At 71.1% G+C, this 44,177-nt stretch carries 35 protein-coding genes (1 of these 35 only partly in view); 15 read left to right on the plus strand and 20 right to left on the minus strand.

The window, feature by feature from the left end:
* Both KVS71_RS03630 and KVS71_RS03635 read left to right on the plus strand, forming a co-directional pair.
* Positions 1–855, plus strand: the 3' portion of a protein-coding gene (locus KVS71_RS03630; RefSeq protein WP_105950854.1) for a dihydrodipicolinate synthase family protein. The gene continues 57 nt to the left of window position 1, outside the view; the window shows 855 of its 912 coding nt (coding positions 58–912); the start codon falls outside the window, past its left edge; the stop codon is at positions 853–855.
* A 27-nt stretch (positions 856–882) separates the two neighbouring features.
* Positions 883–1,866, plus strand: coding sequence for a LacI family DNA-binding transcriptional regulator (locus KVS71_RS03635; protein ID WP_217583832.1), 984 nt, complete (start codon positions 883–885; stop codon positions 1,864–1,866).
* Between the two features lie 11 nt (positions 1,867–1,877).
* Here the strand turns inward: KVS71_RS03635 and KVS71_RS03640 are convergent, their stop codons facing one another.
* Entirely contained in the window at positions 1,878–2,567 is a 690-nt protein-coding gene (locus tag KVS71_RS03640) for a hypothetical protein (RefSeq protein WP_217583834.1), read from the minus strand.
* Between the two features lie 202 nt (positions 2,568–2,769).
* Between KVS71_RS03640 and KVS71_RS03645 the strand changes: the two genes are divergently transcribed.
* Both KVS71_RS03645 and KVS71_RS03650 read left to right on the plus strand, forming a co-directional pair.
* Positions 2,770–4,287: an FGGY family carbohydrate kinase gene (locus KVS71_RS03645; RefSeq protein WP_217583836.1), complete on the plus strand. Its 1,518-nt coding sequence runs from the start codon at positions 2,770–2,772 to the stop codon at positions 4,285–4,287.
* Positions 4,284–5,918 carry a fucose isomerase gene (locus tag KVS71_RS03650; RefSeq protein ID WP_217583838.1) on the plus strand — a complete coding sequence of 545 codons (1,635 nt, stop codon included), beginning with the start codon at positions 4,284–4,286 and terminating at the stop codon, positions 5,916–5,918. The genes KVS71_RS03645 and KVS71_RS03650 overlap by 4 nt, the downstream gene beginning before the upstream one ends.
* A gap of 13 nt (positions 5,919–5,931) precedes the next feature.
* Here the strand turns inward: KVS71_RS03650 and KVS71_RS03655 are convergent, their stop codons facing one another.
* Entirely contained in the window at positions 5,932–6,177 is a 246-nt protein-coding gene (locus tag KVS71_RS03655; protein ID WP_217583840.1) for a hypothetical protein, read from the minus strand.
* A 115-nt stretch (positions 6,178–6,292) separates the two neighbouring features.
* On the minus strand, positions 6,293–8,155 hold the full coding sequence (locus KVS71_RS03660) for a heavy metal translocating P-type ATPase (RefSeq protein ID WP_217583842.1): 1,863 nt from the start codon (positions 8,153–8,155) through the stop codon (positions 6,293–6,295).
* A 195-nt stretch (positions 8,156–8,350) separates the two neighbouring features.
* Between KVS71_RS03660 and KVS71_RS03665 the strand changes: the two genes are divergently transcribed.
* Positions 8,351–9,223 (plus strand): endo-beta-N-acetylglucosaminidase H, encoded by an 873-nt coding sequence (locus tag KVS71_RS03665; RefSeq protein WP_217583844.1) that lies wholly within the window; start codon positions 8,351–8,353, stop codon positions 9,221–9,223.
* A gap of 1 nt (position 9,224) precedes the next feature.
* On the opposite strand, the gene KVS71_RS03670 is transcribed toward KVS71_RS03665, so the two are convergent.
* From KVS71_RS03670 to KVS71_RS03685, 4 genes are read right to left on the minus strand one after another with little or no spacing between them, the layout of a single operon-like run.
* A complete protein-coding gene (locus KVS71_RS03670; RefSeq protein WP_217583846.1) occupies positions 9,225–12,437 on the minus strand; it encodes a GH92 family glycosyl hydrolase in 3,213 nt (1,070 codons plus the stop codon).
* Positions 12,434–13,366, minus strand: coding sequence for a carbohydrate ABC transporter permease (locus tag KVS71_RS03675; RefSeq protein ID WP_060922287.1), 933 nt, complete (start codon positions 13,364–13,366; stop codon positions 12,434–12,436). Before KVS71_RS03675 ends, KVS71_RS03670 begins: the two co-directional genes overlap by 4 nt.
* Positions 13,363–14,250 carry a carbohydrate ABC transporter permease gene (locus tag KVS71_RS03680; protein WP_060922295.1) on the minus strand — a complete coding sequence of 296 codons (888 nt, stop codon included), beginning with the start codon at positions 14,248–14,250 and terminating at the stop codon, positions 13,363–13,365. Before KVS71_RS03680 ends, KVS71_RS03675 begins: the two co-directional genes overlap by 4 nt.
* Before the next feature lie 41 nt (positions 14,251–14,291).
* Entirely contained in the window at positions 14,292–15,593 is a 1,302-nt protein-coding gene (locus tag KVS71_RS03685) for an ABC transporter substrate-binding protein (RefSeq protein ID WP_217583848.1), read from the minus strand.
* A gap of 177 nt (positions 15,594–15,770) precedes the next feature.
* Here KVS71_RS03685 and KVS71_RS03690 point away from each other — a divergent pair, with 177 nt between their 5' ends.
* Entirely contained in the window at positions 15,771–17,069 is a 1,299-nt protein-coding gene (locus KVS71_RS03690; protein WP_217583850.1) for a glycosyl hydrolase, read from the plus strand.
* Between the two features lie 78 nt (positions 17,070–17,147).
* Here the strand turns inward: KVS71_RS03690 and KVS71_RS03695 are convergent, their stop codons facing one another.
* Positions 17,148–18,155: a LacI family DNA-binding transcriptional regulator gene (locus KVS71_RS03695; RefSeq protein ID WP_368874546.1), complete on the minus strand. Its 1,008-nt coding sequence runs from the start codon at positions 18,153–18,155 to the stop codon at positions 17,148–17,150.
* 152 nt (positions 18,156–18,307) lie between these two features.
* On the opposite strand from KVS71_RS03695, the gene KVS71_RS03700 reads away from it, so the two are divergent.
* Entirely contained in the window at positions 18,308–21,322 is a 3,015-nt protein-coding gene (locus tag KVS71_RS03700) for a glycoside hydrolase family 38 C-terminal domain-containing protein (RefSeq protein WP_217583852.1), read from the plus strand.
* A 77-nt stretch (positions 21,323–21,399) separates the two neighbouring features.
* On the opposite strand, the gene KVS71_RS03705 is transcribed toward KVS71_RS03700, so the two are convergent.
* Positions 21,400–22,173 (minus strand): hypothetical protein, encoded by a 774-nt coding sequence (locus KVS71_RS03705; RefSeq protein ID WP_217583854.1) that lies wholly within the window; start codon positions 22,171–22,173, stop codon positions 21,400–21,402.
* Between the two features lie 12 nt (positions 22,174–22,185).
* Positions 22,186–22,770 (minus strand): hypothetical protein, encoded by a 585-nt coding sequence (locus KVS71_RS03710; RefSeq protein ID WP_217583857.1) that lies wholly within the window; start codon positions 22,768–22,770, stop codon positions 22,186–22,188.
* A 121-nt stretch (positions 22,771–22,891) separates the two neighbouring features.
* On the opposite strand from KVS71_RS03710, the gene KVS71_RS03715 reads away from it, so the two are divergent.
* Positions 22,892–24,121, plus strand: a complete 1,230-nt coding sequence (locus tag KVS71_RS03715) for a glycosyltransferase (protein ID WP_247641618.1) — start codon at positions 22,892–22,894, stop codon at positions 24,119–24,121.
* Positions 24,122–24,126: 5 nt separating this feature from the next.
* Positions 24,127–25,353 (plus strand): glycosyltransferase, encoded by a 1,227-nt coding sequence (locus KVS71_RS03720; RefSeq protein WP_217583917.1) that lies wholly within the window; start codon positions 24,127–24,129, stop codon positions 25,351–25,353.
* 4 nt (positions 25,354–25,357) lie between these two features.
* Here the strand turns inward: KVS71_RS03720 and KVS71_RS03725 are convergent, their stop codons facing one another.
* Both KVS71_RS03725 and KVS71_RS03730 read right to left on the minus strand, forming a co-directional pair.
* Entirely contained in the window at positions 25,358–25,948 is a 591-nt protein-coding gene (locus tag KVS71_RS03725; RefSeq protein WP_060923595.1) for a hypothetical protein, read from the minus strand.
* A gap of 37 nt (positions 25,949–25,985) precedes the next feature.
* On the minus strand, positions 25,986–26,147 hold the full coding sequence (locus tag KVS71_RS03730; RefSeq protein ID WP_186326368.1) for a hypothetical protein: 162 nt from the start codon (positions 26,145–26,147) through the stop codon (positions 25,986–25,988).
* A gap of 86 nt (positions 26,148–26,233) precedes the next feature.
* Here KVS71_RS03730 and KVS71_RS03735 point away from each other — a divergent pair, with 86 nt between their 5' ends.
* The gene (locus KVS71_RS03735) at positions 26,234–27,202 is read left to right on the plus strand and encodes a GlxA family transcriptional regulator (protein ID WP_060923594.1); all 969 of its coding nucleotides are present in this window, start codon (positions 26,234–26,236) and stop codon (positions 27,200–27,202) included.
* Between the two features lie 488 nt (positions 27,203–27,690).
* On the opposite strand, the gene KVS71_RS03740 is transcribed toward KVS71_RS03735, so the two are convergent.
* Positions 27,691–28,389, minus strand: a complete 699-nt coding sequence (locus KVS71_RS03740; protein ID WP_217583861.1) for an NRDE family protein — start codon at positions 28,387–28,389, stop codon at positions 27,691–27,693.
* 87 nt (positions 28,390–28,476) lie between these two features.
* On the opposite strand from KVS71_RS03740, the gene coaBC reads away from it, so the two are divergent.
* Together coaBC and KVS71_RS03750 are read left to right on the plus strand one after the other, a co-directional pair.
* Complete coding sequence (gene coaBC / locus KVS71_RS03745; protein ID WP_217583863.1) at positions 28,477–29,676, plus strand: bifunctional phosphopantothenoylcysteine decarboxylase/phosphopantothenate--cysteine ligase CoaBC; 1,200 nt, start codon at positions 28,477–28,479, stop codon at positions 29,674–29,676.
* 85 nt (positions 29,677–29,761) lie between these two features.
* The gene (locus KVS71_RS03750; RefSeq protein WP_082750120.1) at positions 29,762–31,975 is read left to right on the plus strand and encodes an ATP-dependent Clp protease ATP-binding subunit; all 2,214 of its coding nucleotides are present in this window, start codon (positions 29,762–29,764) and stop codon (positions 31,973–31,975) included.
* 68 nt (positions 31,976–32,043) lie between these two features.
* On the opposite strand, the gene KVS71_RS03755 is transcribed toward KVS71_RS03750, so the two are convergent.
* The gene (locus KVS71_RS03755) at positions 32,044–32,631 is read right to left on the minus strand and encodes a nitroreductase family protein (RefSeq protein ID WP_025104923.1); all 588 of its coding nucleotides are present in this window, start codon (positions 32,629–32,631) and stop codon (positions 32,044–32,046) included.
* Between the two features lie 99 nt (positions 32,632–32,730).
* Entirely contained in the window at positions 32,731–33,639 is a 909-nt protein-coding gene (locus KVS71_RS03760; RefSeq protein ID WP_217583865.1) for a LysR substrate-binding domain-containing protein, read from the minus strand.
* Positions 33,640–33,776: 137 nt separating this feature from the next.
* Between KVS71_RS03760 and KVS71_RS03765 the strand changes: the two genes are divergently transcribed.
* Positions 33,777–37,271, plus strand: coding sequence for a bifunctional proline dehydrogenase/L-glutamate gamma-semialdehyde dehydrogenase (locus KVS71_RS03765; protein ID WP_217583867.1), 3,495 nt, complete (start codon positions 33,777–33,779; stop codon positions 37,269–37,271).
* Between the two features lie 84 nt (positions 37,272–37,355).
* Here KVS71_RS03765 and KVS71_RS03770 read toward each other — a convergent pair whose 3' ends face one another.
* The 5 genes from KVS71_RS03770 to KVS71_RS03790 form a co-directional block, all read right to left on the minus strand.
* Complete coding sequence (locus KVS71_RS03770) at positions 37,356–38,438, minus strand: ABC transporter permease (protein WP_144881851.1); 1,083 nt, start codon at positions 38,436–38,438, stop codon at positions 37,356–37,358.
* Complete coding sequence (locus KVS71_RS03775; protein ID WP_217583919.1) at positions 38,435–39,319, minus strand: ATP-binding cassette domain-containing protein; 885 nt, start codon at positions 39,317–39,319, stop codon at positions 38,435–38,437. Before KVS71_RS03775 ends, KVS71_RS03770 begins: the two co-directional genes overlap by 4 nt.
* A 106-nt stretch (positions 39,320–39,425) precedes the next feature.
* Positions 39,426–40,607, minus strand: coding sequence for a benzoate/H(+) symporter BenE family transporter (locus KVS71_RS03780; protein ID WP_144881853.1), 1,182 nt, complete (start codon positions 40,605–40,607; stop codon positions 39,426–39,428).
* Positions 40,608–40,645: 38 nt separating this feature from the next.
* Complete coding sequence (locus KVS71_RS03785) at positions 40,646–41,335, minus strand: response regulator transcription factor (protein WP_217583869.1); 690 nt, start codon at positions 41,333–41,335, stop codon at positions 40,646–40,648.
* Positions 41,332–42,585 (minus strand): sensor histidine kinase, encoded by a 1,254-nt coding sequence (locus tag KVS71_RS03790; RefSeq protein ID WP_217583871.1) that lies wholly within the window; start codon positions 42,583–42,585, stop codon positions 41,332–41,334. The genes KVS71_RS03785 and KVS71_RS03790 overlap by 4 nt, the downstream gene beginning before the upstream one ends.
* A 79-nt stretch (positions 42,586–42,664) precedes the next feature.
* On the opposite strand from KVS71_RS03790, the gene KVS71_RS03795 reads away from it, so the two are divergent.
* Together KVS71_RS03795 and KVS71_RS03800 are read left to right on the plus strand one after the other, a co-directional pair.
* Positions 42,665–43,861: an MFS transporter gene (locus tag KVS71_RS03795; RefSeq protein WP_368874547.1), complete on the plus strand. Its 1,197-nt coding sequence runs from the start codon at positions 42,665–42,667 to the stop codon at positions 43,859–43,861.
* A 35-nt stretch (positions 43,862–43,896) separates the two neighbouring features.
* The coding region (locus KVS71_RS03800; RefSeq protein WP_217583873.1) for a hypothetical protein at positions 43,897–44,177 on the plus strand (281 nt) is incomplete at its 3' end.

The raw sequence follows: 44,177 nt of genomic DNA on the forward strand, positions 1-44,177 counted from the left end.
GACGCGGACGGGGCGGTGGACACCGGACTGCTCTCGACGCTCGTGGAGGACTATGTCTCCCGCGGCGTCGAGGGGATCTACTGCTGCGGGTCGTCGGGGGAGGGTCTCCTCCTGTCGGCGGATGAACGGACCGCGGTGGTGGAGACCGCCGTGCGCGCCGCCGAGGGGCGCATCCCCGTCGTCGCCCACGTCGGCGCGCTGTCGACGCGGGAGGCGATAGAACTCGGACGGCGGGCGCAGCGCGCCGGCGCATCCGCCCTCTCGATGATCCCGCCGATCTACTACGCCTTCGGCATCGAGGCCGTCCTCGACCACTACCGCGCGGTGCTGGACGCCGTGGACCTCCCGCTCATCGTCTACAACATCCCGCAGTTCACGGGGACCGAGTTCACGCTCGAGACGGCCGGAGAACTCCTGGGCGACGATCGCGTGATCGGTCTCAAGCAGACCGCGCACAACATGTACGCCCTCGAGCGCATGAAGGCGGCGTTCCCCGACAAGGCCTACATCAACGGGTTCGACGAGGTGTTCGTGCCCGCGCTCGCCGCCGGTGCTCGCGGGACGATCGGCACGACCGTGGGGCTCCAGGTCGAGCTCTTCCAGGCGGCGCGGCGCCTCCTCGACGCCGGTGACCTGGTCGGAGCGCAGCGGGTGCAGAGCCGGATCAACCATGTCATCGCCGAGCTCGTCGCGATCGACGTCTTCCCCGCGGCGAAGTACCTCTCCGGTCGCAGTGCGGGAGGTGCCGGAGCGCTGGGGGACTGTCGTCGTCCGTTCCGACCGCTCTCGGGTGCGGCTCGGACTCGGCTCGATGCTCTCGGAACGACTCTCGATCGATTCCTCGCGGAGAGCTGAGGCTGAAACCGGTTACAGTGGGTGCCCATGGCCACGATCTACGACGTCGCGCGGCGGGCCGGCGTCTCCCCGGCCACGGTCTCGCGCGTCTTCAACGGCACGAGCGTGTCGGAGGAGAAGGCGGCGGCGGTGCGGGCGGCGGCCGAAGAACTGCGCTTCACCCCGAACCGGACGGCGCGTACGCTGCGGACCCAGAGCTCCGAAGTCATCGCCCTGGTGATCCCGGACATCGAGAACCCGTACTTCACCGAGATGGCGCGCGGCGTGGAGGATGCGGCGTCCGAAGCGGGGTACTCCGTCGTGCTGTGCAACTCCGACGCCCAGGCTGAGAAGGAGGCGACGTACCTCCGGATCGCGATCGCCGAGAACATGTCGGGCGTCATCATCGCGACGGCGGACGAGCACTCGGATCTGGCGCCGGTGCGGGCGACGGGACGGCCGGTCGTCGCGGTGGACCGTCGCACGGGCGCCGACATCGACGGTGTGGTCATGGCCAACCGGGAGGCGGGCGCCGCAGCGACGCAGAGCCTTCTCGACGCCGGGTATCGGCGCATCGCGTACATCGGTGGCCCCGCGCACATCGACACCGCGGCGGAGCGTGCGGAAGGCTGGCGGGAAGCGCTCTCGGCGACGGATCCCGATCATGACCTCTCCTCGCTCCAGCGCTTCGCCACGTTCCGCGTCGAGGGCGGGCGCGCGGCCATGGAGGAGCTCCTCGCGCTGCCGGGGCCGCCGGACGCGGTGGTCGCCGGGAACAACCTCATCGGTGTCGGCGCGATCCAGGTCCTCACGGAGCGCGGACTCACCCCGCCGCAGCTCGGCGTCGCGGTGATCGGGTCGCTGCCCTTCACGACGCTGTCGCCGTCCGCCGTCACCGTCGTGAGGCTCCCCGCGCGCCTCATGGGTGTGACGGCGGCGCGGATGCTGCTGGATCGGATCAAGGGCGACGAGCAACCGGCCCGGACGATCGTCCTCTCCGGCGAGGTGCAGCGCGCGGCCGCGCGCGCCTGAACGCAGCGTCGCTACTGCGAGCGCCAGAATCGCGCCGCGAGGTTCGTCATCTCCTTGTCGAGATCGTCGACCTTCACCTCCAATCGGTCGAGGCGGTGATCGAGGCCGTCGAGCCGTGCGGTCATCTCGCCACGCAGGCCGATCATCTCGCCACGCAGCCCGATCATCGCTCCGTGCAGCGCACCCATCGCCGCGCGCAGCCCTCCGACCTCGCGCATCATCGCCGCGTGCAGCGCCGCCAACGCCCCGTGGAGTCCGCTGACCTCGTTCGTCGTATCGGTGCGGAGGCCCGCGGTCTCGGTGGTCAGGTCGGTGCGGAGGGTGCCGATCTCACTGCGTAGTCGTGTGGTCTCGGTGGTCATCTCGGTGCGGAGGCCGGCGATCTCCGTGATCATATCGGTGCGGAGGGCGACGATCTCGTTGCGTAGTCGTGTGGTCTCGGTGGTCATCTCGGTGCGGACGCCGGCGATCTCGTTGCGTAGTCGTGTGGTCTCGGTGGTCATGTCGGTGCGGAGGCCGGCGATCTCGGTGGTCATATCAGTGCGGAGAGTGCCGATCTCGCCGGTCATCTCTCCCCGCAGTCCGCCGATCTCCGCACGGAGCACGCGACCGAACTGCGTCGTCATGAGGGTCATGCCGCCGAGCATCGTCGTCACGAAGATGCCGATCAGCGTCCATACCTGCGGGTCGTTCAAGGGCATGCCTCCAGTCTCGATCGGAGGGGTCAGGATGTCACGGTATTCCGGTGCTGAACCGGCGTTTTTCCGGCCGGAGGCGAAGATCGTGGAGACTCTCGATATCGGTCCTCGTGGTGCAGGAGCAGTCAGCTCCTTGCGTCGTGAAATCGATTTCGCGTAGCCTGGGTGCAGGCCTGCACGGATCGTCGGTATCGAAGGAGAGACCATGCGCTGCACCCTCGGGGTGGACATCGGCACGTCCAGCAGCAAGGGCGTCCTCGTGGATCCCGCCGGCACGATCCTCGCGACCGCGACCCGCGCGCACGACGTCTCCCGTCCGCAGTCCGGATGGGTCGAGATGGACGGCCGGATCTGGTGGGACGAGTTCGTCGAGCTGGCCGCGGACCTTCTCGCCGCGGTGCCCGACGCGGAGGTCGTGGGCGTCGGCGTGAGCGGCATGGGTCCGTGCATCCTGCTCGCCGACGAGGACGACGAGCCCGTGCGCCCCGCGATCCTCTACGGCGTGGACACCCGTTCCACCGCTCAGATCGAGCGCATGACGGCGGAGCTCGGCATCGAGGAGATCACCCGCGTCGGCGGCTCGACCCTCACCTCGCAGGCCGGTGGGCCCAAGATCGCCTGGGTCGCCGAGGAGGAGCCGGGAGCCTGGCAGCGCGCGCGGCGGCTCTACATGCCCGCCTCCTGGCTGGCCCGCAAGCTCACCGGCGCCTACGTCCTCGACCACCAGTCCGCCAGCCAGGTCTCGCCGCTGTACGACATCGAGGGTGAGCGCTGGCACGAGCCCTGGTGGCAGCGGTTCGCCGGGACGGTCGAGCAGCCGCCGCTGCGCTGGGCGGGGGAGATCGCGGGCATCGTGACCGCCGCTGCGGCAGCCCTGACCGGCCTGCCCGAGGGGACCCCGGTCATCACCGGCACGATCGACGCCTGGACCGAGGCGGTGAGCGTCGGCGCCCACGAGGTCGGCGACCTCATGCTGATGTACGGCACGACGATGTTCCTCGTCGCGACCGGGGAGCAGACCCTCCGCACACCCTCGATGTGGACGACGGCCGGCGCCTTCGAGGGCACGCGCAACCTCGCCGGCGGGCTGTCCACATCCGGAGCGCTCACCGCGTGGCTGAAGGACCTCTCCGGCGCCGACTACCCGGCGCTGCTCGCCGAGGCCGAGGAGTCGGGGCCCGGCGCGAACGGCCTGCTGATGCTGCCGTACTTCGCCGGTGAGCGCACCCCGATCCAGGATCCCGACGCCCGCGGGGTCATCGCCGGACTCACCCTCCGGCACACCCGAGGAGACCTCTATCGCGCGGCCCTCGAGGCCACGGCGCTGGGCGTACGTCACAACGTCGAGACCATGCGAGCCGCCGGCGCCGACATCCGCCGCATCGTGGCGGTCGGCGGCGGCACGCAGGGACGGCTGTGGCTGCAGATCGTCTCGGACATCACCGGGCTCGTGCAGGAGGTGCCGCAGACCACGATCGGCGCGAGCTACGGCGCCGCCTTCCTCGCGGCGACGGCCACGGCCGCCGACGGTGCCACGCCCGCGATCACCGACTGGAACCCCATCGCCGACACCGTCCGCCCGGACGAGGCGCTGCGTCCCTTCGCCGACGCCCTCTTCGACCGCTACGTGCGCCTGTACGACGGCTCGAAGGACGTCGTCCATGAACTCGCCGCCGCCCAGCGCGGCGGATCCCCCACCCCCTCGACCCCGGAGAACTCATGACCGCCTACACCCTGCCCACCCCGGCATCCCGTTCCACCGCTGCGCCGAAGACCGCGTACCTGATCGCCTCCGGCGACCTCCGAGAGTCGGCCAACACAGCCGGCTGGCCCACCCAGGTCGAGCTCGAGGCCGGGGTCACCGGCGTGCTGAACGACCTCGGCTGGACGGTCGTCCGCGCCAACGAGGTTGACCCGGAGACCGGTCACGGCTTCATCTCCAGCCAGCGCATGGGGCTCGAGGTGTTCAAGAACATCCCCGTCGACGCGCCGCTCATCGTCGCCGAGGCCGTCTGGCAGTACTCGCACCACGTGCTCGCGGGCCTCCGCACGCACGAGGGCCCGATCCTCACGGTGGCGAACTTCGCGGGCGACTGGCCCGGCCTCGTCGGCCTCCTCGGCCTCAACGCGGGCCTGACGAAGATGGACAAGCCGTACGCGACGATCTGGTCGGTCGACTTCACCGACGACTGGTTCCGCGACGGCATCCGGGAGTGGACGGAGACCGGCGCCATCACCCACGACGCCTCCCACGTGCGTCCGCTCCCCGCACTGCCCGACAGCCCGGAGAAGCAGCTCGGCGAGGCGCTCGCCGCGGAGTTGCGCGCCGAGAAGGCCATCATCGGCGTCTTCGACGAGGGCTGCATGGGCATGTACAACGCCATCTTCGACGACGAGCTCCTCAACCAGACCGGCATCTACAAGGAGCGCCTGTCGCAGTCGGCCCTCTACGCGGAGATGCTGAACGTGACCGAGGAGGAGGCCGACGCCGCCTACGACTGGCTGATCGAGCGCGGCATGACCTTCCGCTACGGCGAGGACGCCGCGACCGAGCTCACCCGCGAGCAGGTGCAGTGGCAGCTGAAGATGTACATCGCCGCCCTCCGCATCGCCGACGACTTCGGCCTCGACGCGGTCGGCATCCAGTACCAGCAGGGCTTGAAGGACCTCGTTCCGGCGTCGGACCTGGCGGAGGGCATCCTGAACTCCACCGAGCGCCCGCCGGTGACCTCGCGCGACGGCTCCCGCGTGCTGCATGAGGGGCGCGCGTTCCCGCACTTCAACGAGGCCGACGAGGGCGTCGCCGTCGATGCGCTCGTGACCGACCGCGTCTGGCGGGCGATGGGGCTCGTCCCCGACAACACTCTCCACGACGTCCGTTGGGGCGAGGACTACGACGGGCAGTTCGTATGGGTGTACGAGATCTCCGGCTCGGTGCCGGCCTCCCATCTCGGCGGCTGGCAGAACGCGGAGGGGTGGCGCCAGGGTCACGTGTTCTTCCCCGCCGGCGGCGCCACGATCAACGGCGTCTCGAAGCCCGGCGAGGTCGTGCTCTCCCGGGTGTTCATCGCCGAGGGCGTCCTGCAGGCGGACATCTTCCGGGCGTCGGTCGTCGAGCTGCCGGCGGAGGAGACGCAGCGCCGGAAGGACGCCACGAACCCGGAGTGGCCGATCGCCCATGTGGTGCTGCACGGCATCTCGCGCGACCAGTTCATGGCGCGGCACAAGGCGAACCACGCGCAGCTCGTCTACGTGCCCGACGCCGAGACCGCGGACAAGGCGCTGATCGCGAAGGCCGCGATGTTCGACGGCATGGGCATCAAGGTCAACCTCGTCGGCGACGTCTCGATCTGAGGCCGCGGGCTCGTCACTGCGAGCGCCAGAATCGCGTCGCGAGGTTCGTGAGCTCCCTGTCGAGATCGTCGACCTTCGTCTCGATCCGTCCCAGCCGGGCGTCGAGGCCGTCGATCCGTGCGGAGAGGGTTCCGTCGATGCGGTCCACCTCCGCGCGGATCACGCGGCTGAGCTGCGACGTCATGAGCGTCATGCCGCCGAGCATCACGGCGGCGAAGACGCCGATCAGAGTCCATACCTGCGGGTCGTCCACGGTCATGCCTCCAGTCTGAGTCCGGGGTCTCAGGCTGTCACGGTATTCCGCAGCGGCAGGACCGCGAACACGGGACGGGTGGACGGGAGAAGCGGAACCGCGTGCAGTGCAGGAACAGCGTTCACGCGGAGGGGCGGAGGTCGCTCGGCGGGCCGCTCAGCGCGCGCAGGGCGTAGAGGATCGTCGCGAGGTCGACGAGCTCCTGCACCAGAGCGCCGACGACCGCGGGGATGACGCCGGTCATCGCGACGACCATCAGCCCCACGCTCAGCCCGATCCCGATCCAGATCGCGGTGAGGGCGACGCGGAGGGTGTGCCGTCCGATCGCGACGGCGTCGACGACCTTGGCGAGCGAATCCACGAGGATGACGACGTCGGCGGCGTCCCCGGCGGCCGTCGCTCCCTTCGCGCCCATCGCGATGCCGATGTCGGCCGCTGCCAGCACCGGGGCGTCGTTCACACCGTCGCCGACCATCAGCACGGGCCGTGGTTGCATCTCGGCGGCCAGACGCACCTTCTCGGGCGGCAGGAGCTCGGCGTGGATCTCGTCGATCCCGACCTGCCGTCCGATCGACGCCGCGGTGGTCTCCACGTCCCCGGTCAGCATCGCGAGCCGGTCGACCTCATGCGTCCGCAGCCACGAGATCACGGCGGGCGCCTCCGGGCGAGCGGCATCGGCGAGGACCAGGGCCCCCGCGAACCGTCCGTCCACGGCGACATAGGCGGCGGCCTGTCCCGGCGCGAGCTCCGCCCGCACGGTGTCCGGGGCGAGGGACGCCACATACGCCGGCTTGCCGACGACCACCGCGCGGCCGCCGATCGTCGCGGACACCCCGTTCGTCGCGGTCTCGCTCGCCTCCGTCGCCCCGTGCAGCGCCAGGCCTCGGGCGGAGGCGGCGCGACGGATGCCGTCGGCGAGCACGTGCGAGGAGTACTGCTCGGCCGAGGCGGCGAGTCGCAGGATCTCCTCCGCATCGAAGCCCTGTGCCGGACGCACGTCGACGAGCTCCGGCCTCCCCTGGGTGAGCGTCCCGGTCTTGTCGAACGCCGCAGAGCGCACGCGCGCGATCTGCTCGATCACCGCACCGCTCTTCATGATGACGCCCGACTTCGCCGCCCGGGAGAGTCCGCCGAGGAAGGCGACGGGAGCGGCGATCAGCAGGGGGCAGGGCGTCGCCAGCACGAGTACTTCGGCGAACCGCGTGGCGTCGCCGGAGAGCGCCCAGGCCGTCCCCGCGAGCACGAGCGCGACGGCGGTGAACGGGATCGCGAACCGGTCGGCGAGACGCACGATGGGCGCGTGGGAGGACTCGGCCTGGGCGACCAGGGCGACGATCTGCTGGTACTGGCTGTCGGCGCCGGTGCGGAGGGCGCGGAGGCGGATGGCCCGGCTGCCGTTGATCGCGCCGGACAGCACCTCGTCGCCTGCACCGCGCGTCACGGGCAGGCTCTCGCCCGTGAGCGAGGATTCGTCGAACGACGCGCTGTCCGTGAGCAGTTCACCGTCCACGGGGATGATCTCCGCCGGGCGCACGAGGAGGACGTCGCCCACGGCCACATCGTCGACGGGCACCTCCCTCGCCGCGTCCGAGTCCGCATCCTCGGGATGTGTCAGCACATGGGCGCTGCGCGGCGAGCGATCCAGCAGAGCGGAGAGGTCGCGCTTGGCCCGGCGGCCCGCGAAGTCCTCCAGCGCCTCGCCCCCGGAGAGCATGAGGACGATGATGAGCGCCGCGATGTACTCGCCCACCGCGAGTGTCGCCACCATGGCGACGACGGCGAGGATGTCGAGTCCGACGTGGCCGCGGAGCACGTCGCGGACCATGCCGATGAGCGTCCACACGACCACCGCAGCCACGAAGATCGTCGCGACCCATCGGCCGATGGTCTCCTCCCCGGCGGCGTGGAGCGCCCCGACTACGGCGAAGACCAGGACCGTGAGCGTGATGACCGGGTACCGCCAGAGGAGTCGGAGGGCGCGCATGCGTCCAGCATCGTCGGAATCGGTGCGCACCGCCAGCATCCCCTTCCGACACAAGTGCTTAAGCGATATAGTCGGCCGCGAGTCGCGACGTCGCGACCCGATCTCGACAACGACGCCGAAGGAGAAGATCCCGTCATGAGTTCCTCACCCGCACGATCGTCCCGCCTGAGAAGAGGTATCGCGGTAGCAGCGGCGTTGGCAGCCGCTGGAGCCGCCGCCCTCGCCGCCTCGACCACAGCGGTCGCCGATACCGCCGCTGCCGACCCGAAGCTCGCCGTCTACGTCGAGGTCAACTCGAACGATTTAGCGAACGTCGCGGACTACACGCTCGCCGAGTCGGGCCGCCCAGCGGCCGATCTGGCCATGATCTTCGCCGCGAACATCAACTACGACGGGGAGCAGGCGGTCCTCCACCTCAACGACCGGGTCACCGAGACGCTGCAGGATGCGCAGAACCAGATCCGCCCGCTGCAGGCCCAGGGCACCAAGGTGCTGCTGTCGGTCCTCGGAAACCACCAGGGTGCCGGCTTCGCGAACTTCACGTCGTACGCGGATGCCGACGCCTTCGCCGCGCAGCTCGCAGACACCGTGACCGCCTACGGCCTCGACGGCATCGACTTCGACGACGAGTGGAGCAACTACGGGGCGAACGGCACCCCGCAGCCGAACCCGCAGTCCTTCGGCTGGCTGGCCTCCGCGTTGCGCGACCGGCTCGGGCCGGACAAGCTCATCACGCTGTATGCCATCGGCCCGTCCTACACGACCACGGACTTCGGCCTCTTCGACGCCGGCAGCGTGCTCGATCACGCCTGGAACCCGTACTACCCGACCTACGAGGCTCCCACCGTGCCGGGCCTGGACGACCGCGCTCGGCTCGGCGCCGCGGCCATCGACCTCGCGAACACGAGCGCCACGACGGCCGCGGACTTCGCTCAGCGCACGGTGGCTGACGGGTACGGCGTCTATGTCGCGTACAACCTCACGGCGACGAACCAGTCGTCCTATCTCTCCGGCATCACCGAGGCGCTGAAGGGCGAGGCGACCGTCCACCGCGCAGCGGCGCGGTGAGTCAGTCCAGATCGAAGAGCTCGATCTGACGGAGCGTGACCTCGGCGTCCGCGCGGATGCGGACGGCCGAGGTCACGACCCGCGTCTCCAGAGCGAACGGCGTCGTGCGATCGGGCGCCAGCCCTTCGAGGTGCGTCGTGGTGAGCGGGTGCCAGCGACCGTCGGCCCCCTCCACCTCCCCGCGCAGCACACCGGCCGCGACGGGCCCGCGGCTCGTGACGGTGATGTCGGTGAGGCCGCGGGGTGAGGGGAATCGCCAGCCCACCCACGAGCCTTCCGGCAGCCTGACGCCTTCGTCACCCTGCGGGTCGCCGTCGTCGAACAGGCGCCGCGCCTCGCGGACATCCGCGGAGGCGACGGCCTCTCCCTCTCCGCCCGTGAGGTCGCGGTGCCACGGCTCCGCGTCGAGCGCGTCCTCCCCGCTCTCCAACGCGCGCGCCGGGTCCGTGCCGAACACGAGCTCGAGCACCGTATCTCGCTGGAGTGCGTCGATCGGGAGGTCGGCGGTGGGCAGCCGGCGTCCGTCCAGGCGTGCTTCCTCCAGCACGTGGGCTTCGGGGGAGCTCCGTCGCGAGCGGATGCGCAGCGACGAGCCGTCTCCGCGCGCGACCCGGATGTCGTCCGAGAGCGGCGACCCGATCCGCAGAGACCCCGCAGCGAGCTCCAGGGGATACAGGCCGAGCGCGGCCCAGAGCCACCAGGCGCTCATCTCTCCGTTGTCCTCGTCGCCCGGGAAGCCCTGGCCGATGTGCGCACCGGCGAAGAGGCGGCGCGCGAGGCCGTGCACGAGGCCCGCGCTGTGCCACGGCCGGTCGCTGAAGGCGTACATGAAGGGGATGTGGTGGGCCGGCTGATTCGACAGGGCGCACATGCCCGACCGCTGGGCGCGGGCTTCGCGCTGCTCGTGGATGACCGTGCCGTACACACCGCCGAAGCGCTCGTCGGCGGTCTCCGGCTCCGCGAAGAGGGCGTCGAGGTGCCGGCCGAGTCCGGTCCGCCCGCCGTGCAGCGCCGCGAGTCCCGGCCCGTCGTGCACCATGCCGACCGACATGCCCCAGGCGTTCGTCTCGACGTTGTCGCCACCCCAGACCCGAGGATCGAAATCCGGCGCGAACGACCCGTCCGCCGCGCGACCGCGGAAGAATCCGGACGCCGGGTCGAAGAGCACGCGCGCCGCGCGGGAGCGATTCGCGAAGTACCGCGCGAAGGCCCGATAGCGCGCGGCCTGGTCCGCCGCCGCTGATGCCGCGAGTCGGGCGGCGAACCGGCCGAGGGCGGCGTCGCTCACGGCGTTCTCGATGCTCCAGCTCATCCCCTCCGGCACGTCGGACGGGATGAAGCCGAGCAAGCGCCCGCGGCCGATGCCCTTGCGACCCCGTCGCGGATCGGGTCCCGGCTCGCACGCGTGGCGCCACCCGCTCTCGAACGCCGCCTCCCGGTCGAAGGGCACGTCCCAGCGTTCCGCGTCGGCGAAGATCTGGTCGCTCGAGGTGCCGACCATGCTGTCGACGTACCCGGGGGCGCTCCAGCGGGCCATCCAGCCGCCGCGGCGATACTGGGCGAGCTGCCCGTCCAGCAGGCGCCCGGCCAGCGCGGGGTCGAGGAGTGCGAGCGCGGGCCACTCGGTGCGGTACGTGTCCCAGTAGCCGTTGTTGACGACGAGCTCGCCCTCTACGACCGGCGCCCCCGTTGCCGACTCGCCGAAGGCGGTCCGCGCGGCGAACACGTCGGCGAAGCGCCACTCCGGCGCGTCCGCGGTGCCCGCGTTCTCCGCCGCCGTGTTCGGATACAGGTGCATCCGGTGGAGTGCGGCGGCGATCCGGGCGCGCTGCTCCTCGTCGGCCAGGCCGCGGAACGGGCGCTCGGCCTCGGGGAGCGGGGGGATCGTCACGCGCCCGAGCAGGCGGTTCCACGCGGTGGCCGCGCGGGCGCGGAGCTCGTCGAAGGGGGCGGCGGGAGGGGCCTCGAGGGCGAGGCTGTGCCGAGCCTGCGCGACGGAGAGGAACGAGACCCCGACCCGCACCTCGACGGCGCCCCCGGCGCGGACGAAGCCCGCGACCCTGGCACGCCCGTCGTCGTCCAGGGCGCCCTTCGCGACGTCCGACGCGCTGTGCACGGTCCCGGCGAAGTAGCAGCGCGGCGCGTTCCCCCAGCCCTCAGGCCCCTCGGGGATCCAGCCCTCGAAGCCGGCGTCCGTGAAGGTGAGTCGGCCGTCGTCCGTGAGCTGGTCGATCACGAACCCCACGGCGGCGTGCGGGTCCTCGCACCGCACGCGGAACGCCGCGGCGTGCGAGGTCGCGGTCATCTCGACCTGCAGCCCATCGCCGAGGTCCGCGGCGTACTCGTGCGGGCGGGCGCGCTCGCTCTCGGGGACGATCCAGCGACGCCGGGCCGCCCTGTCCGACGTCGGCGTTCCCAGGAACGGTATGAGCTGGAGCACCGCGCGATCGCCGATCCACGGGCTGGGCTGGTGCGAGAACTGCAGGGCTTCGAGACGCCGTCCCTGCGGATCGTCGTGCACGAACGGACGATAGGGCCAGCGCGGGTCCGCCGCGTCGGTCGCGGGCGTGACGAAGGTGAAGCCGTGCGGCACGGCGACCGCCGGGATCGTGTTCCCGCGGGAGAAGCGGGGGCCGGAGTGGGAGCCGCGCCGGGTGTCGACCCGCTCGACGGGTGGGAGATCGTCGGGGGCAGGGCGCTCCTCGACGCGGACCTGGACGAAGCCGCTGACCTCGGCGGGCACATCCGGCGTGCTCGCCAGCTCGGCCGTGCCGAGGACGAGCTCGACCGTGCCCGTCCCGGTGCCCCTCCCGACGGCGAGGGGCGCGAGGGCGACGCTGTCGGCGTTCCACTGCTCGGGCATGCTCCACCGGGCGGCGAACTGCCCCTCGGCCGTGAGCGGGAAGTCGTAGCGGTCGCGGACGGCGGCGATGTCGCTCAGCCGGCTGCCGTCGGGGGTCCGCACGTCGACGGCGACCGCGAGCCCGGCCCACGGCGCGAGGGTCGCCGCAGGGCCGTCGGCGTAGAACGCCCAGTGCAGCACGGTGTCCGGCGTGAGGACGATGCCGTCGAGGCTGGGGACGTCGATCCGCTGCGCCCCGCGGGAGGGGTCGAACCTGTACGCGAAGACCGGGCCGGGGAGCACTCCGGCGTTCGCGCGCGACGACGGAGGATCCGCGGGACCGGAGTCCGGGCGGAGCAGCGGCGCGCTCACCCCTTCAGCGCACCCTCCTGCACGCCCTTGAAGAAGAAGCGCTGCGTGAACGAGAACATGATGACGATCGGAACGAGCGCGATCATGGTGCCGGCCGCGATGAGTCGCGGATCGACCGAGAAGCTGCTGTTGAGGTAGGCCATGCCCACGGTCAGGGTGTACTTCGCCGGGTCGGACAGCACGATGAGCGGCCAGAGGTAGTCGTCCCACGCGCCGATGAAGGCGAAGATCGCCACCACCGAGACCATGCCGCGGATGTTCGGCCACACGATGTGCCGGATGCGCTGCCACGTGGTCGCACCGTCGACGGTCGCCGCGTCGAGCACGTCCTTCGGGATCATGCGGCACGCGGTGGCGACGAGCAGCACGTTCATGGCGCTGATCGCTCCCGGGAGGAACACGCCCCACAGGGTATCGGCGAGCCCGAGCGCGCGGATGGTGAGGAAGTTGCTGGTGACCGTGACCTCGCCGGGGAACAGCAGCGTGGACAGCAGGATGCCCATGACGATCCACTTCCCGCGGAAGCGCATGCAGCCCAGGGCGTAGCCGGCGAACGTGGCCAGGATCACGTTGCTGAGCACGGTGCCGAGCGAGACGAGCAGCGAGTGCCAGGCGTAGAGGTAGACGGGGACGATGTCGGCGACCCTCGTGTAGTTCTGCAGCGTCGGATCGCGGGGGATGAGCTCGGGCGGGAAGGAGTAGATGTTCTCCTGCGGTCCCTTGAACGACGTAGAGAGCTGCCAGACGAAGGGGCCGATGACGAGGAAGAGGACGAACAGCAGCAGCGCGTATCGGCCGATGAGTCCGCCGAGCGTGGGCTTGCTGAAGTCTCCGGAGCCGCGGCGGCGGAAGATGCGTTCGCGGCCGGGCCGCGGTGCCTCCTCCACGGGCGGAGTGCTCTCCACCGGGGGCGTCGTCAGAGTCGTCATGCGGAGACCTTCGCCTTCTTCTCGCGGTTCATGAACGCGATCGCCGCGAGCGGCACGAGCGTGAGGAGGAACAGCGCCACGCTGATCGCGGATGCGTAGCCGATGTTGCCGTTCAGGCCCGAGCCCACCTGGCGGATGAGCATCACGAGCGACATGTCGTAGCCGCCGGGGCCGCCCGTGCTCTTGGAGAGCACGTCGAGCTCGGCGAACACGCGCATGGCGGACACCGCGATCAGCACCGCGATGAGGAGCATCGCCCCGCGCACGGACGGGATCGTGACGGAGAGGAAGCGGCGGAAGGAGCTCGCACCGTCGAGCATCGCGGCCTCGTGCAGCTCTTTGCCCACGTTCCCCAGGGCGGCGAGGTACACCACCATGTAGTACCCGAGTCCTTTCCACACCGTGAGCAGGATCGCGCAGCCGAGCAGCAGCCAGCGGTCGACGAGGAAGGCCATCGGCTGATCGATGAGGCCGAGGAACTCCAGTGTCTGGTTGATGATGCCCCGGCTGTCGAACAGCCAGGTCCAGATGAGGGCGACGACGACGACCGAGGCGATGACGGGGAAGTAGAACGTGGTGCGGAAGAACGAGATGCCGGGGAGCTTCTTCTGCACGAGGAGGGCGAGGAGCAGCGGGAGGACCGTGAGCAGCGGCACGCACACGACCACGTAGATGAGGCAGGTGGTCAGCGCGTTCCAGAACATCTCGTCGCCGAACATGCGCTCGTAGTTCGCGCCGCCGACGAACTCCGGGGTCCGCAGGGGGCGGGCGTCCGTGAAGCTGAGGACGACGGTGTTCAGGAACGGCCAGAGCGCGAACACCAGCACCCAGATCACGGCGGGGGCGAGGAGCAGCCACGGGGTGAACCATTTGTGGGATCTCATCGTCGACCTCCGCTTCCGGGTGCCGGTGTCCGCGCGCATGCTCACTGGTCCACGCGGTTCGCGTTGGCGTACTCGACGATCTTGTCGAGCTGCGTCTTGGCGTCGGCCTCGCCGTTCACGGCGAGAGCGATCTGCTGGGTCATGTAGGTGGCCATGTCCGAGGTCCACTGGAACGGCAGCGCCTTGGCGTCCTTCATCGCGCCGAACACGGTGTCGATCGCGGCGAGCTGCTTCTCGTCCGTGACCGAGGAGGCGATGTTCTCGACGACCTGGTCGCCGCCGTCGGCCGTGCCCGGGGCAGTGCCGACCGCGAGGGAGGAGAACGCGACCTGGTTCTCCTCGTTCGTCGCGAACTCGGCGAACGCGAGGGCCGCTTCCTTGTTGTCGGAGTCGGCTGAGACGTTGAGGCCCTGCACGTAGAGCGGGGCGACACCGAGGCGCGGGGTGGCGACGGTGTTCTCCAGCAGTGCCGGGGCGTCCTTCTGCAGATCGGTCGTGAAGCCGGTGCCGCCGGTCGTGAAGGCGACCTTCTCCTGGATGTACGCCTCCGCGTTCCCGCCGTAGTCGCCGGTCAGTGCCTCCGCGGGCATCGCGCCCGCCGCGTAGGCGTCGGCGTACTGCTCGATGATCGCGGCGGCCTCGTCGGTGTTGAAGTCGAACTCGCCCTCGTCGTTGATGACCTCCATGCCGGCGGCGGTGAAGGTGTCGAGCGCCGGGATCGAGGAGAGGAGCTGGACCTTGCCGCCGGACTCCGTGGCGACGTCCTTCGCGAGTGTGAGCAGCTCGTCGACCGTCGTCGGGAGGTTCTCCTCGGTGACGCCGTACGGGGCGAGCTGGGCGAGGTTCCACCAGGACGCGTCACTGGAGAGGTACCAGGGCAGGCCGTAGGTGCCCTCGACGCCGGGGTACTGGCTGTAGGCGTCCCAGGCGCCGGCGTTGTACGCCGCCTTCAGGTCCGGATCCGCGGTGTCCAGATCGACGAGCTTCCCCGCCGCGACGAGGGGGTAGGCGATGTCCGGCGGCAGGTTGAGCACGTCGGGCAGCGTGTCGGCGTTCGCCTGGCTCAGGATCTTCTCCTGGTAGCCGTCGCCGGGCTGGTCGAGCCATTCGACGGTCACGTCCGGGTGCTCCTCCTCGAACGCGGCGATGAGGTCTTCGAAGTACGGCGTGAACTTCTCGTTCTTCAGCGACCAGGTCTGGAACTGGATGGTTCCGCTGAGCTCGCCGGAGGTGTCGATGGGGCCGGCGTCGTCGGAGGCGGCGCCCCCTCCGGTGCAGCTCACGAGCGCCAGGGCGCCGATCGTGAAGGTTGCCAGAGCGACAATGCGTGCGGGAACTTTCATCGTGCTTCTTCCTCGAGGCGGGCGATTCGGCGCGGTCCGACGAAAGGACTACAGCGCTTTAGCAGATGAAACCATCGGATTCGGTCGGTGTCAAGACATCCCTATCGAGGCTGATGCTCAAGCGTTATAGTGGTGCGACATGTCCTCGCGGGAGGGCACGGTCCGAAAGGTGCACACATGACGCAGCGCGGCGCTCTCGACGCCCCACTCCGCTTCGGGGCGAACTACACGCCGTCGACGGACTGGATGCACTCCTGGCTCGACTTCACCCCGGACGACGTGCGTCGCGACTTCGCGGCCCTCGCCGCACTCGGCCTCGACCACGTGCGCGTGTTCCCGCTCTGGACCGTCCTGCAGCCCAACCGCACCCTCATCCGGGCGAAGGCGATCGACGACGTGCGCACTATGGTCGACATCGCCGCCGAGTTCGGCCTGGACGCGAGCGTCGATGTCATCCAGGGGCATCTGTCGAGCTTCGACTTCGTCCCGTCCTGGCTGTACACCTGGCACGACCGGAACATGTTCACCGATCCGAGCGCCCTGGACGGTCAGGCGCAGCTGGTGGAGCGGCTCGCCGGTGCCCTGCGGGACGCGCCGAACTTCCTCGGGCTCACGCTCGGCAACGAGACGAATCAGTTCTCGGCGCACACCCATCCCTCGCCGTGGCCGGTCACGACGGATGAGGCCGGCGGGTGGATCGAGGCCCTGCTCGCCGCCGCGGACCGGGGAGCCCCCGGGCTGCCGCACGTGCACAGCGAGTACGACGCGGTCTGGTACATGGACGATCACGGGTTCACGCCGGCGCATGCCTCCCGGCTCGGCGCGATGACGACCATCCACTCCTGGATCTTCAACGGCACCGCCCAGCGCTACGGCGGGCGCTCGATCGCCGCCGACCGCCACGCGGAGTACCTCATCGAGCTGTCCCGCGCGTTCGCGACGGATCCCGCCCGGCCCATCTGGTTGCAGGAGGTGGGTGCCCCCTCGAACTGCCTCGACGAGAGAGAGATGCCCGGATTCCTCGAGGCCACCGTGCGCTCGGCTCTCCGCACCGAGAACCTCTGGGGTGTGACCTGGTGGTGCTCGCACGACGTGAGCCGGGAGCTCGCCGACTTCCCGGAGCTGGAGTACTCCCTCGGGCTGATCGACCAGGAGGGTGCGGCGAAGCCCCTCGGCCGCCGGTTCGCGGAGCTCATTCCCGAGCTGCGCACCCGCACCGCGGCTCCGGACCGCCAGACGGCGATCGTCGTGGACGTCGACGAGCAGGAGGTGCCGGTGAGCCGGGCGGCGCTGAGCCCCGGCGGCGCGGTCTTCCAGGCCTGGGTCGATGCCTGCGCCGCGGGCGAGGATCCCTCTCTGGTGACCTCCCGCACCGCACAGGATCCCGCGGCGCTGGAGGCACGCGGCATCCACCGTCTCATCCACCCCGCCCCGTCCGCCGTGACGCGCTACGCCTCCGTCAACACCGTCGTCTGAGGCCGAGACCCCGGGTTGTCGTCGACACCCCGGGGTGCGTGCGTCGAGAGCCCGGGGTGTGGGCGGGGAGGCGGGGTCTCAGCGGGGTGGTGGCGCGGTGCTCTCGCGAGCGGTGAGCACCGGGGTCGGGCCCTGGACGCTCGGCAGCGTGGTGCCGGCCTCGATCTGCTGCAGCAGGAGCGTGGCGGCCTGCTCGCCGAGCTCGAACGTGTCGCGGGTCATCGCGGTGATCGACGGGTTGATGAGACCCGCGATGACCGAGTCGTCGAACGACGCGAGGGAGACGTCGCGGGGAACCGCCCGGCCCATCTCCTGGGCGACCCGGAGGCCGGCGACGGCCATCACGTCGTTGTCGTACACGATCGCGGTCGGGCGCTGCCGGCCGGAGAGCAGCGCGCGCGTCACGGCGGAGGCGCGGGCGGGGGAGAAGTCGGTCGTGATGACCTCACCGGAGACGCCGTCCGCCGCCATCCGCTCCAGCACCTCGGCGCGCAGACGGGTGTGCTCCAGTTCAGCCGGACCGGCGACGTAGGCGATGCGCGTGTGACCGAGGGCGGCGAGGTAGGAGAACAGGGTCTCCGCGACGGTGTCGTCGCCGATCCACACGCTGGGCACCGCGCCGTCCGGGGAGGGCTTCGAGCCGATCATGACGGCGCGGGCGTCCAGGGCCGTGATGCGCGCGCCGCGCGGGTCGTCGTCGCGCGGGTCGATGAGGATGATGCCGTCGACCTGATTCGACGACCGCCACTGCCGATGCACCTCCATCTCCTCGTCGATGTCGGCGACGAGGCGGAGTTGCAGACCGACCTTGCTCTCGGAGAGCCGGGACTCGATGCCGGCGATGAGGTCGGTGAAGAAGGCCTCGGAGCCGAGGGAGCGCGCCGGGCGGGCGAGGGCGAACCCGACCGCGTTGGCCCGGGCGCCGACGAGGGCGCGCGCGGCGGAACTCGGCTGCCAGTGGTGCTCCTCGATGATCGAGAGGATGCGCTGCCGCGTCTCCTCGCTCACGCCGGGACGACCGTTGAGGGCGAACGAGACGGCGCCGGGGGAGACGCCGGCCATGCGCGCGATATCCGCGATGGTCACGCGTTTCCCCGGGGTCATAGGCATCACCCTACTTGATCGGTTTAGCCTCTCGAAAGCAGCGGAGAACGTGCCGTAGACTCCCGTGCTAGATCGTTTTAGTAACGACACGCATCGAACCCAGTCCCTCACCGTCGAGCCCGGAGAACCCCACCATGCATGACGACACCTCGCTCACCGTCGGCCGCGTCAAGCGGGTCCTCGAAGAGCGCATCCGCCCGGCGATCCACTCGGCCGCGATCCCCCTCATGGTCGAGGCGCACCAGCTCCCCGGAGAGCCCATCGCCCCGGCGGAGGGCCTGGCGCTCTCGTTCACCCCCGCCGCGGTCGGCGAGCTGTGGGGCCCGGCGTGGGGGACGACGTGGTTCAAGCTCACCGGTCGGGTGCCCGCGGAATGGGCAGGCCGCCGGGTCGAGGCGCTGATCGATCTGGGCTTCGACGTGAACATGACGGGGTTCCAGTGCGAGGCCCTCGCCTACCGGCCGGACGGCACGCCGATCAAGAGCATCAACCCGCGCAACCAGTGGGTCCCGATCGCCGAGACCGCCGCGGGTGACGAGGCCGTCGAGCTCTACCTGGAGGGCGCGTCCAACCCCGTCCTCCTCGACTACCACCCCTTCCTGCCGACGCAGGAGGGCGACATCCTCACCTCCTCGAAGGAGCCGCTGTACCGGCTGCGCCGCCTCGACCTCGCGGTGTTCGAGCCCGAGGTGTTCGATCTGTCCCTCGACCTCGAGGTGCTGTTCGAGCTGCAGGCGGAGCTCCCCGCCACGTCGCCGCGCCGCATGCGCATCCTGCAGGCGCTGGACGACGCGCTCGACGTGCTCGACCTGCAGCACATCGTGGAGACCGCCGGTGACGCGCGGGCCCGGCTCGCGGATGTCCTCGCCGCTCCGGCCGAAGCGAGTGCGCACCGGATCTCGGCCGTCGGCCACGCGCACATCGACTCCGCCTGGCTGTGGCCGGTGCGCGAGACGATCCGCAAGGTCGCGCGCACCACCTCGTCCATGACCACGCTCATCGAGGAGCAGCCCGAGTTCCAGTACGGCATGTCGAGCGCGCAGCAGTACGCCTGGATCAAGGAGCACCGTCCCGAGGTGTGGGAGCGGGTCAAGGCCGCGGTCGCCGCCGGACGCTTCCTGCCGCTGGGCGGTATGTGGGTGGAGTCCGACACCGTCATGCCGACGGGGGAGTCGCTCGTGCGGCAGTTCTCGCACGGACAGCGGTTCTTCGAGCGGGAGTTCGGCATCCGGTCGAAGGGCGTGTGGCTGCCGGACAGCTTCGGCTACTCGCCGGCCCTTCCGCAGCTGATGCGTCGTGCCGGGTTCGAGTGGTTCTTCACGCAGAAGATCTCGTGGAATCAGCAGAACGTGTTCCCGCACCACTCCTTCCTCTGGGAGGGCATCGACGGCTCGCAGGTGTTCACGCACTTCCCGTCGATGGACACCTACAACTCGCAGCTCAGCGGCATGGAGGTGGCGAAGGCCTCGCGTCAGTTCAAGGAGAACCGCCGCAGCTCGCGGTCGATCGCCCCGGTCGGCTGGGGTGACGGCGGCGGCGGCACGACGCGCGAGATGACGGGCAAGGCCGAGCGGCTGCGCGACCTCGAGGGCAGCGCGCAGGTGGTGTGGGAGCACCCGGACGTGTTCTTCGACGCCGCCAAGGCCGAGCTGCCGAACCCGGCCGTGTGGGTCGGCGAGCTCTACCTCGAGCTGCACCGCGGCACGCTCACGAGCCAGCACGCCACGAAGGCTCTGCACCGCTGGGCCGAGCACGCGCTGGTGGAGGCCGAGCTGTGGGCCGCGACCGACGCCGTGCGCACCGGCGCCGCGTACCCGCAGGCCGAGCTCGACCGGCTCTGGCAGGCCGTGCTGCTGCATGAGTTCCACGACATCCTGCCCGGAACCTCGATCGCTTGGGTGCACCGCGAGGCCGTCGCCGTGCTGTCCGACGTGCTCTCGGATGCGCGCGACATCGCTGACGCCGCGCGCCGGTCGCTCGCCGGGGAGGGCGACCGCGAGCTGCTGTTCGAGCCGACGTCGGTCGGTCGGGGGCGCGCACTCGGCGCCTCGTGGGTCCCGGAGCCCGTCGAAGGGCCGGTCTCGCTCGTCGAGGACGCTTCGGCAGGCTCAGCGACCCACCCGGGATGGCGGATCGAGAACGATCTCGTGTCCGTGCTCGTCTCGGGCGAGGGCCTGATCGTCTCCGCCGTCGACAAGGCCACGGGGCGGGAGACGGTCGCCGCAGGCAAGGCCGCGAACCTGTTCCAGCTGCACCAGGACTTCCCGAACATGTGGGACGCGTGGGACATCGACCGCTACTACCGCAACAGCGTCGACGACCTCACGGCGGTCTCGTCGATCGAAGCGTCGCTCGTGGACGGTGTCGCGCAGATCGTCGTCGTGCGTCCGTTCTCGGAGTCGACCATCACGCAGACGATCCTTCTCGCGCCGCAGTCGCGCACCGTGCTGCTGCGCAACGACATCGACTGGCACGAGACCGAGAAGCTGCTCAAGCTCGCCTTCCCGCTCGACATCCAGGCGTCGCACACTGAAGCCGAGACGCAGTTCGGCTACCAGGCGCGCGTCACCCACACGAACACGAGCTGGGAGGCGGCGAAGTTCGAGACCTCGATGCACCGCTTCGTGCTGGTGCGCGAGCAGGACTTCGGTGCGGCCCTCGTGAACGACTCGATCTACGGGTACGACACGACGCGCGAGGTCGGCGAGGACTGGGTCACCACGACCGTGCGGCTCTCCCTGCTGCGAGCGCCGCGCTTCCCCGACCCGGACACGGATCACGGGCTCCACGAGATCGAGGTCGGCCTCGTGATCGGCGCCGACGCCGCGATCGCCACGGCCGAGGGCATCCGCCTCAACAGCACGCCCACGGTGATCCGCGGGGCGCGCGAGGTCGAGCCGCTGGTGGAGGTGTCGGGCGAGGGGATCGTCGTCTCCGCCGTGAAGCTCGCCGACGACGGTTCCGGCGACGTCATCGTGCGGGTGTACGAGGCGCTCGGGCGCCGGGCGGTCGGCGAGCTGTCGGTCGGCTTCGAGCACCGCGAGGTGCGCGAGGTGAGCCTGATCGAGGACGAGATCGAGGCGCCCCGCCTCGGCGGCGGGCTCCACCTCCGCCCCTTCGAGGTCCGCACCCTCCGCATCGTCCGCTGAGCCCCCGGCCTCCGCGTCGCCGGGCGCTCCGCGCCGGATCAGAAACGCGCCTCCCCGCCCTACGGGAGGCGCGTTTCTCATCCCGCCGGGCGGGATCGGTGCGCGTCCTCGACGGTGCGCATCGCCGCGACGCCGTCGACCAGCGCAGGTCGCTGATCGGGGGCGTCGCGGAAGAAGGAGACGACGGAGGCCACTGCTGCCGGGTCAGACCCCAGGTGATGCGCATCGAGGATCACGGGGGCGCGTCCGGCGATCGAGATCGCCAGCTTCGGCCCGTGTGGGCCGACAGGTGTGGTGGTGCCGATCTCCTCCCAGGAGGCTTCGACCCGGGCGGATCTGCGGACTCCGTGCAGGCCCCTCTCGTCGAGTACGAGACCCAGCGGGTGGCCTTGCGCGAGGACTTCCCGACCGAGGCCGACGAGCGAGACGACGGCGAGCACGTACGGGCCCCATTCGAGAAGCCGACCGCCCATCGTCGGAAGGCCCAGGGTGTGAACGAGGAAGGCCGCCGCTGCGGGAAGCAGACCCGTCACGGGAACGAGCCACGAGGAGATGCGGACGCCCGTGGACGGCGTGAATCGCAGCGGGCCGCTTGCCTCGATTCGGATCAGGCGTTCGCGCAAGGACCGCACCCAGAACCAGAGTGCCACCGCGAGCATCCCGGCGTAGAGAGCGAGTGCGATCAGGATGAGGCGGAAGCCTGGACGGGTATCCATGATCGCCAGCAGCAGGGGCAGCAGAGGAAGGATGCCGACGAGCCCGAGCGCCGCAGACGGGAAGCGGCCGTTCGGGTGGACCGATCGTGAGCCGTCGACGATGCGCGGGGACCGCGCGACAGTGTTCGTCGGCATCCGCATCCGGTGTCAGGCGGGCGGGAGGCGGAGGACGTCGGGCGACTCGCCGCCGGTGAGGTCGTCGGCGATGCGGAGGCTGCGGGCCAGCTCGTCCAGCGCGCCGATGAGCGTGCCGAAGCGTTCCCGGTCGCTGCAGACGGCGGTCAGGGTCACCAGGTGCGTACCGGTGTCCCACGTGTAGGTCGCGAAGGGCGGCGCCGAAGGCGAGGGCGGGGTCGGGACCACGAGTTTCTCGCCGACGCCGAGCCGGGTCGGGAAGGAGGTCGCGTCGTACTCCATCGGCATCGACGCGCGGGCGATCCGGATGTCGGGGGTCAGCGCCTGCACCGTCGCCATCGCCACGACGAGGTCCGGCTCCGCCTTCCACGTCCACGCGAGCACCCGGCCGTCGGCCTTCTTCATGAGCATCGGCGCGGCCTGGCTCATCGCCCAGGCTCCGAACCGCGAACCGGGGCGCTCCGTCGCGCCGACCGCGGCGTTCACCTGGCCGAGCAGCATCCGGATCGCGGCCTTGCGATGCCGGCGTCCCCTCCACCCGAGCGAGTCCGTCACGGGGATCCACAGCTGGGGGTCGGCGTCGGCGTGCAGTCGCATGGCTTCACGGTATCGGCCGAGGCTGAAGGATGCCGGTATGGCTCGGCGTCGGGGACAGGGCCCTCGGGTAGAGTTGCCACCGCCCGACCAGGGCTTCTCCTTGGCCGCCACCCCGTTAGGCATCTCTGTGACCTCCTCCGACGATCCGATCGATGCGTCGCGCGACGCCACCGCCGTACAGCCCCGTCCGCTGAAGATCCTCCTCGGCTGCGACACGTTCGCGCCCGACATCAACGGCGCCGCCCGCTTCGCCGAGCGTCTCGCCGCCGGGCTCGTGCAGCGCGGGCACGAGGTGCACGTCGTCGCCCCCAACCAGGCCTACCGTCGCACCGCGCCCCGCACCGAGGTCATCGAGGGGGAGCCGATGACGCTCCACCGCCTGCCCTCCGTGCGCTGGGCCCCGCACGACTGGCTGCGCTTCGTGTGGCCGTGGCGCTCCAAGCACTACGCCCGGAAGGTGCTCGACGCCGTGCAGCCCGACGTCGTGCACATCCAGTCCCACATCGTGATCGGGCGCGGACTCGCGCGCATCGCGAAGCAGCGCGGCATCCCGGTCATCGCGACGAACCACGTCATGGCCGAGAACATCCTCGACCACACGACCATGCCAAAGTTCGTCGACGACCTGGTGCTCAAGTTCGCCTGGGCCGACGCGAAGCGCACCTTCGACCTGACGCGGGCGATCACCACGCCGACGCGTCGGGCCGCCGACTTCCTGGAGAAGACGGTCGAGGTGCGCGGCGTCATCCCGGTGAGCTGCGGCATCGACCGCTCCCAGTACACCCCGGTCATCGCCCCGCGCGAGGAGAACCGGCTCGTGTTCGTGGGCCGGCTGACGGCGGAGAAGCAGGTCGAGGTCATCCTCAAGGCGATGACCAAGCTCGACCCGGCGCTGCACACGACGTTCGACATCGTCGGCGGCGGAGACCAGCGGAAGCAGCTCGAGCACCTGACGGCACAGCTCGGGCTGTCGGACCGGGTCACCTTCCACGGCCGGACCACCGACGAGGAGCTGCGGGCGCTATTGTCCCGTGCGAGCCTCTTCGTCATCGCGTCGATCGCCGAGCTGCAGTCCATCGCGACGATGGAGGCGATGGCATCGGCGTTGCCGATCGTCGCCGCGGACGCCGTCGCCCTGCCGCACCTCGTGCACGACGGCGAGAACGGCCACCTCTTCACGCCGGGAGACGTCGACGACCTCGCCGCGAAGCTGACCGCCGTGCTGACCGCCTCCCCCGGCGAGTACGAGCGGATGCAGAAGGCGTCCCTCGACGGTGTGGCCATCCACGACATCAACCGCACGCTCGACACCTTCGAGGCGCTGTACCGCGACGAGCCGCTGCCCGAGTGACGCGGATGCACGTCGTCTTCTTCGCCGATCAGCACCTCGACTCCCTCGGCGGGGCGCAGGTGTCGATGCGGCTGCAGCGGACGTTCCTGGAGCGCGCCGGGCACACCGTGACAGTCGTCGCGCCCCGTATGCACGCACGGCGCGACGACGCCGCACCATCCGAGGGGAACGTCGACCTTCCGTCGCTGCCGATCACCCTCGATCGGGAGTACGCGATGACCTGGCCGGGGCGGGCGACCGATCGGACTCTCGACCGGGCCATGGCGCACCGCCCGCCCGTCGACCTCGTCCACGTGCAGGCCGACTTCTGGGGCGCCTTCATCGGCCACCGCTTCGCCGCCCGGCACGGAATCCCGGTCGTGCACACGATGCACAACCGCGTCGATGTCGGGCTCGCCGCAGTCACCCCGCTGCACCGGCCCGTGCTCGCCGTGCTCAACCTCTGGCGCCGCGCTGCCCTCCGCGGCATCGGCATGCCGGTCGGCGGCAGCGACGGGTGGTCGTACCTCCGCGGTCTCGCGGCGAGCGCCGCCGCCGTCACGGCCCCGTCAGGGCACTTCGCGCGACGCCTGGAGCAGAACGGCGTGGCGCGGACGGTTGACGTCGTGTGGAACGGCATCGACGATGACGTCCGTGCGCAGACCCTCGCAGCGGCCCCCGCCGAACGGACGCCGGGGCGCGCGCGCTTCGTCTGGCTCGGGCGGATGAGTCCGGAGAAGCGCCTGCTCCCGTTCCTCCAGGCCTGGGTCGACGCGGGCATCGACGCAGAGCTCGAAGTGATCGGCGGCGGCGGACAGCGCACCGCTGCCGAACGCATCGTCGCGGGACGTGCGGACGTACGGTTCGCCGGCCGACTCTCCTATGCGCAGACGCTGGAGCGGATCGCCGCCGCCGATGCGCTCGTGCAGACGTCCATCGGGTTCGAGACCCAGGGCATGACGCCGTTCGAGGCGGCCACCCTCGGCACGCCCTCCGTCGTGTGCGATCCCGACATCGCCGCGGAACTCCAGGGCGGGCTCTGGGCGGTGCCGACGACGGATCCGCACGCTCGCGGACGAGCCGTCGAGGCGCAACGGATCGAGGCCCTCGCCGCGACGCTGCGGCAGGCGGCCGCGGACATCGCGGACGGGATCGCGCCGCGGCCGGTGCCCGCCGTGGCGGACGCCTTCCGGCAGTCGTCGCGGACGGCCGCCATGATCGAGGTCTACGAGCGGGTGCTCCCGCGATCCTGAGCGGTCACAGGAACCCGTAGAAGGTCGACGAGAGCCAGCTCAGCACGATCGTCAGCAGACCGGCGCCCGAGATGCCGATGGCGATCCCGGCGAGCAGCCGCGGACCCGGGCGTCGCGCCGCGATGAGGCCGAGCACGAGCGCAGCCCCGTAGCCGAGGAAGGTGAGGATGCCCGACGCCCCCTCGATCAGGCCGATCAGGCTGTAGGTCCGGTCCGACATGTAGACGAACGGCCGCGCGAGGATCAGGAACACGTCGATCGCGAGGGTCACTAGCGCGACGATGAAGGCGGCGCGCCCGAGGCCGTTGCCGGATGTGCTCGGGGCCGGTGCGCCATAGGGCGGGATGCCGGCGGATCCGGGGACGAATCCCGGTGCGGTCGGTGACGGCTGCGGTATCGCGGTGGGGGAGGCCTGCGGGGTGGCGGTGGGGAAGACATGACCCCCGCCGAGGCCGGGGGCGTACGGCGCTCCCGGTGCGGGGGCCTGCGCGCCGGGGTACTGCGGCTCCGCCGGGAGCGACGGAGGGGTCGGGGTCGCGGCCGGGTCGACGGCGCCGTCGCGCGAGGGCTGTCCGGGCTGCTGGGGGTCGCTCATGACCCGAGCGTAGCCCTCCTCGCGGATTGTCGGCAGGTCAGCGGTAGACGTGGCCGGGGTCGGCCTGCGACAGGGCGTCCTGACCGGCGACGCGGCTCCAGTCGGTGGGGGTCGGGCGGTAGCCGTCGCGCCGCAGTTCGACGAAGGTGGCGACGACCGCCCAGATGACGAGGGCGAGGAGGAGGATGAGGAGTACCATGGCAGAAAAGCTACGCTCGGTGTGATGCTGCCACGAGTGGCGGATCGGGCACTGTGCGTAGGAAAACTGCCATTCCGGGAGCTGTGATGAAGACCGTCGCGTGCGTGGTGCAGGACGGCTTCGCGCCGTTCGAGTTCGGGGTCGCCTGCGAGGCGTTCGGCCTCGACCGATCGGCCGACGGGGTGCCGAACTTCGACTTCCGCATCGTCGCCCCGCGGCCCGGGGTCGTGCGCTCCAAGATCGGCTTCTCCATCAACGTGGAACACGATCTGTCCTTCGCCGCGGAGGCCGACCTCGTCGTGTTCTGCCCGGTGCCGCGCGAGGTCTGGGGCGACATCGACCCGCTCCTCGTCGACCTGGCCCGCGAGGCCGTGGCGCGCGGCGCCTGGGTCATGAGCGTGTGCAGCGGGTCGTTCATCCTCGCCGCGGCCGGAGTGCTGGACGGGCGGCGGGCGACGACGCACTGGATGTACGCGCACACAATGGCCGACATGTACCCCGCCGTCGACATCGACCCGGACGTGCTCTTCGTCCAGGACGGCCGCATCATCACCAGCGCGGGCACCGCCGCGGGCATCGACGCCTGCCTGCACCTGCTGCGACAGGAGCTCGGGGCGGAGATCACCAACCGGATCGCGCGTCGGATGGTCGTGCCGCCGCAACGGGACGGGGGTCAGGCGCAGTTCATCGATCGCCCCATCCCGGTCGCGCCCACGGATTCGCTCGCCGTGGTGGCCGACTGGGCGGTGGAGAACCTCCGCGAAGACCTGACGGTCGACCAGCTCGCAGCGCGGGCACTCATGTCGCCGCGGACCTTCGCGCGCCGCTTCAAGGCCGAGTACGGGGCGACCCCTGCGGCGTGGCTCGGCCGGCAGCGGATCATCCAGGCCCAGCGCCTCCTCGAGCGCACCGATCTTCCGCTCGAACACATCGCGACGGACTGCGGCTTCGGTTCCGCGGCCGTCCTCCGGCAGAACTTCGCCCGCGTGCTGGGCGTGACTCCCACCGCCTACCGCGCCCGCTTCTCCTGCGCCGACGCCCTCCCCGCCGCCTGACACCCCTCCCTCCTGTCCTCCCGTCCGTCCTTCAGCCGTGCGGGACCAGTTTCGTGCCCCCTCGCCACGCGTCCGGGCCACTTTCCGTCCCGCCACGATTCCGCCACCGTTCCCCGCTGTCGTGCGGGCTCGAAAACGCGCGGCACGGAGCCGGATCCGGAGCGTTTACCGTCCCGCATCAGCCCGAACGGTCCCGCGACAGGCCCCGGCATTCTGGTCCAGCCCCGCCCGGCGGGCATCGCCCCCCAAGCTCCGCAGCGGATCTCGTCGAACCGAGGGGTCGGTCGCCCGCATCAGTGCGGGATCAGTAAGGCCCTGCGGGATGGACGGCCGGGTGCGTTTTCGATCCTGCGCGGGAAGCGGCGGGCCGGGCGGGATCAGAAAGGGGCCGCGGGCGGAGGGCGGGGGCGCGGTTGTGATCTCGCGGCGCGAGCGGTGGAGGGGCGGAGGGGTGGAGCGGATGGGGCGGGGGGAGGGAAAGAGGGGGGTCAGTGCCAGTGGGCGGGGGAGGGGAGGGTGACGTCGCGGACGTCGACCCCGGCGGGCGTGATCGTGGCGACCGCGTAGAGAAGGGACTGCGTCGGGTACCCGTGCGGGCGGTTGTCCCGGATGATGGCGCGGTCGTCTTCCGGGGGCAGGGTCGCCGAGGATCCGAGGAGCGCGGTCCACTCGGTCGCCCAGTCGGCGCTCGCCGCGGCGGGCCCGAGCGCCCGGAACTCCGGGAGCCACGCGGCGATGCGCGGGGTCCCCTCGTCGTCGAGGTCGTCGTGGGCGATCATGTGGGTCCCGGGCTCGATCGGGGTCTCCCGCAACTCGGCACCGTCCCACGAGAGCACTCGCGCGCCCTCCGGACCGACTTCGAGCAGATTGAAGCCGTGCATCGGCGGGGCTCCCTGCGGAGAGCGACCGGTGACCGCGGCGAGCGGAAGGGTCCCGCGGGAGACGGCCGCGGTCGCGGAGAGGTCCTGCACGTCGGCGCGGTTGAGGAGCACGGCGAGGCGTCGTTCGGCGGGGTTCACGGCGAGCCAGGCCCCACCGGCGCGGCGGTCGCGGATGCCGATCACTCCCGGGTACTCCTCGGGCCACCACGGGCCGAGAGCATCCCACTCCCGGGCCGGGTCCTCGTCGCGGACGGCCAGCAGCCGCGCGGAACCCGCGGCCTCGACATCGATCACCACCGTGCACACGCCTCCGAGTCTAGGTCGGCCGGGACGGGCGGGGACGGATCCGCACGCGACGGCCCGGGCGTCCGGACCCTGGGGCAGAATCGAGGCGTGAACATCGTCGTGGGAGTCACGGGCGGCATCGCCGCGTACAAGACGGTGCACCTCGTGCGCCTGCTCACCAAGGCCGGTCATGACGTGACCGTCGTGCCCACGGAGGATGCGCTGCGCTTCGTGGGCCTGCCGACCTGGGAGGCGCTGAGCCGGCACCCGGTGACGACGAGCGTGCACGAGGATGTCGCCCGCGTGCGGCACGTCGCGCTGGGGCAGGGGGCGGACCTCGTCGTGGTCGCCCCGGCGACGGCGAACTCCCTCGCGAAGATGGCCGCGGGCCTCGCCGACGACCTCCTCGGCACGACGCTGCTCGCGACCGAGGCGCCCGTGCTCGTCGCCCCCGCGATGCACGCGGAGATGTGGCGGAACCCCGCCACGCAGGCGAACATGGCCACGCTCCGGGACCGCGGCGTGCACGTGGTCGGCCCCGCCGACGGCGAACTGGCCGGCGGCGACAGCGGCCCCGGTCGCATGGTCGAGCCCGAGGAGATCCTCGCCGCCGTCCAGGCGCTGCTGGCCCCGGGCGACCTCGCAGGCGTGCGGGTCGTCGTCTCGGCGGGCGGCACGCGGGAGCCCATCGATCCGGTGCGCTTCCTCGGCAACCGGAGCAGTGGCCGCCAGGGGGTCGCGCTCGCGGCGGAGGCGGCGGCGCGCGGCGCGGAGGTGGCGCTCGTCGCGGCGAACGTCTCCGGGGACGTGCTCGCGGAGGCCCGCCACCCGCACATCCGGATCGTGCGGGTCGGCACAGCCGCCGAGCTGTCCGCGGCGATGAAGGAGGAGGCGGCGACGGCCGACGTCGTGTTGATGGCGGCGGCGGTGGCCGACTACCGTCCGGTCGAGGTCTCCGCCCGCAAGCTCACCAAGGACCGTGGCGGCGTAGGCACGATCGAACTCGTCGAGAACGAGGACATCGTCGCCGCGCTCGTCGACATCCGGCGGGAAGGGCAGCTCATCGTCGCGTTCGCGGCGGAGACCCCGGAGGACGAGGCCGAGCTGCTCGCCCGTGCCCGCGGCAAGCAGGAGCGCAAGGGGGTCGACCTGCTGGTGGTGAACGAGGTCGGCTGGGAGCAGGGTTTCGAGCGTGGCGAGAACGCCGTGCACATCCTCGGTCGCGGAGGGGCCCTGGCGCGGACCGCGGCCGGGACCAAGCGCGAGGTGGCGGCGGCCGTCTGGGACGAGGTCGCCCGCGAGAGGTGAGAGGTGGTGGAGCCGCGCACCACCGAATGCTAAACTTGAGTCAACCAAACTCAACTTTCAGAAGGAGCATCTCCAGGAGGAGCGCATGACCACCCCGCAGACCGGATCCCCGAACCAGGAACAGCAGTCCGCCCTCGAGCAGTTCGGCATCAACCTGACCGACCGTGCCCGCGAGGGCAAGCTCGACCCCGTCATCGGACGGGACAGTGAGATCCGGCGCGTCAGCCAGGTGCTCACCCGCCGCACCAAGAACAACCCGGTGCTGATCGGTGAGCCCGGCGTCGGCAAGACCGCGGTGGTCGAAGGCCTCGCGCAGCGCATCGTCGCGGGCGACGTCGCCGAGTCCCTCAAGGACAAGGAGCTCGTCTCGCTCGACATCTCCGCGCTCGTCGCGGGTGCGATGTACCGCGGCCAGTTCGAGGAGCGCCTGAAGCAGGTGCTCAAGGAGATCACCGAGTCGGACGGCCAGGTCATCACGTTCATCGACGAGCTGCACGTGCTCATGGGCGCGGGCGGCGGCGAGGGCTCGGTCGCGGCCTCGAACATGCTCAAGCCGATGCTGGCCCGCGGCGAGCTGCGGCTCATCGGCGCCACCACGCTCAACGAGTACCGCGAGTTCATCGAGAAGGACGCCGCCCTCGAGCGACGCTTCCAGCAGGTGTACGTGGGCGAGCCGACGGTCGAGGACACGATCGCGATCCTCCGCGGGCTCAAGGGGCGTTATGAGGCGCACCACGGGGTGACCATCTCCGACAGCGCGCTCGTGGCCGCGGCCTCCCTCTCCAACCGCTACCTGCCCGCGCGGCAGCTGCCGGACAAGGCCATCGACCTGATCGACGAGTCGATGTCTCGTCTGAAGATGGAGATCGACTCCTCTCCCGTCGAGATCGACCAGCTCAAGCGTCAGGTCGACCGGCTGAAGCTGGAGGAGCTCGCGCTCAAGCGGGAGAAGGACGCCGCGTCCAAGGAGCGTCTCGGCACCCTCCGCGAGCACCTCGTCGAACTCGAGAAGGAGCTGGCCGGACTCGAGGCCCGCTGGGCGCGGGAGCGGCAGGGCCTGAACCGGGTCGGAGAGCTGAAGAAGCAGCTCGACGACGCGATCACCCAGCGCGACCTCGCCATGCGCAACGCCGACTACACGAAGGCGTCGAAGCTCGAGTACGAGACGATCAAGCGCCTGGAGCGCGACATCGCCGAAGCCGAGCAGGCCGAGGCCACCGCCTCGAGCGAACCGCGCATGGTGAACGAGCAGGTCACCGAGGAGGACATCGCGGCCGTGATCGCGGCCTGGACCGGCATTCCCGTCGGGCGGCTGCTGCAGGGGGAGAGCGAGAAGCTCCTGCACCTGGAGAACGAGCTCGGCAAGCGCCTCATCGGCCAGAAGGATGCCGTCAAGGCCGTGTCCGACGCGGTGCGCCGGTCGCGCGCGGGCATCAGCGATCCCGGTCGCCCCACCGGCTCGTTCCTGTTCCTCGGCCCGACCGGTGTCGGGAAGACCGAGCTGGCCAAGGCGCTCGCGCAGTTCCTCTTCGACGACGAGCACGCCATGGTGCGCATCGACATGTCGGAGTACGGCGAGAAGCACTCGGTCTCCCGGCTCGTCGGCGCCCCTCCGGGGTACGTCGGCTACGAGCAGGGCGGTCAGCTGACCGAGGCCGTGCGCCGTCGTCCGTACAGCGTGATCCTGCTCGACGAGGTCGAGAAGGCGCACCCCGAGGTGTTCGACGTGCTGCTGCAGGTACTCGACGACGGACGGCTGACGGACGGGCAGGGGCGCACGGTCGACTTCTCGAACGTGATCCTCATCCTGACCTCCAACCTGGGCTCGCCGATCCTCATCGACCCCGTGCTCTCCGTGGAGGAGAAGCGGGAGCAGGTGATGGCCCTCGTGCGCCAGGCGTTCCGGCCGGAGTTCCTCAACCGTCTCGACGACATCGTGATGTTCCAGGCGCTCACCGAAGACGACCTCGCGCAGATCGTGGAGCTGTCGGTCGACCAGCTGCACGACCGGCTGCGCGACCGCCGCCTCACGCTCGCGGTCACTCCCGGGGCGCGGTCGTGGCTGGCCGAGCGCGGGTACGACCCGGTGTTCGGCGCCCGCCCGCTGCGTCGCCTCATCCAGACCGAGGTGCAGAACAAGCTGGCGACCGCCCTCCTCTCGGGCGGCGTGCACGACGGCGACACCGTCCGGGTGGACGTGGCGGCCGACGGCACGGGCCTCGTGCTCACCGCGACGACGCCGGAGCCGGAGCCCGAGGACGAGGACGACGTGATCGAGGCCGAGCTGCTCGACGACTGAGCGGCCTCGGCGCACCGCGAAAAGGCCCGGTATGCATCACGCATACCGGGCCTTTCGTGTGTCGATGCTCAGGCGCTGAGGACGACCGTCTCCGCGATCGGACGGCGCACCCGCGGGGCGACCTCGCGCTCCTGCAGCACCTCCGGCAGAGCCTCGATGTCGCCGAACTCGCCGACGGCGATGACGGTGGCGGGGGTGAAGCGGGGCTCGAGGTCGGCGAACTCGCGGACGACCTCGGGGTCGAAGCCGCTCATCTGGTGCACGACGAGGCCGTCGTGGTGGGCCTGCACGGAGAAGTGCGCCACGGCCTGGCCGAGGTCGTAGAACGCGTGGCTGATCGGCGTGCCGTCGGCGGTCGCGGTCTCGGCGATCGCGACGACGAGGACGGCCGCGTTGCCGGCCCAGGCCTGGTTGAAGCCCATGAGCGCGTCGACGATCTGGGCGTGCAGGGCGGTGCCGCGGCGGGCGACGATGAAGCGCCAGGGCTGGATGTTGTTGGCGGAGGGGCTCCAGCGGGCGGCCTCGAGGGCGGTGGCGAGCTTGGCCTCGTCGATCGGGTGCTGCGCGTCGTACGCGCGGGGGCTCCAGCGGCCGGCGAGGACGTCGAGGACGGGGTGCTCGGTCGGGGCGGTGCGGTCGATGACGGGAGTGCTCACGGAAGTGCCTTTCGGACGGAGGGGATCGGACGCCGTCGTCCGGGTACACGGGGGATGAACCGATGCATGTGCATGCATATTCCCGGAAGTCGGTTCGCGTCAGTCCAGGAGGTTGCGGGAGGCGGCGTCGGCGAGCGCGGCGCGGACGGCGCGGATCGACGGGGCGTCCGCGGAGACCCGGCGCGCGGAGGAGAAGATCTCCCGGCGCGGTTCGTGCGGGAGCGGGGCGAGGTCGACCGTCGGGGTGTCGCCGGCCCACACGAGCTCGGGGAGCAGCCCGACCGCGAGTCCCGCGTGGATGAGCCGGACGTGCGCGGTGAGGTCGGCCAGCTCGAAGCGCACGTCGGGCTCGAACCCGGCGGTGCGGCAGAGCTGCTCGGCCCACGCGCGGGAGGCGGTCCCGGCGGGTTCGAGCACCCACGGCTCGGCGCGGGTCGCCCACAGGGCAGCGACGGGATCGGCGGATTCCGACGCTCCCGGACGCCGGGCGAGGGCGATGGCGTCGTGGGCGAGCACCACGCGGTCGAGGTCGGCGTGGATGGGACGCGTATGGCCCGGATACTGCTCCGCGAGGATGAGGTCGTAGTCGCGGCTCGAGACGCCCACCAGCCCGGACTCCGGATCCCGCTCGGTCACCTCGACGCGCAGGGCGGGGTGGCGCGCGCCGAGGGCTGCGAGGGCGCGGGGCAGCAGGGAGTGCGCGGTGGACTGGAACACCGCGAGGCGCACGGTGCCGGTCACCTCGGTGAGCGATTCGGCGACGGCGACCTGGGCGTGCTCGAGCTGATCGAGGATGCCGATGGCCTCGGCCACCAGGACGTTCCCCTGCGGCGTGAACTGCACGCCGCGACCGACCCGACGCAGCAGCGGCACCCCGACATCACGCTCCAGCGCGGCGAGCTGCTGCGACACGGAGGCCTTGCTGTAGGACAGCGCATCGGCCACGGCGGAGAGCGTGCCGCGGCGTGACAGCTCCACCAACAGACGCAGGCGATGGACGTCGAGCACGGCGGTTCCGATCGTTCGGGAGGAGTGAACAGAATCCACTCGAATCGGTTGATAGACGGAGCCTACCGAGCGGCTGGACAATGATCCAGCCGCACACGACACCCGGGTGTGCGAGGCCGAGGAAGGTACCCCGCTTCATGACCGTCATCGACGACACCACCCCCCGCACCGAAGAGGTCGCCGCGCTCGTGGAGCGCTGGCTCGCCGAGAGCGAGACCCACCCGGTCGAGCCCGCCGCCCAGCGCCTGTCCGAAGTGCTCAAGGACCCGAACGGCCTCGCCTTCACGGTCGGCTTCGTCGACGGCGTCATGCGTCCGGAGGATCTGCGGGTCGCCGGCCGCAAGCTCGCCGAGCTCTCCGACATCACGCCCACGCTGCTGCCCGGCTACCTCCGGGCCGCCATCAAGGCCGGCGGGTTCTGGGCGCCGAAGCTCCCGAACGTCGTCGTGCCGATCTCGCGGCGCGTGCTGCGGGCCATGGTCGGGCACCTCGTGCTCGACGCCACGCCGTCCAAGCTCGGTCCCGCGATCGCCAAGCTCCGCAAGACCGGCAACCGTCTGAACCTGAACCTCCTCGGCGAGGCCGTGCTTGGGGAGCGCGAGGCGGGCCGCCGACTGCAGGGCACGTACGACTTCCTCGCCCGTCCGGACGTCGACTACGTCTCGATCAAGGTCTCGAGCGTCGTCAGCCAGCTCTCCATGTGGTCGTTCGACGAGGCCGTCGCCGACGTCGTCGAGAAGCTCACCCCGCTGTACCGGCTCGCGGCGAAGGCCGAGGCGAAGGGTGCCCGCACCGGGACCCAGAAGTTCATCAACCTCGACATGGAGGAGTACCGCGATCTCGACCTCACGATCGCGGCCTTCACGAGCATCCTCGACCAGCCCGGCCTGGAGGACCTCGAGGCCGGCATCGTGCTGCAGGCGTACCTGCCGGACGCGCTCGGTGCCATGCAGCGGCTCCAGGAGTGGGCGGCCGCCCGCCGCGCCAAGGGCGGAGCGCCGATCAAGGTGCGCGTGGTCAAGGGCGCGAACCTCGCGATGGAGGAGGTCGACGCGAAGGTGCACGGCTGGCCGCTCGCGACGTACGGCACCAAGCAGGATTCCGACACGAACTACAAGCGCGTGCTCGACTGGGCGATGACCCCCGAGCGGCTGGATGCCGTGCGCATCGGCGTCGCCGGGCACAACCTCTTCGACATCGCCTACACCTGGCTGCTCGCGAAGGCCCGTGGCGTGACCGACCCTTCGACAGGCTCAGGGACCCAGGGGCTGAAGGGCGCCCTCGTGGAGTACGAGATGCTGCTCGGCATGGCGACCGGGCAGGCCGAGGCCGTCCGCAAGGACGTCGGCCGCCTCCTCCTCTACACGCCGGTCGTGAACCCGGCGGAGTTCGATGTCGCGATCGCGTACCTCGTGCGGCGCCTCGAGGAGAACGCGAGCCCCGAGAACTTCATGTCCGCCGTGTTCGAGCTGGCCTCGAACCCGACCCTGCTCACCCGCGAGCGGGAGCGCTTCGAGCGCTCCCTCGCCGCGCTCGTCGCGGACTCGTCGGTACCCGGCCCGAACCGCACCCAGGACCGCACGGCTCCGCGCCCCGCGAACACCACGGACGGCTTCGCGAACGAGCCCGACACCGATCCCGCGCTCGCCGCGAACCGCGCGTGGGGTCGGGAGATCCTGCAGCGCTCGGTGTCGTCGACGCTCGGCCGGGACGCCATCGCCGCCGCGCGCATCGAGACCGACGCCGAGCTGGACGCCGTGTTCGCCGCCGCCACCTCCGCCGCCGAGAAATGGGCGGCGCTCCCCGCCGCCGAGCGCGCCGCCGTCCTGCACCGCGCGGGCGATGAACTGGCCGCCCGCCGCGGCGAGCTTCTGGAGATCATGGCGCACGAGGCCGGCAAGACCATCGCGGAAGCCGATCCCGAGGTCAGCGAGGCGATCGACTTCGCGCACTACTACGCCGAGCGGGCGAAGGACCTCGAGGCCATCCCCGGCGCCGAGTTCGTGCCGTCGAAGGTGACCGTGGTCACGCCGCCGTGGAACTTCCCCGTGGCGATCCCCGCCGGCGGTGTGCTCGCCGGCCTCGCCTCCGGATCCGGCGTGATCATCAAGCCCGCGAAGCTCACCCAGCGGTGCGGCGCCGTGATGGTCGAGGCGCTGTGGGCCGCGGGCGTCCCGCGCGATCTGCTCGCCCTCGTCGACCTCGCCTCCCGCGACCTCGGCACCCGACTGGTCGCGAGCCCCCAGGTCGACCGGGTCATCCTCACCGGGGCCTACGAGACCGCGCAGCTGTTTCGCTCCTTCCGGGCCGACCTTCCGCTGCTCGCCGAGACCAGCGGCAAGAACGCCATCATCGTGACGCCGTCGGCCGACCTCGACCTCGCGGCCGCCGACGTCGCCCGCAGCGCGTTCGGCCACGCCGGGCAGAAGTGCTCGGCCGCGTCGCTGGCGATCCTCGTCGGGTCGGTGGCCGACTCGAAGCGCTTCGAGCGGCAGCTCGTGGACGCGGTCACCTCGATGCGCGTCGGGCTTCCCGACGACCCCGCCACGCAGATGGGGCCGATCATCGAGCCCGCGAACGGCAAGCTCCTCACCGCGCTCACCACGCTCGACAAGGGCGAGCGCTGGCTCGTGGAGCCCCGGAAGCTCGACGACGAGGGGAAGCAGTGGACGCCGGGGGTGAAGACCGGCGTGCGCGAGGGCTCGTACTTCCACCTGACCGAGTTCTTCGGACCCGTGCTCGGCATCATGCACGCGAAGGACCTCGACGAGGCCATCCGGCTGCAGAACGCCGTCGACTACGGCCTCACCGCGGGGCTGCACTCGCTGGACTCCGCCGAGGTCGCGACCTGGCTGGATCGCGTCGAGGCCGGCAACCTGTACGTGAACCGGGGCATCACCGGCGCCATCGTGCAGCGCCAGCCGTTCGGCGGCTGGAAGCGCTCGGCCGTGGGCGCCGGAGCCAAGGCCGGCGGCCCGAACTACCTCTTCGGTCTCGGTGAGTGGCGTGCGGGCGAGCTGCCCGCCGCGGCTCCGGGTGCGGCGGTGACCCCGGCCGTGACCGGGCTGCTGGAGGCGGCTGCGCCTGAGCTCGACCCCGTGGGTATCGAGTGGCTGCACCGCGCCGCGGCCGCCGATGAGCGCGCGTGGATCGACGAGTTCGGCGCCGTGAGCGACAAGTCCGGACTCGGCGTCGAGCGCAACGTGTTCCGGTACCGTCCGGTGGCGGTCGACGTGCGTATCGCCGAGGACGCGCCGTTGGCCGAGGGAGTCCGCGTGCTCGCCGCGGCACTGCGCAGCGGCAGCCCCTTCACCGTGTCGGCCGCGTCGCTCCCGTCCCGCGTGGAGAAGGCGCTCAAGGCCCAGGGCGTGACCGTGAAGACCGAGTCCGATGCCGCGTGGACGAAGCGCTACGCGAAGGGCGCCCGGTCGTGGCAGCGGGTGCGGCTCGTCGGTGGCGATGCCGCCGCGCTGCACACGGCCCTCGACGGCAGCCCCGACGTCGCGGTGTGGTCCCACGCCGTGACCGGAGCGGGTCGGGTGGAGATGCTCCCGTTCCTGCACGAGCAGGCCGTGTCGATCACCAACCACCGCTTCGGCAACCCCACCACCCTCTCCGACGGCCTCCTCTGACACCGAGACCCCGGGTACACGCCGAGACCCCCTGCTGCACACGCGTGCAGCAGGGGGTCTCGACGCGAAGGCGGGGTCCCGGGATCAGCCGCGCAGAGCCTCGGCGAGCTTCACGCGCGAGCCCATCCGGAGCAGGGAGTTCTCGTAGATCTTCGCGCCGACGACGATCGCCGCGACGCAGCTCGCCAGGAGGATCGCGAGGCTCAGGAGCGGCTCCCACCACTGCGCCTCGCCGACGAACAAGCGCATCGGCATGCCGACCGGAGCCGAGAACGGCACGTACGACATGATCGTCAGCACCAGCGGGTTGTCGTTGAACACGATCACCAGCACGTACGGCGCCATGATGAGCATCGTGATGGGGGTCGTCGTCGATCCGATGTCCTCCTGCCGGGAGACCATGGAGGCCGCCGCCGCGAACATCGCCGCGAGCAGGATGAACCCGAACAGGAAGAACACCGCGAACCAGATGATGGGGGCGCCCAGGGTGGTCAGCACCTCGCGCTGACCCGTCACGATGAGCCCTATGGTGGCGACGGCCGCGAGGGCGAGGATCTGCCCCATCGCGAGCACCGTGTTGCCGATCACCTTGCCGGCGAGCAGCGTGCGCGCCGGGATCGCCGACAGCAGCACCTCCACGACCCGGGTCTGCTTCTCCTCGACCACACTCTGCGCGATGGTGCCGCCGAAGGTCGCCGCGGCCATCATGAAGACGAGACCGAAGGCGATCGCGATGAAGTAGCGCAGCAGCGGGTTGGTGGTGACCGGTTCGAGGATCACGACCTCGGGGGACAGCGACAGCGCGGACACGAGCGATCCGGGGGCGTCCTCCAGCGCGACGATCGTGTAGCCCGCGGCGTTGTCCCCCGCGAGCACCGCCGCATCGACGTCCCCCTCGCGGACCAGCTCCTCGGCGTCGGCGCGAGAGGCGACCTCGGTCACCTCGACGTCGGGCAGTGCGGACACGGCGGTCGCGGTCTCCGAGGTCACGGCCACCGGCATGGCGTCGTTGTTCTGACTCGCGAAGCCGCCGAACAGCACGCCGGCGAGGGCGATGAGCAGCAGGATGCCGGTCGAGATCAGGAACGCCTTGCTGCGGAGCTTGGAGCCGATCTCCCGCTCGGCGACCAGCCAGATCCCGTTCCGTGCGGGGGTCGAGGCATTCACTGGATGACCTCCTTGAAGATCTGGGCGAGGGAGGGGTGCTTGGGCGCGAAGCTCGCGACGTCGCCGCGCGCGACCGCCGACTGCAGCACGCGCTGGGCGGTGTCGGGGCCGTCCGCGTCGAAGAGCGCGTAGCCGCCCTCGAAGTCGACGACCGTGACCCCGGGCTCGGTGCGCAGCCAGCCGGCGTCTCCCGCCGAGATGAGCTCGTACCGGTCGCGGGCGTGCTCGGCGCGAAGCCCGTCCCGGGACCCGGCGGCACGGATGGTGCCCCCCGCGAGGATGACGAGGTCGTCGCAGAGACGCTCGACCACGTCCAGCTGATGGGAGGAGAAGAGGATCGAGGCCCCGCGGGCCGCGCTGGCCTGCAGCACTCCGGCGACGACGTCCACTGCGATGGGGTCCAGGCCGGAGAAGGGCTCGTCGAGGATCAGCACCTCGGGGTCGTGCACGAGCGACGCGGCGATCTGCGCCCGCTGCTGATTGCCCAGCGACAGCGATTCGATCGTGTCGTCGAGGCGCTCGCCGAGTCCGAGCTCCGTGAGCAGCGCGGTCGCCCGCTCCGTCGCCTCCGGCTTGCTGAACCCGTGGAGGCGCGCGAGGTAGACGATCTGCTCCAGGACCTTCATCTTCGGGTACAGGCCGCGCTCCTCGGGCATGTACCCGAAGCGGCGGCGGTCGGCGGTGGTGAGGGGCGTCCCGTCGAGGTCGACTCGTCCGCCGTCCGACGACAGCAGACCGAGGATGATGCGCATGGTCGTGGTCTTGCCGGCGCCGTTGCCGCCGACGAAGCCGGTGAGCCGGCCCGGCGCGACCGTGAACGACACGTCGTCCAGCACCCGGCGGCTGCCGTAGCTCTTGGTGATGCCGGAGAGTTCCAGCAGTCCGGTGGTCATGTCGTGGTGCTCCGTCCGAAGGTGATCCGCATGACCTTCACGCTATTGAGCGCGGGCGGGGTGGGGCATCCCCCGCAGGGGGGACGGCGACGGATCAGCCGCGGGACGGACGGCCGGCGTGCAGCACCGTGCGCACGAGCAGGCCGGCGACCAGTGCCCAGAACGCCGCGCTCACCCCGAGCACGGCGATGCCGGAGGCGGCGACGAGGAACGTGACGACCGCGGGGAGGCGCTCGCCGGGGTCGTCGATCGCCTGCTGGACGGCCGCGCCGAAGGCGCCGAACAGCGCCAGCCCCGCGACCGCCGGGATCACCGCCGTCGGGGCGAGCACGACGAGCGTGGCGAAGGCGGCGGAGAACGCGCCCAGCACGAGATAGGACGCCCCCGTCGAGACCCCGGCGAGCCAGCGCCGGTCCGGATCGGGGTCCGCGTCAGGGGACGCGGCGAGGGCCGCGCTGATGGCGGCGAGGTTGATCGCGTGACCGCCCGCCGGAGCGCCGACGGCGGTGCCGAGACCTGTCACGAGCATCGCCGGACGCCACGGGACCTCGTAGCCGAAGCTGCGCATGATCGCGATACCCGGCACGTTCTGCGACGCCATGGTCACGATGAACAGCGGCAGCGCGATGCCGACCAGGGCCCCGACGGTGAAGGCCGGCATCGTCAGCTCGAACCGCGGCAGGAGGACGGCTGGGTCGACCGGGGTCCCTGCGGAGACCAGCGAGACGGCGACGACCGCAGCCGCGGCGACGAAGGCCAGCGGCACGGCCCACCGGGGAGCCAGCCGGGCGAAGACCAGCCAGGTCAGCACGACCGGGAGCACGCCCCACGGATTCGCGACGACCCCCGTGATCGGCGCGAGGCAGAGCGGCAGCAGCACTCCCGCCAGCATGGCCTGCGCGATCGACGGCGGGATCCGGGCGATCAGGGCCCCGAGCGCGGGCCAGAGCGCCGTGAGGAGGATGAGGGCCGCGGCCACGAGGAAGGCCCCGACCGCGGCCGGCCAGCCGCCCTCGACGCTGCCGGTCGCCACGAGCAGGGCGGCACCGGGAGTGGACCACGCGGCCGTGATCGGCATCCGGTAGCGCCAGGCCAGCACGATGCAGGCGAGCCCCATCGCGAGGCTCACGGCGAGGAGTCCGCTGGCTGCCTGCGCCGCCGACGCGCCGACGGCATCGAGGCCGGTGAGCACCACCGCGAACGAGCTCGTGAACCCCACGAGCGCCGTGACGATCCCGGCGACGATCGGACGGGACACGGGGACGGCGGCGGGCATGGCTCCGAGAGTATCGCGGGCGAGCGGTCCGCCTCCGGTCAGGCCAGCCCCATCCGATGCGCGAGCACGACGGCCTGCACGCGGTCCCTGGCGCCGAGCTTCTGCAGGATGCGGGAGACGTGGGTCTTCACGGTGGCCTCCCCGATGAAGAGGGCGCGGGCGATCTCGGCGTTGCTGCGGGCGTCGGCGAGCAGGGTCAGCACCTCGGCCTCCCGCTCGGTCAGCGGTTCTGCGAGGACGGGGGCCGCGGACGCCTTCGCCACCGCGCGGGCGGGAGCGGCGTCGGCCTTCGCAGTCGCTCCGGCGAAGCGGGTGAGGACGCGGCGCGTCACCTCGGGTGCCAGCATGCCGTCCCCGGCCGCGAGCGCGCGCACCGCGGAGATGAGATCCTCGGCGCCCGCGTTCTTGAGGAGGAATCCGCTCGCGCCGGCTTCGAGCGCCTGATAGAGGTAGTCGTCGCGATCGAACGTCGTCACGATCGCGATCGCGGCGCTCACCGAGGGATCGGCCACGAGGCGGCGCGTCGCCTCGATCCCGTCCATGTCGGGCATCTGCACGTCCATCGTGATGACGTCAGGGCGCAGGTCGGCGGCCTGCGCGACGGCATCCGCCCCGGTCGAGGCCTCGCCGACGACGGTGATGTCGGGCTGGGTGTCGAGGATCGTGCGGAAACCGGCGCGGAGGAGGGCGTGGTCGTCGACGAGGAGCACCCGGATCGGCGCGGTCACCGGGCGTCCTCCGGCACGGGCGCGCCGAGCGGCACCCGCGCTCGCACCCGCACCCCGCCGGGCGCGCGCGGAGCGATCTCGAACGTGCCGCCGGAGGCCGCGGCGCGCTCCCGCATCCCGAGCTGGCCGAGGCCGGGACGCAGCTGGGCGATGGCGCGACCGGTGTTCACGACCTCGACCTCCACGCCGTCCTCGTCGTAGCGCACGCGCACGTCCGCCGTCGCCCCCGGCCCGGCGTGCCGACGGGCGTTGGTCAGCGACTCCTGCGCGATCCGGTAGAGGTTCACGGCGACGAGCGAGGGCACGGGCACCGGATCGCCGATCACGGTGTACGCGGTGGGGAGACCCGCCTCGGCCGATGCCTCCGCCAGGGCGGCGATGTCGTCGAGGGAGACGGTCGATGCCGGCTCGGTCGCGTCGCCGCCGGGGGTCCGCAGAGTCTCCAGCAGCTGGCGCAGCTCCTGGATCGCGTCCCGCGCGGAGGACTCGATCCCGGAGAGGATGCGCGCCGACTGGGCCGGATCGTTCTCGAGCACGAGGCGCGCGGCGCCCGCCTGCACCCCCATGACCGACACGTGGTGGGCGACGACGTCGTGCAGCTCCCGGGCGATCCGCACCCGGTCGAGGGCCACCGCCTGCGCCGCCGTGACCTCGCGCTCGCGCTCCAGTTCGCGGGTGCGCTCCTCCAGCACGGTGCGCTGCTCGGCCGCCGCCCAGGAGCGCTCGCCGAAGTAGTAGGCGCCGCCGAAGTACAGGACGTTGAGGAGGATCTGGATGAGCATGAAGGCCACATAGGGCGACATGGCGCCGGCGACGACGTCCGCCTTGTCCGCCTCGCTGATCGCGTCGCGGTACATGGTGATGAGGAGCCACACGAACATGCCCACGATGATCGCGACACGGACGACGAGCGCCTTCCGGCGGTCGTTCATCCAGGCGCCGACCGTGTAGAGCGCGATGAACATCGCGATGTTGCCGACGTAGATCTCGGGTACCCGGATCGTCACGGCCGTGAAGTACGCCAGCGACACCACGACGGCGACGGTGCCGGGCCAGCGCCGGCGGAACCCGAGCGGCGCCGCCACGACGACGGCGTAGACGAGGGCCGTCCACAGCGGGGCCTGTTCGTCGCCGTAGACCTGGGCGATGGAGGAGAGCGCCGCGCTGAGGATCGCCCCGACGAAGAGGACGAGCGCGAGGAGGAGATCGCCGCGCTGATCGCGCAGGGTCGGCGTCCGGGTGAAGGCCATCCCTCCACCGTAGGGCGGGGGCCGCCGCGCGGCATCCCCCGCGCGGCGGAGGCGAGCGGTACGTCTGCCAGGATCAGGTGTGACCTCCTCGACGCGCCCGCGCCTGGCACCGCTCTACCTCGCCGGATTCACCACCGCGTTCGGCGCGCACGGCATCGCAGCCGCCCTGGGCGCCGAGACCGAGGACATCGGCTGGACGCTGCTGGCGTTCGGCTTCACGCTCGCGCTGTACGACCTTGCGGAGGTGCTGCTCAAGCCGCTCTTCGGGGCGCTCAGCGACCGGGTCGGGGTGCGTCCCGTGATCCTCGGCGGGCTGCTGGCCTTCGCCGCGTTCTCGGTGGTCGGAGCGATGGCCCCGGGAATGATCGGCCTCGTGATCGCACGCTTCGGCCAGGGGGCGGCGGCCTCGGCGTTCTCGCCGGCCTCCTCCGCTGCGGTGGCGCGATTGACGGACGAGGCGTCGCGTGGCCGGTACTTCGGCCGCTACGGCTCCTGGAAGAGTCTCGGATATGCGCTCGGCCCCCTGCTCGGTGCGCTGCTGGTGGTGGCGGGCGGCATCCCGGCGCTGTTCTGGGCCCTGGCCGTGCTCGGGCTGGCCGCGGCGGGATGGGTGCTGGTCGCCGTCCCGGTCGTGCCCGTGCTGCCCCGGAAACGGGTGACCCTCGTCGACCTCGGCCGGGAGATCCTCGCCCCGGGATTCCTCGTCCCGACGCTGGTGCTGGCGGCGACGACCGGCGCGCTCGCCGTGGCCGTCGGCTTCCTGCCCCTGCTCGGGCGGGAGGCCGGACTCGGCACCGTGGGCAGCATGGCGATCGTCACGGTACTGGCGGTCGTGTCGAGCATCGTGCAGCCCCTGGTCGGTGCGGCGCACGACCGCGGCCGGCTCTCGGTCCGCCTCGGCGCAGTCGGCGGGCTGCTTCTCATCGGCGTGGGCATAGGCCTCTCGGCCCTCTGGGTGACCCCGGTCGTGTTGTGCCTCACGGGTGTGCTGGTCGGTGCCGGGGTGGGGCTGGCCACGCCGGTGGCGTTCTCGCACCTCGCGGCATCGACGCCCGCCGAACGGATGGGGCGCACGATGGGCAGCGCGGAGCTGGGCCGGGAGCTGGGCGACGCGGGCGGTCCGCTCGTCGCGGGGGCCGTGGCGACGGTGACGGTGCCGGCGGTCGGGATCGGCGTGATCGCGGCGCTCACGGCGGGGGCGGGCGCCCTGGCTCTCCTCGGGCTGCGACCGCCGAGTGCCGACGCGCGACCGAGTGGAGAGATGGCGTGCAAGTGAGTAGAACCGTGCTGTGGGGAGTAATGGGGGCGGGGGTGGCCATCTTCCTCGTGGTGATATGCGCGGTCTTGGTCATTCCTGCTCTCACGAAGACACCGGGGCCCGGCGATCAGTTCGAGTTTCCGATCAGCTGGCAGCGATCGAAGGACCCAGCGGTCCGGGATGCCACCAACCCACCCATCGAGCTCTACGAGGACGGAACTGCCCGACTATCGGGAATCTCATCGGCGCACATCGAAGAGTCTGCTGACGCCAGGCTTTGTGTCGCTGACGCCAGCGTGGCAGTTGCTGGCGATGCGCGTTGGGAGGTGGACGA

Source organism: Microbacterium sp. GbtcB4, assembly GCF_019091465.1.
Classification (GTDB): Bacteria; Actinomycetota; Actinomycetes; order Actinomycetales; family Microbacteriaceae; genus Microbacterium; species Microbacterium paraoxydans.

What these genes read in the sequence shown, in the direction of transcription:
- KVS71_RS03635 (WP_217583832.1), top strand. Translation starts at nt 883, where the DNA reads ATGGCCACGATCTACGACGTCGCGCGGCGGGCCGGCGTCTCCCCGGCC.
- KVS71_RS03640 (WP_217583834.1), bottom strand. Translation starts at nt 2,567, where the DNA reads ATGCCCTTGAACGACCCGCAGGTATGGACGCTGATCGGCATCTTCGTG.
- KVS71_RS03645 (WP_217583836.1), top strand. Translation starts at nt 2,770, where the DNA reads ATGCGCTGCACCCTCGGGGTGGACATCGGCACGTCCAGCAGCAAGGGC.
- KVS71_RS03650 (WP_217583838.1), top strand. Translation starts at nt 4,284, where the DNA reads ATGACCGCCTACACCCTGCCCACCCCGGCATCCCGTTCCACCGCTGCG.
- KVS71_RS03655 (WP_217583840.1), bottom strand. Translation starts at nt 6,177, where the DNA reads ATGACCGTGGACGACCCGCAGGTATGGACTCTGATCGGCGTCTTCGCC.
- KVS71_RS03660 (WP_217583842.1), bottom strand. Translation starts at nt 8,155, where the DNA reads ATGCGCGCCCTCCGACTCCTCTGGCGGTACCCGGTCATCACGCTCACG.
- KVS71_RS03675 (WP_060922287.1), bottom strand. Translation starts at nt 13,366, where the DNA reads ATGACGACTCTGACGACGCCCCCGGTGGAGAGCACTCCGCCCGTGGAG.
- KVS71_RS03680 (WP_060922295.1), bottom strand. Translation starts at nt 14,250, where the DNA reads ATGAGATCCCACAAATGGTTCACCCCGTGGCTGCTCCTCGCCCCCGCC.
- KVS71_RS03685 (WP_217583848.1), bottom strand. Translation starts at nt 15,593, where the DNA reads ATGAAAGTTCCCGCACGCATTGTCGCTCTGGCAACCTTCACGATCGGC.
- KVS71_RS03690 (WP_217583850.1), top strand. Translation starts at nt 15,771, where the DNA reads ATGACGCAGCGCGGCGCTCTCGACGCCCCACTCCGCTTCGGGGCGAAC.
- KVS71_RS03700 (WP_217583852.1), top strand. Translation starts at nt 18,308, where the DNA reads ATGCATGACGACACCTCGCTCACCGTCGGCCGCGTCAAGCGGGTCCTC.
- KVS71_RS03705 (WP_217583854.1), bottom strand. Translation starts at nt 22,173, where the DNA reads ATGCCGACGAACACTGTCGCGCGGTCCCCGCGCATCGTCGACGGCTCA.
- KVS71_RS03710 (WP_217583857.1), bottom strand. Translation starts at nt 22,770, where the DNA reads ATGCGACTGCACGCCGACGCCGACCCCCAGCTGTGGATCCCCGTGACG.
- KVS71_RS03720 (WP_217583917.1), top strand. Translation starts at nt 24,127, where the DNA reads ATGCACGTCGTCTTCTTCGCCGATCAGCACCTCGACTCCCTCGGCGGG.
- KVS71_RS03725 (WP_060923595.1), bottom strand. Translation starts at nt 25,948, where the DNA reads ATGAGCGACCCCCAGCAGCCCGGACAGCCCTCGCGCGACGGCGCCGTC.
- KVS71_RS03730 (WP_186326368.1), bottom strand. Translation starts at nt 26,147, where the DNA reads ATGGTACTCCTCATCCTCCTCCTCGCCCTCGTCATCTGGGCGGTCGTC.
- KVS71_RS03735 (WP_060923594.1), top strand. Translation starts at nt 26,234, where the DNA reads ATGAAGACCGTCGCGTGCGTGGTGCAGGACGGCTTCGCGCCGTTCGAG.
- KVS71_RS03750 (WP_082750120.1), top strand. Translation starts at nt 29,762, where the DNA reads ATGACCACCCCGCAGACCGGATCCCCGAACCAGGAACAGCAGTCCGCC.
- KVS71_RS03765 (WP_217583867.1), top strand. Translation starts at nt 33,777, where the DNA reads ATGACCGTCATCGACGACACCACCCCCCGCACCGAAGAGGTCGCCGCG.
- KVS71_RS03780 (WP_144881853.1), bottom strand. Translation starts at nt 40,607, where the DNA reads ATGCCCGCCGCCGTCCCCGTGTCCCGTCCGATCGTCGCCGGGATCGTC.
- KVS71_RS03790 (WP_217583871.1), bottom strand. Translation starts at nt 42,585, where the DNA reads ATGGCCTTCACCCGGACGCCGACCCTGCGCGATCAGCGCGGCGATCTC.